Origin of the sequence: Methylophaga pinxianii (genome assembly GCF_020447225.1) — a bacterium.
GTDB lineage: Bacteria > Pseudomonadota > Gammaproteobacteria > Nitrosococcales > Methylophagaceae > Methylophaga > Methylophaga pinxianii.
Window position 1 is genome coordinate 1 of record NZ_JAJAEO010000171.1, and the last position, 57,671, is coordinate 57,671.

Annotated in this window: 57 protein-coding genes and 2 tRNA genes (1 of these 59 running past the window's edge); 36 read left to right on the plus strand and 23 right to left on the minus strand. The window is 45.2% G+C overall.

The genetic code is table 11. The features are described from left to right. Positions 1–69: 69 nt before the first annotated feature. Both LGT40_RS08365 and LGT40_RS08370 read right to left on the minus strand, forming a co-directional pair. Positions 70–1,134, minus strand: coding sequence for a zinc-dependent alcohol dehydrogenase (locus LGT40_RS08365; RefSeq protein ID WP_226070263.1), 1,065 nt, complete (start codon positions 1,132–1,134; stop codon positions 70–72). Between the two features lie 127 nt (positions 1,135–1,261). After that, positions 1,262–3,391 carry an EAL domain-containing protein gene (locus tag LGT40_RS08370; RefSeq protein WP_226070264.1) on the minus strand — a complete coding sequence of 710 codons (2,130 nt, stop codon included), beginning with the start codon at positions 3,389–3,391 and terminating at the stop codon, positions 1,262–1,264. 488 nt (positions 3,392–3,879) lie between these two features. Between LGT40_RS08370 and LGT40_RS08375 the strand changes: the two genes are divergently transcribed. From LGT40_RS08375 to LGT40_RS08490, 24 genes are all read left to right on the plus strand, one after another. Then, a complete protein-coding gene (locus LGT40_RS08375) occupies positions 3,880–4,116 on the plus strand; it encodes a KGG domain-containing protein (RefSeq protein ID WP_226070265.1) in 237 nt (78 codons plus the stop codon). Positions 4,117–4,865: 749 nt separating this feature from the next. Then, positions 4,866–5,414: a sigma-70 family RNA polymerase sigma factor gene (locus LGT40_RS08380; RefSeq protein WP_226070267.1), complete on the plus strand. Its 549-nt coding sequence runs from the start codon at positions 4,866–4,868 to the stop codon at positions 5,412–5,414. Between the two features lie 19 nt (positions 5,415–5,433). Next, a complete protein-coding gene (locus LGT40_RS08385; protein WP_226070269.1) occupies positions 5,434–6,399 on the plus strand; it encodes a FecR domain-containing protein in 966 nt (321 codons plus the stop codon). Between the two features lie 152 nt (positions 6,400–6,551). After that, complete coding sequence (locus LGT40_RS08390; RefSeq protein WP_226070271.1) at positions 6,552–10,073, plus strand: TonB-dependent receptor; 3,522 nt, start codon at positions 6,552–6,554, stop codon at positions 10,071–10,073. Between the two features lie 171 nt (positions 10,074–10,244). Next, on the plus strand, positions 10,245–11,201 hold the full coding sequence (locus LGT40_RS08395; protein ID WP_226070273.1) for a hypothetical protein: 957 nt from the start codon (positions 10,245–10,247) through the stop codon (positions 11,199–11,201). 67 nt (positions 11,202–11,268) lie between these two features. Further along, positions 11,269–13,521, plus strand: coding sequence for a calcium-binding protein (locus LGT40_RS08400; protein ID WP_226070274.1), 2,253 nt, complete (start codon positions 11,269–11,271; stop codon positions 13,519–13,521). Between the two features lie 79 nt (positions 13,522–13,600). Next, positions 13,601–14,071 carry a type II secretion system major pseudopilin GspG gene (gene gspG / locus LGT40_RS08405; RefSeq protein ID WP_226070275.1) on the plus strand — a complete coding sequence of 157 codons (471 nt, stop codon included), beginning with the start codon at positions 13,601–13,603 and terminating at the stop codon, positions 14,069–14,071. 12 nt (positions 14,072–14,083) lie between these two features. Beyond that, positions 14,084–15,280 carry a type II secretion system F family protein gene (locus LGT40_RS08410; protein ID WP_226070276.1) on the plus strand — a complete coding sequence of 399 codons (1,197 nt, stop codon included), beginning with the start codon at positions 14,084–14,086 and terminating at the stop codon, positions 15,278–15,280. Next, positions 15,277–16,992 carry a GspE/PulE family protein gene (locus LGT40_RS08415; RefSeq protein WP_226070277.1) on the plus strand — a complete coding sequence of 572 codons (1,716 nt, stop codon included), beginning with the start codon at positions 15,277–15,279 and terminating at the stop codon, positions 16,990–16,992. The genes LGT40_RS08410 and LGT40_RS08415 overlap by 4 nt, the downstream gene beginning before the upstream one ends. Beyond that, complete coding sequence (locus LGT40_RS08420) at positions 16,973–17,848, plus strand: hypothetical protein (protein WP_226070278.1); 876 nt, start codon at positions 16,973–16,975, stop codon at positions 17,846–17,848. The genes LGT40_RS08415 and LGT40_RS08420 overlap by 20 nt, the downstream gene beginning before the upstream one ends. Next, the gene (locus LGT40_RS08425) at positions 17,845–18,357 is read left to right on the plus strand and encodes a hypothetical protein (RefSeq protein WP_226070279.1); all 513 of its coding nucleotides are present in this window, start codon (positions 17,845–17,847) and stop codon (positions 18,355–18,357) included. Before LGT40_RS08420 ends, LGT40_RS08425 begins: the two co-directional genes overlap by 4 nt. A gap of 4 nt (positions 18,358–18,361) precedes the next feature. After that, a complete protein-coding gene (locus LGT40_RS08430) occupies positions 18,362–18,922 on the plus strand; it encodes a type 4a pilus biogenesis protein PilO (protein ID WP_226070281.1) in 561 nt (186 codons plus the stop codon). After that, entirely contained in the window at positions 18,923–19,411 is a 489-nt protein-coding gene (locus LGT40_RS08435) for a hypothetical protein (RefSeq protein ID WP_226070284.1), read from the plus strand. Positions 19,412–19,440: 29 nt separating this feature from the next. Continuing rightward, a complete protein-coding gene (locus tag LGT40_RS08440; RefSeq protein ID WP_226070286.1) occupies positions 19,441–21,351 on the plus strand; it encodes a secretin GspD/PilQ domain-containing protein in 1,911 nt (636 codons plus the stop codon). A 2-nt stretch (positions 21,352–21,353) separates the two neighbouring features. After that, the gene (locus LGT40_RS08445) at positions 21,354–21,836 is read left to right on the plus strand and encodes a prepilin-type N-terminal cleavage/methylation domain-containing protein (RefSeq protein ID WP_226070288.1); all 483 of its coding nucleotides are present in this window, start codon (positions 21,354–21,356) and stop codon (positions 21,834–21,836) included. Then, complete coding sequence (locus tag LGT40_RS08450) at positions 21,836–22,222, plus strand: type II secretion system protein (protein ID WP_226070290.1); 387 nt, start codon at positions 21,836–21,838, stop codon at positions 22,220–22,222. The genes LGT40_RS08445 and LGT40_RS08450 overlap by 1 nt, the downstream gene beginning before the upstream one ends. After that, entirely contained in the window at positions 22,209–22,688 is a 480-nt protein-coding gene (locus tag LGT40_RS08455; protein WP_226070292.1) for a type II secretion system protein, read from the plus strand. The genes LGT40_RS08450 and LGT40_RS08455 overlap by 14 nt, the downstream gene beginning before the upstream one ends. A gap of 30 nt (positions 22,689–22,718) precedes the next feature. Then, a complete protein-coding gene (locus tag LGT40_RS08460; RefSeq protein ID WP_226070294.1) occupies positions 22,719–24,446 on the plus strand; it encodes a type I secretion system permease/ATPase in 1,728 nt (575 codons plus the stop codon). A 22-nt stretch (positions 24,447–24,468) separates the two neighbouring features. After that, a complete protein-coding gene (locus LGT40_RS08465) occupies positions 24,469–25,803 on the plus strand; it encodes an HlyD family type I secretion periplasmic adaptor subunit (RefSeq protein WP_226343190.1) in 1,335 nt (444 codons plus the stop codon). A 7-nt stretch (positions 25,804–25,810) separates the two neighbouring features. Beyond that, on the plus strand, positions 25,811–27,142 hold the full coding sequence (locus tag LGT40_RS08470) for a TolC family outer membrane protein (RefSeq protein WP_226070299.1): 1,332 nt from the start codon (positions 25,811–25,813) through the stop codon (positions 27,140–27,142). 388 nt (positions 27,143–27,530) lie between these two features. Next, positions 27,531–28,214 (plus strand): MotA/TolQ/ExbB proton channel family protein, encoded by a 684-nt coding sequence (locus LGT40_RS08475; protein WP_226070301.1) that lies wholly within the window; start codon positions 27,531–27,533, stop codon positions 28,212–28,214. Between the two features lie 54 nt (positions 28,215–28,268). Next, positions 28,269–28,679: an ExbD/TolR family protein gene (locus tag LGT40_RS08480; protein WP_226070303.1), complete on the plus strand. Its 411-nt coding sequence runs from the start codon at positions 28,269–28,271 to the stop codon at positions 28,677–28,679. Between the two features lie 39 nt (positions 28,680–28,718). Then, positions 28,719–29,717, plus strand: a complete 999-nt coding sequence (locus LGT40_RS08485) for an energy transducer TonB (RefSeq protein WP_226070304.1) — start codon at positions 28,719–28,721, stop codon at positions 29,715–29,717. 169 nt (positions 29,718–29,886) lie between these two features. Beyond that, a complete protein-coding gene (locus LGT40_RS08490) occupies positions 29,887–30,606 on the plus strand; it encodes a DUF2726 domain-containing protein (protein WP_226070306.1) in 720 nt (239 codons plus the stop codon). A 202-nt stretch (positions 30,607–30,808) separates the two neighbouring features. Here LGT40_RS08490 and LGT40_RS08495 read toward each other — a convergent pair. From LGT40_RS08495 to LGT40_RS08530, 8 genes are all read right to left on the minus strand, one after another. Further along, a tRNA-Arg gene (locus LGT40_RS08495) sits at positions 30,809–30,885 on the minus strand. 62 nt (positions 30,886–30,947) lie between these two features. After that, positions 30,948–31,037 (minus strand) — tRNA-Ser (locus LGT40_RS08500). A gap of 54 nt (positions 31,038–31,091) precedes the next feature. Continuing rightward, positions 31,092–31,277 carry a carbon storage regulator CsrA gene (gene csrA, locus LGT40_RS08505; protein ID WP_014706856.1) on the minus strand — a complete coding sequence of 62 codons (186 nt, stop codon included), beginning with the start codon at positions 31,275–31,277 and terminating at the stop codon, positions 31,092–31,094. A gap of 227 nt (positions 31,278–31,504) precedes the next feature. After that, positions 31,505–32,725: an aspartate kinase gene (locus tag LGT40_RS08510; RefSeq protein ID WP_226070307.1), complete on the minus strand. Its 1,221-nt coding sequence runs from the start codon at positions 32,723–32,725 to the stop codon at positions 31,505–31,507. A gap of 3 nt (positions 32,726–32,728) precedes the next feature. Then, the gene (alaS, locus tag LGT40_RS08515; RefSeq protein ID WP_226070309.1) at positions 32,729–35,332 is read right to left on the minus strand and encodes an alanine--tRNA ligase; all 2,604 of its coding nucleotides are present in this window, start codon (positions 35,330–35,332) and stop codon (positions 32,729–32,731) included. Next, complete coding sequence (gene recX / locus LGT40_RS08520) at positions 35,332–35,772, minus strand: recombination regulator RecX (protein WP_226070311.1); 441 nt, start codon at positions 35,770–35,772, stop codon at positions 35,332–35,334. Before recX ends, alaS begins: the two co-directional genes overlap by 1 nt. Then, the gene (recA, locus tag LGT40_RS08525; protein WP_226070313.1) at positions 35,769–36,809 is read right to left on the minus strand and encodes a recombinase RecA; all 1,041 of its coding nucleotides are present in this window, start codon (positions 36,807–36,809) and stop codon (positions 35,769–35,771) included. Before recA ends, recX begins: the two co-directional genes overlap by 4 nt. Positions 36,810–36,929: 120 nt before the next feature. After that, entirely contained in the window at positions 36,930–37,442 is a 513-nt protein-coding gene (locus LGT40_RS08530) for a CinA family protein (protein ID WP_226070315.1), read from the minus strand. 16 nt (positions 37,443–37,458) lie between these two features. Between LGT40_RS08530 and mutS the strand changes: the two genes are divergently transcribed. Then, positions 37,459–40,008, plus strand: a complete 2,550-nt coding sequence (gene mutS / locus LGT40_RS08535) for a DNA mismatch repair protein MutS (protein ID WP_226070316.1) — start codon at positions 37,459–37,461, stop codon at positions 40,006–40,008. 14 nt (positions 40,009–40,022) lie between these two features. Here the strand turns inward: mutS and LGT40_RS08540 are convergent, their stop codons facing one another. The 3 genes from LGT40_RS08540 to LGT40_RS08550 are packed head-to-tail and all read right to left on the minus strand — an operon-like array spanning position 40,023 to position 41,143. Next, on the minus strand, positions 40,023–40,298 hold the full coding sequence (locus LGT40_RS08540) for a YcgL domain-containing protein (protein ID WP_226070318.1): 276 nt from the start codon (positions 40,296–40,298) through the stop codon (positions 40,023–40,025). Between the two features lie 7 nt (positions 40,299–40,305). Then, a complete protein-coding gene (locus LGT40_RS08545; protein WP_226070320.1) occupies positions 40,306–40,695 on the minus strand; it encodes a VOC family protein in 390 nt (129 codons plus the stop codon). 28 nt (positions 40,696–40,723) lie between these two features. Beyond that, on the minus strand, positions 40,724–41,143 hold the full coding sequence (locus tag LGT40_RS08550; RefSeq protein ID WP_226070322.1) for an OsmC family protein: 420 nt from the start codon (positions 41,141–41,143) through the stop codon (positions 40,724–40,726). 105 nt (positions 41,144–41,248) lie between these two features. Between LGT40_RS08550 and crp the strand changes: the two genes are divergently transcribed. Beyond that, the gene (gene crp, locus LGT40_RS08555) at positions 41,249–41,938 is read left to right on the plus strand and encodes a cAMP-activated global transcriptional regulator CRP (protein WP_226070323.1); all 690 of its coding nucleotides are present in this window, start codon (positions 41,249–41,251) and stop codon (positions 41,936–41,938) included. On the opposite strand, the gene trpC is transcribed toward crp, so the two are convergent. From trpC to rpe, 5 genes are all read right to left on the minus strand, one after another. Beyond that, complete coding sequence (gene trpC / locus LGT40_RS08560; RefSeq protein ID WP_226070324.1) at positions 41,918–42,715, minus strand: indole-3-glycerol phosphate synthase TrpC; 798 nt, start codon at positions 42,713–42,715, stop codon at positions 41,918–41,920. The two genes, crp and trpC, sit on opposite strands and share 21 nt — an antisense overlap. Before the next feature lie 10 nt (positions 42,716–42,725). Beyond that, entirely contained in the window at positions 42,726–43,754 is a 1,029-nt protein-coding gene (gene trpD / locus LGT40_RS08565; protein WP_226070325.1) for an anthranilate phosphoribosyltransferase, read from the minus strand. Further along, on the minus strand, positions 43,747–44,334 hold the full coding sequence (locus tag LGT40_RS08570; protein WP_226070326.1) for an aminodeoxychorismate/anthranilate synthase component II: 588 nt from the start codon (positions 44,332–44,334) through the stop codon (positions 43,747–43,749). Before LGT40_RS08570 ends, trpD begins: the two co-directional genes overlap by 8 nt. A gap of 15 nt (positions 44,335–44,349) precedes the next feature. After that, entirely contained in the window at positions 44,350–45,843 is a 1,494-nt protein-coding gene (trpE, locus tag LGT40_RS08575; RefSeq protein ID WP_226070327.1) for an anthranilate synthase component I, read from the minus strand. Positions 45,844–46,128: 285 nt separating this feature from the next. Beyond that, positions 46,129–46,821 (minus strand): ribulose-phosphate 3-epimerase, encoded by a 693-nt coding sequence (rpe, locus tag LGT40_RS08580; RefSeq protein ID WP_226070328.1) that lies wholly within the window; start codon positions 46,819–46,821, stop codon positions 46,129–46,131. A gap of 143 nt (positions 46,822–46,964) precedes the next feature. Between rpe and LGT40_RS08585 the strand changes: the two genes are divergently transcribed. The 6 genes from LGT40_RS08585 (at position 46,965) to LGT40_RS08610 (ending at position 52,893) form a co-directional block, all read left to right on the plus strand. After that, positions 46,965–47,900 (plus strand): DUF3530 family protein, encoded by a 936-nt coding sequence (locus LGT40_RS08585; RefSeq protein ID WP_226070330.1) that lies wholly within the window; start codon positions 46,965–46,967, stop codon positions 47,898–47,900. Further along, positions 47,900–48,706 carry a spermine/spermidine synthase domain-containing protein gene (locus LGT40_RS08590; RefSeq protein WP_226070332.1) on the plus strand — a complete coding sequence of 269 codons (807 nt, stop codon included), beginning with the start codon at positions 47,900–47,902 and terminating at the stop codon, positions 48,704–48,706. The genes LGT40_RS08585 and LGT40_RS08590 overlap by 1 nt, the downstream gene beginning before the upstream one ends. A 78-nt stretch (positions 48,707–48,784) precedes the next feature. After that, positions 48,785–49,375, plus strand: coding sequence for a L,D-transpeptidase family protein (locus LGT40_RS08595; protein WP_226070334.1), 591 nt, complete (start codon positions 48,785–48,787; stop codon positions 49,373–49,375). 126 nt (positions 49,376–49,501) lie between these two features. Beyond that, on the plus strand, positions 49,502–51,691 hold the full coding sequence (locus LGT40_RS08600) for a YgiQ family radical SAM protein (protein WP_226070336.1): 2,190 nt from the start codon (positions 49,502–49,504) through the stop codon (positions 51,689–51,691). Positions 51,692–51,762: 71 nt separating this feature from the next. Beyond that, complete coding sequence (locus tag LGT40_RS08605; RefSeq protein ID WP_226070338.1) at positions 51,763–52,308, plus strand: cytochrome b; 546 nt, start codon at positions 51,763–51,765, stop codon at positions 52,306–52,308. 15 nt (positions 52,309–52,323) lie between these two features. Further along, the gene (locus tag LGT40_RS08610; RefSeq protein ID WP_226070340.1) at positions 52,324–52,893 is read left to right on the plus strand and encodes a YceI family protein; all 570 of its coding nucleotides are present in this window, start codon (positions 52,324–52,326) and stop codon (positions 52,891–52,893) included. A 9-nt stretch (positions 52,894–52,902) separates the two neighbouring features. Here LGT40_RS08610 and LGT40_RS08615 read toward each other — a convergent pair whose 3' ends face one another. Together LGT40_RS08615 and LGT40_RS16205 are read right to left on the minus strand one after the other, a co-directional pair. Then, on the minus strand, positions 52,903–53,142 hold the full coding sequence (locus LGT40_RS08615) for a hypothetical protein (protein ID WP_226070342.1): 240 nt from the start codon (positions 53,140–53,142) through the stop codon (positions 52,903–52,905). Between the two features lie 15 nt (positions 53,143–53,157). Next, complete coding sequence (locus LGT40_RS16205) at positions 53,158–53,286, minus strand: hypothetical protein (RefSeq protein WP_264177855.1); 129 nt, start codon at positions 53,284–53,286, stop codon at positions 53,158–53,160. 78 nt (positions 53,287–53,364) lie between these two features. On the opposite strand from LGT40_RS16205, the gene tsaB reads away from it, so the two are divergent. Genes tsaB through cmoB form a run of 3 tightly spaced genes read left to right on the plus strand, consistent with a single transcriptional unit; the run spans position 53,365 to position 55,747 of the window. Beyond that, entirely contained in the window at positions 53,365–54,051 is a 687-nt protein-coding gene (gene tsaB, locus LGT40_RS08620) for a tRNA (adenosine(37)-N6)-threonylcarbamoyltransferase complex dimerization subunit type 1 TsaB (RefSeq protein ID WP_226070344.1), read from the plus strand. Continuing rightward, positions 54,048–54,779, plus strand: a complete 732-nt coding sequence (gene cmoA, locus LGT40_RS08625; RefSeq protein ID WP_226070346.1) for a carboxy-S-adenosyl-L-methionine synthase CmoA — start codon at positions 54,048–54,050, stop codon at positions 54,777–54,779. The genes tsaB and cmoA overlap by 4 nt, the downstream gene beginning before the upstream one ends. Beyond that, the gene (gene cmoB, locus LGT40_RS08630; RefSeq protein WP_226070348.1) at positions 54,776–55,747 is read left to right on the plus strand and encodes a tRNA 5-methoxyuridine(34)/uridine 5-oxyacetic acid(34) synthase CmoB; all 972 of its coding nucleotides are present in this window, start codon (positions 54,776–54,778) and stop codon (positions 55,745–55,747) included. Before cmoA ends, cmoB begins: the two co-directional genes overlap by 4 nt. Here the strand turns inward: cmoB and LGT40_RS08635 are convergent. Both LGT40_RS08635 and LGT40_RS08640 read right to left on the minus strand, forming a co-directional pair. Continuing rightward, entirely contained in the window at positions 55,744–56,085 is a 342-nt protein-coding gene (locus LGT40_RS08635; RefSeq protein ID WP_226070350.1) for a hypothetical protein, read from the minus strand. The two genes, cmoB and LGT40_RS08635, sit on opposite strands and share 4 nt — an antisense overlap. A gap of 283 nt (positions 56,086–56,368) precedes the next feature. Then, a complete protein-coding gene (locus tag LGT40_RS08640; RefSeq protein WP_226070352.1) occupies positions 56,369–56,560 on the minus strand; it encodes a CPXCG motif-containing cysteine-rich protein in 192 nt (63 codons plus the stop codon). 144 nt (positions 56,561–56,704) lie between these two features. On the opposite strand from LGT40_RS08640, the gene LGT40_RS08645 reads away from it, so the two are divergent. Next, positions 56,705–57,637 (plus strand): ZIP family metal transporter, encoded by a 933-nt coding sequence (locus tag LGT40_RS08645; protein ID WP_226070354.1) that lies wholly within the window; start codon positions 56,705–56,707, stop codon positions 57,635–57,637. Here the strand turns inward: LGT40_RS08645 and LGT40_RS08650 are convergent. Continuing rightward, positions 57,626–57,671, minus strand: partial view of a GNAT family N-acetyltransferase gene (locus LGT40_RS08650; RefSeq protein ID WP_226070356.1) — the 3' portion only. 458 nt of this gene lie beyond the right edge of the window; only the last 46 of its 504 coding nucleotides appear in the window; the start codon falls outside the window, past its right edge; its stop codon occupies positions 57,626–57,628. The genes LGT40_RS08645 and LGT40_RS08650 overlap by 12 nt on opposite strands.

Here is a 57,671-nt window from a genome sequence, read left to right on the forward strand (position 1 = left end):
TTCTTCGCTGTAGCGTTTTTTCATTTTGAGATCTCCAACTCCCATAGTTTATTGGAAATCTCATCAATGTCATGGCTCTAAATTCGGGGGAAAGGTCAGTTTGATAATTCCATTTTTTACATGCTCAAACAGTCGTGGCCACTGTTTTTTAACAGCTGCCTGATTACCCCGAAGGGTGATTCCTTTATTCATAATATTGCCGATAGGGACAAGGGCGTTCACCGGACCATACACACCAATAACAGAAACAATGCCACCTTTCTTTACTGAATTAATTGCCCAGTGAAGGGCGGTGGTGGCACCACCTTGCAACATTAATTTCCGGCCTAATAATGTATTCATAGCACTACCGGAAGCCTCACATCCCACTGCGTCGATACACACATCTGCTCCCAGTGAGTCTGTGGTTTTTTTCAGGAAAACTACCGGGTCTTCAAGTTCTTTGAAGTTATAGACTTCACATTGAGCATAGTCTTTAACAAACTCCAGTCGATAATCCAGATGATCAATTACAATGACTCTGGCTGCACCAAATAGCCACGAGCATTTGGCTGCCATAATTCCTATTGGACCAGCACCAAAGACGACCACCGTATCACCTTCCTGAATGCCACCCATTTCAGCAGCTTGATAACCGGTTGGCACCACATCCGTCATCATCACTGCATCGTTAAGGCTCATCCATTCGGGAATAACCGTAGGTCCCACATCGGCATAGGGAACACGAACGTATTCAGCCTGACCGCCATGATATCCACCGGCTGTATGGGAGTAGCCGAAAATACCTCCCACAGCAGTGGCTTGAGAATTCGCCTCATGGCAATTGCCATAGAGTTGTTGACGGCAAAAAGCACATCGTCCACACGCAATATTAAATGGCACCATCACGATGTCGCCGACTTTGACATTCTGTACCTCGCTGCCAACTTCGACTATTTCACCGACAAACTCATGCCCGAATGTTGAGCCTACACGGGTATCAGGGACCAATCCGTGATAAAGGTGCAAGTCCGAACCGCAGATACATGAACGTAAAACACGAACAATCGCATCTTCTGGATGTTCAATTTCAGGGTGGGGTTTATTCTTGTCAGCGCGGACTCGATAAGGCCCGCGATAATTCATTGCCAACATAAGATTTCCTTTTGTTAATAGTGATAAATGACCATTAGCATGAAAAATTCAACATTGATCGAGCTAGAGAGTCAGCTTCATTTAAAGCGGGAGGCAACTGACTAAGGCCTTATTACAGCAAGAGTTATTACTGCTGACGTAAATATTGTGCTTCAAATATCTTTGGGTGAACCGCCTTGTTATAAAAAAATCCCTGGACACACTCGCAGCCATTTTCTTTCAGAAAATCGGCTGTGCATATATCTTCAACGCCCTCTGCCAGAACCCGGATGCCTAAGTTTTCTCCCAATGAAATAATGGTTTTAATAATGGATTTTTTCTCATGATTACTGGTGACATCACGAAGAAAGCGTTTATCAATTTTCAGTTCATCTACTGGTAGCTCTTGTAGATAACTCAAGGAAGAGTAGCCAGTGCCAAAGTCATCTACTGAAATCTCGATGCCTAACCCTTTAAGCGCGTTAATTTGCTCAATAGCACCAGCTATATGCGTCATCAATAACGATTCGGTTATCTCAAGCTGTAACCATTTCGGTTGTAATTGATAGAGCTCAAGCAGATCGGAAATATGTTTCACCAGATGGTTACGACGCAATTGAACAATGGAAACATTGACTGAAATTCGTAAGGATGGATAACCGGCATTTTGCCAAATTCGTAATTGATGACAGGCCTGAGAAAGTACCCAATCGCCTATCTCAATCATCAGGTCACCGTGTTGTTCGGCTACAGGAATAAAACGGGCCGGGGAGACTTGTCCAAGTTCAGGATGTTCCCATCTTAAAAGTGCTTCGGCTCCTTTTACTTTCCCGGATGAAAGTGAAATCTGTGGTTGAAAATTTAAAGCGAGTTGGCCTTTTGATAATGCCTGCTTCAGATGGATTTGTAACTGATGACGTTCTTCCAGATCTCGAGTCATCAGATCGGTAAAAAATTTTCCCGTATTACGACCCTCAGCTTTCGCTCTTTTACTTGCTGTTTCTGCTTGCATGAGAAGTTGATGAGGATCCTCGCCATCAACAGGATACATGCTGATACCAATGCTTGCGGTTAAATTGATGACGTTGCTGTCGATTTTAAACGAGCGACGGATACAGTTGTGTATGGTTTCACAGATTACTGCGGCAGCGTGTTTATCCTCCACTTCTGCAAAAAATGTAAACTCATCGTTTCCTGCTCTGCAGGCATTTTCCGGAGAGGTGATGCACGAACCTAATCTCTCGCCAATCTTTTTGAGCAATGCATCTCCGGCAGCTCGACCCAACATATAATTTGTATCTTTGAATTGATCGATATCAATATGAAAGATTGCAATATTCTGCTGTGGGACTTCAGCCTTTGCTAGAGATTGATAAAGACGTTTAACTAACATTGCTCGGTTTGGTAAGCCTGTTAAAGCATCATGTGCAGACAGGTAACCGAGCCGTTGAGTAAGAGAACTTATTTCGCTTATATCCCGAAAGGTCGTAACGGCTCCTATCAGTTCACCAGAACTAATCCTTAGCGGCGCTGCAGTTTCCTCGGCGGGAATAAGTATGCCATCGGCACGTTTCAATAAAACATCAGGACCTCGATGCGTCATTTGGCCATTTTCAATAGCACAGAGTGCAGCGCACTTTAGCCGTTCTTTTGTCATTTTATCCAGAGTAACCATAATATCGTTGACTTGTTGACCCATCGCGTCATCAAGTGAACAACCCAAAATTGTTTGTGCGGCAGGGTTGATATAGTTGATTATTCCATCAGGCTCTGTACAAACGACTCCATCACCGATGCATTCTAAAGTAACTCTTAAACGTTCTTTTTCGCTGTTCAGTCTGTGGTTTGTCTTGGAAATATAATATGTCACAGCCTCAAGAACAGACTCATCCAACGCTTCATTTAAGAAAGCAATTTCATCGTCACTTAAACCTTCAATATGAGGAGAAAGATGGCTGAAAATGACTCTTCTTAATAAACTGTATTCTCGAGTAATTTCTTCTAGGGTAAAGCCAAGTTCCCTACGTTGCTTGGCATGATGTTTAGGCCATTTCCGGGGCACCTTGGGGCTATCGTGATTGCTACTAACCTGTTCAGCACTGATTGCGATACTTTCTAATAACTCCGGCATCCTGTTTTGTTGCTGCTTATCTGATAAATGATAAGCCGCAGAAATTTTTTGCTTACTGAGTTTCCCCCAGGCTTCAAGGATTTTTTGATGCTCATGACGCAAAAATACATGAAGACTCAGAGAGGAATAGTTAGATTTTTCTTTCATCACAACAGTCCAGGAAATGATAATGCTTGCGGGTGATAGTAAGTAGCTAAATAAACAACGACGACACGCTACTTACATATGGAGTGAATCAACTGACTGGAATTTTTAAAGTAGTAAAAATAAATGCCATCAGAATTAATAATTGCATAGCCATTTATTTAGCAAGCAATCAATGTTCCAGTCAGAGCCATCGGTAATATTCGAGGGGGGATCTATTTAAATGCTCTCATCATTTGAAGCAGAGCTTGATGAAATTTGTAAAAAATTCACAGACCCCTGAAATAACTAATCAAGTTCAAATTGATGAGCTAGAGCGGTATAAGAGCATTCATAAAATTTTTCTACACTCGTCATTTCCCATTTTGATTTGAGTACACGTCTTTTTCCTAGTAAATAATTCATGTTGGCATCCATATTGCGTTAACCCTCATGACAACTACAATTTTGCCAGTTGTCGCAAAATTTTTAATCATTTGGAGGAAACTATCATGTCAAAAGATGATCGTGGTTTTGGCTCAATGGATGAAGATAAACAAAGAGATATTGCTTCAAAAGGCGGTAAAGCAGCCCATGAAAAAGGCACAGCTCATGAGTTTGATTCCGAAGAAGCACGTAAAGCAGGAAGCAAAGGTGGCAAAGAGGCTCATGAAAGAGGTACTGCCCATGAGTTTGACTCAGAAGAAGCTAGTAAAGCAGGTCAAAAAGGTGGCCGAAACAGTCACTAAACCATTGTTTGATTTCTCAGCTTAAACTCCTCAGCCGATCTTTATTTGTCTAAGATCGGGATTTAAAACTCCGGTGCATACACTGCATCGGAGTTTTTTTTGGTCCACTCTTTCAAGCTAAGACATCCGTACCCTTGAACTTAAATCGTTAATAAAGAAATCGATTGATCAGATACAAGGTAAATCATCAGAGTATGACCCGATCATTGATGCCAACCAATCAGAAACATCTGGCCCGTATAAAAACAGAAAATAGAGATTTACAAAAAGTATGGATTTAACCTGATCGAGTTCTAGAATGAAGAGGTTCAAAATCTGGATGATATTCTGCAAGTAATGCTGCTCAAATCTGGAGTATGGACATATTAAAATGGTTAATTTTTAAACAAAGGCAATTGCTGCCTCCAATTTGTTGTAGCTCATCATGAACGAGCGGACTAAAACACTTAAATTACCTGAATAAAGAAAAACTTAGCCTTCCAACTTCGGATGACTAAAATTAATTTTCAATCTCAAACCCAGTCATACCACGGGATATATATCGAAAAACTATTTATAAATGTTCCTTTGTAACTTTAGGATTATTTCCTATATTTATTCACCCTCTTTACGTAGTAAATTGATGCCACTGTGTGATTCGTTTCACAGACTTGGCCTACATGGTAGTGGTTTGGGATCTGGTCAATTAACACCACTACAGGCGGGCGAATGATAGAAATTCGCTCAACATGTTTACTGGGAGAGGTCGCTTGAGTACTACCGCTATATATCAGGAAGCAGATATCTGCTCAGTGAATACTATTACTCAAACAAAAAATTCACTGATTACAGAACTGTATCAAACACATAACAGCTGGCTAATGGGCTGGCTTTGTAAAAAGCTGGGTTGTAGTTTTGATGCCGCCGATCTGATGCAAGATACTTTCTCCCGTGTCCTGCAAAAAGATGATCTGAGCAATATCAAAGAACCTAGAGCTTACCTCACCACCATCGCCCATGGCTTAATGGTGAATCATGTCAGACGTCGTGATATTGAAGCGGCCTATCTTGATGAAATTGCAAACTTGCCTCAGGCAGAAGCGCCTTCACCCGAAACCATCAATATCATGATTGAAACCCTGACCAAAATTGATGAGATGCTCGATGGGTTGCCAAGCAAAATTCGTAATGCGTTTTTATGGTTTCAGTTAGAAGGTTTAAGCCATGCCCAAATCGCAGAAAGATTATCGGTTTCTGTCAGTTCTGTTCGTCAATACATTGCCAAGGCCTTATTACACTGCATTACCATGACGGCTTAGATGTTGGATCCAGCTTAAAATGGCACAGCTTAATACCAAAGCCCTTCGTGATGCGACGAACTGGTACGTTCATCTCACCTCAGGAGAAGCCACTGATAGTGATCGTGCGCAATGGAAAGCATGGATAAACGCCGATCCCGAACATAAATTTGCCTGGCAACAAGTTGAAGAAGTCACCAAAACTTTTATGGGGCTCAATTCAAAAACCAGCATTGCTGTGCTCAATCGAAGTTATACACCCGTATCCAGCACCAGAAGACAGGTGCTCAAAAACCTCAGTCTGCTTTTTGCGTTTAGTTCTGCCGGTTGGCTTACTTACAGGGAAAAGCCCTGGTATCACTTTATGGCGGACTACACCACCGCAAAAGGCGAAATCCAAACATTCAGATTGGACGATGGCAGCAAACTGGTGTTAAACACCGATACCAAGGTGTCGATTCACTTTGACGAACAAGTCAGAATCGTCAGACTGCTGCAGGGAGAGGTCTATGTTGAAACCGCTCAAGAAACTAATCCGCTTTATCGTCCATTTATCGTTCAGACCATGCATGGCACCGTCACGGCGTTAGGCACCCGGTTTAGTACCCGCATTTATAACAATCGCAGTTGCGTTAATGTATTTGAAGATGCCGTGGAAGTGAGACCAATTGATGGACTTGGCGATAAAGTCGTGGTCAATGCTGGTGAAGAAGTGAAATTTACCTCGATGCTGTTCCAGCAAAAAATGCTATTTGATATGTCAGCAGCTGATGCCTGGACCAAAGGTTTTATCATCGTCGATAACATGCCGCTGGTAAAAGTCATCGACGAATTATCACGATACCGCCACGGTGTGGTGCGTTGTGATCCTGCTATTGCTGATTTAGAAATCTCAGGTGCTTTTCCAATCACCGATGTGGATGCTGCATTACTCAGCATCGCTAAAACACTTTCTATTCGTATTGAAAGTTTCACGCCCTATCTGGTCATGCTCAAACCTGCCTAAGCAGAGAGGGGCTGTTGATCTTTCATAGCCCCTCAGAAAGACCAATAGACCCTCGTATTCAAAAAACTCAAAAATAATTTCAAAAAAAATTGTCACTTTCCGATTTTCGATTGGCATAGCTAATAGAACAATAAAATAAGATCGGAGAGAGAATGTTGAATTTGCACACACAGGGCAAACTCTGCCTGAAGAAAAAGTTTTATCGTTATCTATCAGTTGCCTCACTGAGTATGGCCTCAACCTTACCGTTGAATCATATCGTCATGGCAGCAGATGAAACTGTGCAGGAAGCACCCAGAAAAAGCTATTCCATCCCAGCGGGTCCATTAAGTAAAGCGATTTCGGACTACGCCGCTGAAACCGGCGTGCGATTAACCTTTGATCCCTCCATCGCCAAGGACAAACAAACCAAAGGTTTAGATGGCGAATATTCTGTTAATGAAGGCTTTAACCGTCTCTTAAAAGACAGCGGTCTTGAAGCAATTGATGATCAAGACGGTGGTTATTTTCTGGTTCCGGCGTTACCTACTTTAGGCGAAGGAACCTTGACCCTGGAAAAGGTAGACGTTCGTGCTCAACGCTTCTATGAAGTGGGTCCATTACCTGGTCTAGGTCTGACCAAAGAACAAATCCCCGGAAACGTGCAAAGCATCAGTGCTGAAGAAATTAAAGAAGCCCGTTCTTTAAGCATGACCGATTTATTTAATTCAAAGCTGCAGGGCGTCACGGTCAACGATTATCAGGGCAATCCCTTCCAAATGGATTTGCAGTACCGAGGTTTTACAGCAGGCCCTCAAATCGGTACACCACAAGGCTTGAGTGTTTTCATGGATGGTATTCGCTTGAATGAACCCTTTGGCGATGTCGTCAACTGGGACATGATTCCGATGAATGCTATTTCTGCTGTTGATGTGTTTCCTGGTTCCAATCCGATCTTTGGTCTCAATACCCTGGGTGGGGCGTTCACCATGAAAACCAAGGATGGTTTTAATAATACAGAAACCGATATTCAAGTGTTAAAAGGCTCATTTGGCCGTGAACAATTGATGGCTGAAAGTGGTTGGAATAACGGCACCATCGCCTTCTTCGGTGCGGGCAGTTTTTTTATGGAAGATGGTTGGCGGGAGAAATCACCCAGTGAAGTCAATCAAGCCTTTGGTAAAGCAAGTTATCGTGGTGATCGGCTAGATCTGCATTTTAGTACCTTATTAGTAGAAACAGATTTAGTGGGTAATGGTTTAGTCCCAACTCAAATGTATGAGCAGAATAGAGATGGTGTTTTTACTTCTCCGGACACAACAGAAAATTCATTACAGCAGTTTCAGTTATCGGGCGCTTATCAGGTCAATGATAAATTCTCTATTACGGCGCAAGTCTATCGCAGAAATAGCAAACGAAAACAGCAAGGGGCGGATGTTTATACAGACTTTGAGAATCAGGTCGCTAGAAGAAACTTAAATCCGGGTGAGCAACATACCTGTCTTTTCACCAGTACAAATGACTACAAACTACCGGATTATTATCTGGTTCCGGTGCAAAATGGTGATTTCTGGTCCGATCCTGATTTATTGAATTTTGCCTTTACGGGTTCAAGCCAGGATGCATTTGCCAATTTACCCGCCAGCTATGGGCAATACTTAAATGCAGAACTACCTGAATATTACTTGAATACTGCACAATACGGTTTTAATGGTCCATTTAATAATTTTGCTCAGAACGCAATTTTCATTCCGGGGGCTGACTATACTCCTCCTGAGCTAGACGGCGAGCCCACTGATTATTCCGGTGGGCAAAAATCATACATATATGCACCTCAATCGAATTTAGCAACCCTAAAATTTGAATCGTCGTTTGAGACTGTTTTTATGGCGGATCAGTCTTTTTATTTCTACACCCCTGATACCGCAGAATATGGTGATTTAACCCCCGGTGATGGGGTTGGTGTAAAACATATGATGCTTATTTTACCCCCAACAAACGCAGATGAGTGTCAAGGGGATATAGGTGACGATGACTTGATCATTACAGATTCTGAGGGGCTCGCAGTAACGGTAGACGGCGCTTACTATGGAGAGACAGGGACTGGTTATGCTGATGGGACACCCACGGCAGTATTTACTAACACAACTATTGATCAAGTCACTGACGGTGCCTCTATCCAATTCAACTGGAACTTGGATAAACACAAATTTATGGTGGGGGCTTCAATAGACACGCCGTCAGCGGAGTATAAAAGCGGACAGATGTTAGGCATGCTGGATGCGAACCGTAATGCGTATCTGGCGCCGGATGAAATTCGTGATCAGTATGCGGCCGCCAGCACGGAAATCAGTAACAGTAACTTTTCAGGCGATCAAGTTACCAAAAGCATCTTTGCAAGTGATACCTGGAGCCCGGTTGAAACCCTGCATATCACTGGTGCTCTTCGTTATAACGAAACACAAGGTGAAAACAAAATTGCCGCAAGAAGTTACGGTAGCCGGGTCTGGAATTTAGCACAGTATGTAGCTTCTCCTAATAATTGGTATGCATGCAGTCCAGGAGAAGATTGTCCGACAGGCTATATCGTGCCGGATGCATCAAACCTATTGAATGATGCGGAGAAGGAAGATTTCAGTTATTACTCGTTGAATCCTTCACTAGGCGCTGCTTGGCAGGCGACACCCGATCTCAATATTTATGCAAATTGGTCCCAGGGCACACGGGTACCCTCTGTTATTGAGTTGGGCTGTGCTTTTGATGACACGCCCATGTACTTACCTGATGGGAGTTATAGAGGCCCTAAAAGTCTTATAGAAAATCGCTCTTGTGACCTGCCGACCACCTTGTCAGGTGACCCGTACTTGCCACAAATCAAGGCGACTAGTTGGGATATGGGTATCCGCGGACGTTTCAATGACAATGTTGAATGGAATCTGGGCGCTTACCTTACCGAGCTTAAAGACGATATATACATGATCGGCTTCCCCGGTAATCGTAACTTTTTTGACACCATTGGTGATACCCGTAGGCAAGGTCTGGAAGCTGGAATTACAGCTGCTTTCGATAAATGGAATTTTCAGTTGAACTATGCGATGACAGAAGCCACCTTTCAGAACACCTTCTGGATGCCAGCGAACGACAACAGCAGTTCGGTGGAAGACTTCTACGGCAATTATGATTACAGCCGCATGATTGAAGTGAAGCCGGGGGACCGTATGCCAGGGGTTCCTTTGCATAATTTGAATGCGACAGTGGCTTATAACGTGACACCCAAATGGCAAGTCGGTCTGACTGCCATTGCCCATTCATCCAGTTATGTTCGTGGCAATGAAAACAATAAACATCAAGCTGGTGCAGTTATCACGGATACAGTTGATATGGGTGGTACACCAACTAAAGTCAATAGAAAAGCGGCCCTAAGTAATGGTGAAGTGCCTGGTTATGTCACGTTCAATTTCCAAAGCACCTACAGCTTTAATGAAAATTTGAGTATCAATCTATTGGTGAACAATATTTTTGATACTGAATACTTCAGCGCTGGTTCGTTGGGTCGCAATCCATTCTCACCTGCTACTTATGGTGCTACCAGTCAAAGTGGTTACAACCATAATTCCTTGGAATGGGATACGGACAATTTTGTTGCGCCAGGTGCCCCACGTGGGGGGTGGGTCAGCCTGAGATGGCGATTTTAGAAATGATTTTTCAATTTAGGGAAGGTTATTAAGGCGGTGCATTTGTGACTGCCATACAAGGGATTCAATCACAGCCTCGGTAAGTATTGAGCCACGAACTATAGGTTGTGATGAATAGGTGCTGCAGACAGCCACAAATGCCTGCTTATTTTATAATAGATGGAGTTTATTATGAAAAATATTAAGTTGAAGCTGGCAATTGTCAGCGCGCTCGGATTAACCGCATCACATGTATTTGCAACTGGCTTTGTTGCTTTGCCTAATACGGGATTTACCGTTTCTGGCGGTACCAGTGCATATACCTTATGCAATACAACAGGTGACTTTGGTTCAGGTATTCCAAGTAACCCTACCACCTCTACAAATAATACCTGCGCAGTTTTCCCAACCACAGAGAACAGATCTCCCGGTAATTCTGCAGATTATACCGGGGCTCGCGTATTTCCAGTTGCGGGCTCTACGAACAGTATTATCGTTAACAATACATACACCGGTGGAGTTAATAAATCGATTGGTAACTATCGTGATTATGTATGGCGCAGTGATGATAATAGTGAATGTATTTACGGTGTAAAAATTGAACTTAACAGTACGGACTACAACGTCGCAGCAGGCACTCAAAACTTTGAGGTAAATGATGTAGCTCGTGGTGGTTGGTCTGGTCTGAATGTTTCTGCAGCATATTCTACAATCCCATCCATCGCTTCACCTGTCTACCGAATTGGTTTGACTTATACCGCTGTTCAACACAGACCTGGTGATGATGATCAACCATTGACCGGTCTTGGTTCAAACCCCTCGATCAATGGTCTGAACTCCTGGCCTGGATCTGCTTCATCAACACAACAACTAGCGGATATTGATGATAATTGGGTCGTTTTCACCACGGATGCTAATTTCCTTGATGATGATGGCAGCACCACCGCCAACTCTGGTATGTACTACGTCAAAAGTGATGTTTGTCCTGCAACCCCATATACACAGGTTAATAACGCTATCAGGTTGCGTCAAACATTTCAGGAACGTGCAGGTGATGGTGTCACCGACAATAGTTTTATTGAAATATCACTACCTGGTTATGCGCCAACAGGAGCTGTTCTGACTCCGGCACATACTAATCCTTACTAAACACTAACGCATGGGGCACTTATTTGAGTGCCCCATGACTCAATTTATTGGATTAAAGGATTTAAACATGGCTATTAAAATATTTAACTCTACTGAAACTTCCTACACAGGAACTTCAAGTTCAGATCAGATTGTTGGCAATGATTTAGGCAATTTTATTGATGGTGGTGCCGGTAATGACATCATCATTGGTGGTAATGGAAATGATTACCTGTTTGGAGGCAGCGGTAACGATATCATTTCTGGTGGTGCTGGCGATGATTTCATTATCGCAGAATCTGGAAATAATATTATTTCAGGTGGTGATGGAAATGATGCCATTGAGACGGGTGATGGTAATGACATTATTTCCGGTGATGCTGGTGACGATATCATTTACGGTTTTGGAGGTAATGATGTTATTTCTGGTGGTGAGGGTGATGATGTCATTTATGGTGGTGAGGGTGATGATGTCCTTAGCGGTGGCGATGGCTACGATATTGCCGAAGGTCAAGGTAGTACTGCTGGAGATGAGACCGTAACAGGTAATCTATATTTTGTATCATCTGAAGATATCTTGCTCGGCGGCAGCGGAAATGACACTTTTGTTATCGGTGAAGAATTCGAGGAAATAACCTACATTCAGGGTGGTGTTTCAGGATTGGATAATTCAGGTGATGCTGCACGTTATATCAATGTCAGTGAACTGGAAGGTGAAGAAGAGGAAGAAGAGGGTGGCGAGGAAGAGGAGGAACTCGTCGTTTTGGATACGGTAACTGGTGAATATGTTGAAATCGAAGATCAGGAAATGTCTGAAGAGATTGAGACTGATGTTCGTCTTAATCTCGCCACGCGTCCGGGGTCTTCTGAGATCAACACGGCAGCCACAACTGTTGCTGGATACAACGCCGTAGATAAACTGAAATTCACAGAGAGTGGTGATTTTGATGAATCTTTGTCGTTTACTGGCATCGAACGCATCGAATTAAACAGTGGCGTTAATATCACCCTGTCTTCTGAGCAATTTGAAAATAATGGCGAATCTCTTAGCCTAGGCTTTTTGAACCCAGGCACTCATGTATATGGTGTTGCTGGCGGTGAAAGTGAGTCTGTGACTGTAGAACTAGAGTTCGAAGAAGCTGAATTCGAACCGGACGAAGACATCGTAGGTGCGGTTGAAGTCGAATATGACGCGGCTGAATTTTCAGTAGAAGAATATTCTGTTGCCAATCTGTTTCATAACGTCGACATGATCTACGACGCCAGCGAAGGCGAAGCAGGCAGCTTTACGCATGTATACGGTGGCAATGAATCAGCTGGTGCTACTGAAACCGTTTATGGCAGTGCTGGCGTCGACTTCGGTGTCATGAATGGTGGTAATGATACTTACTACGGCGCTGATGGTAATGATGTGCTGATTGGTGGAAGTGGTGCTGATGCGCTGTATGGAGAAGATGGCGATGACATCTTTGAAATCGGTGGTTTTGGTACTGGTGTATCAGGTACCACATCGGCTGCAGATGATGGTCAGCAAGAATGGATCGCGACAGGTGCGGAACATGATCTGATTGTTGGTGGTGATGGTGTTGATACCTTGCGTATTACCACAGGCATCGGTGCTGATACTAAAGCGAACGGCACAATTGTGTTAAACGATGCCAATTTCCAAAGCATGGAAGTCGTTCAGGTCGGTGCTACGGTTGACCAACTGAATGTTGAAAATGATGCATTGCAGATGCTGAATGATCATTACTACTTCCAAGCCAATGGCAATGTCGATGACCTCAGCAATACTTTAGGCAATAACGGCGGCACCATTAACAACGTGGTTGTTGATGCGTCTGGCGTAACAGCTAATGGTCTGCGTTTTGAGGGTAATGCCGATGACAATACCTTTATCGGTACAACTCAGGACGATGTCTTTGTTAGCAATAGTGGTGATGATGTCCTAACCGGTGGTGCCGGTGCTGACACCTTTGTGTTTGGCAAAGTGCACGAGCAGGTTGTTACTGGCGATGATGATGAAGTCCAAACCTATACCGATACAGCGTTTGAATTAAGCGGTATCGACTTTATCACTGACTTTATGAGTGGTTTGGACAAAATTGCTCTTAATACCGACATGTTCAGTTCGTTGACCGTAGGTGGTTTTTCCGCAGGTAATTTAGTGGTTGGATCCGGTGCAAGTGCCGGTGATGCGGATGACTTCTTATTGTTTGATACCTCAACATTTGCTCTAAGTTACGATGCCGATGGTAGTGGTGCTGGAGCTGCATTCCAGTTTGCTACGTTAGATGGTGTGACGTCATTTAGTGCTACAGATGTGGAAGTTTTTGCTTAAGCGTTGAGCGAAGGGTGTGCCTGTTTTCCCCAGTCAGGTACACCCTTTTTTTTAAACTTAACCATTAATCGAGAAAGCCATGTCAGAACATTTATTTTTTAGCAGAAGTACCGCTTTTTCTAACCAAACTGCAAAGACTCAACAAGGTTTTACGTTGCTTGAATTGCTGGTGGTAATGGTCATTATTGGCTTGTTGGCCGGCTATGTCGGGCCGAAATATTTTGCTCAAATTGGAAAATCCGAAGTGAAAACCGCCAAGGCGCAAATTGAAGCGTTAGGCAAAGCCTTGGATCAATATCGGCTGGATGTAGGCCATTACCCAAGTACTGAACAAGGTCTGGCTGCGTTAAATACGCCACCGGGAAATGAACGTAAATGGCAGGGGCCATACCTGAAAAAAGCAGTACCCAATGATCCTTGGGATAATCCGTATCACTACCAGATGCCGGGTGCTCATGGTCAATATGATGATTATGATTTGTGGTCGTTAGGCAGTGATGGTGCCAGCGGCGGCAAGGACACAGCTGCCGATATCGTGAGCTGGCAGTAGGTGCTTTAGTTTATGAAGTTTACCTTGAAAGTGATCCAAGGTGATGCCATCACGCTAATGGAGATGGAAGCTGGCAATGCGTTGCAAGCTCGCTCGTTGGCGGAGCAACAAGGGCATCATGTGCTTTCGGTAAATCAGCGCAAGGCTGGGCCGATCAAATTCAATCTGGCCGGTCTGAAAAAAACCAAATTCAATGTGATGTTATTCAGCCAGGAATTACTGGCATTAATTGAATCAGGATTAAGTCTGGTTGAGGCCATCGAAGCCTTGGCCGAGAAAGAAACACACGCTGAGTCAAAAGCGGTGTTAAATCAAATCAAGGCTTCTTTGTTTGATGGACAGCCGCTTTCGGCTTCATTAGAAAAGGTGCCCGACGTTTTTACTCCACTTTATATAGCACTCATCCGGGCCAGTGAACGCACCGGTGATATGCAAGTCGCGTTAAGCCGCCATGTAGCGTATCAATCTCAGGTTGATGCGATGAAAAAGAAAATTGTCTCAGCGGCAATCTATCCAGTATTACTGCTGGTAGTTGGCGGTCTGGTAGTGTTGTTTTTACTGGGCTATGTGGTGCCCAAATTCAGCGTGATTTATGAGAGCACCAATGCTGATCTGCCCTGGCTATCTCAGTTATTACTTAGCTGGGGCCGTTTATTACATAGCCACGGAACCGAAGCCTTTGCGGTTTTTATTATCAGCAGCTGTGTGTTGGTCTATGTGTTGAGCCGACCGTTTGTTCGCCGAGTGATCATGGCCAAAGCCTGGCAAATTCCCAAGTTGGGCGAAACACTTCGAATCTATCAACTCGCTCGATTTTACCGAACTTTAAGCATGTTGCTGCGTGGTGGGATTCCTTTAATGACGGCGATGCAGATGGTGTCGTCATTATTGCAGCCCCTGTTACGCAGTAAACTGGCATTCGTTGCCAACGATGTGAAAGAAGGCAAACCGTTATCAAGTGCCATGGAAATGCATGGGCTGACCACATCCATTTCAGTGCGTATGTTACGAGTGGGTGAACGCACCGGTCAGATGGGCGACATGATGGAACGCATCGGCATCTTTTATGACGATGAAATTGCCCGAGCAGTCGAATGGTTTACCAAATTACTTGAGCCAGCCTTGATGATTATTATTGGTTTGGTGGTGGGGTTGGTGGTGGTGTTGATGTATATGCCGATTTTTGAATTGGCAGGGAGCATCCAATGAACACGGCTTATCAAGCAACATTACAACCCAAGTCTGAAAAGATCGATTCAGTGTTAACGGCAGAGCAATTGCAACAAGCAAAAAAGCTCGCCGTGCAAACGCAGCAACCGCTATTAACAGTGCTAGAAGATATCAGCAATTTAACGCCCGATTTGTTTGTTCAAGCTTTGGGCCAATTGGTGCACTACCCGGTACTGACTATTTCCCAGCTATATGACCTGCAACCGGACTTTACCGTGTTGCCATTTACTCAGGCCGAAAAATTAGGCTGCATTGCAGTTCGCGATCAGCAACATACCTTATATATAGTCCACGCCAATCCGTTTGAAGCCAATTTGCCCAGCAAAATCGATCTGCTGATTGCCGAAACTGTGGTTTGGGTATTAGCCCACAGCGATGATTTAAACGTTTATCTAGCCCACCATGAAACCAGTATGCGGGCGTTGGGCGAGGTCAACTCAAATCATGGCGAACATACCAATGAACAACATGGCTTGGAGGATATTTCGCTTCGCTCTATTAGCGAAGATACCAGCCCGATTGTGAAGTTTGTCCGTTCAACGCTTTACGATGCGCTTAAGTCAGGGGCAAGTGATATTCATTTGGAAACCGATCAACACGGCCTGAAGGTGAAATACCGTATTGATGGTGTTTTGAGTCATGTCGGTGGAATTCAAGGTGCTGCCCAGGCAGAACAGGTTATCTCACGGGTCAAGGTGATGTCGGAGCTGGATATTGCCGAGCGACGTATTCCACAGGATGGCCGTTTTAAAATTCTGGTATTGGGTCGTGAGGTGGATCTTCGGGTATCGATTATGCCCAGTGTGCTCGGAGAAGATGCCGTATTACGGGTTTTGGACCGACAGGCATTAAGCGAAGAGGCACAGGGCCTGAGTCTGGATTTGCTGGGCTTTGCCCCCGACATCATGGCGCGGTTTCGTTTATTAGCCGAAGAACCCTATGGCATGTTGCTGGTTACCGGGCCAACTGGTAGCGGTAAAACCACCACCTTGTACGGCATTATTTCTGAAATAAATCACGGTACCGACAAGATCATCACCATTGAAGATCCGGTGGAATATCAACTTCCCGGCGTATTACAAATACCGGTGAATGAGAAAAAAGGCCTGACTTTTGCTAAAGGTCTGCGTTCTATCTTACGTCACGACCCCGACAAAATTATGGTAGGCGAGATCCGTGATAACGAAACCGCACAAATTGCAGTGCAATCTGCCTTAACCGGCCATTTGGTGTTAACCACCGTGCATGCTAATAACGTGTTTGATGTGATTGGCCGATTTACCAATATGGGCGTAGATCCCTACAACTTTGTTTCAGCGATGAATGGCATTTTGGCGCAGCGACTGGTGCGGGTGAATTGCCCACATTGCCTGGTCGACGATAACCCTGACACCGCTTTGATCGAAAAATCAGGTTTAACTTTGGAACAAGTCAGCGACTTCACCTTTAAAAAAAGCAAGGGCTGTGGACAGTGTCACGGCCTGGGTTACAAAGGCCGCAAAGCCATCGCGGAATTGCTTTGTTTCAACGATCACATCCGAGAATTGATTGTGACCAGAGAGCCGGTTCGCAAGATCAAAGAAGCGGCTTATGCCAATGGCACCAAGACTATGCGTGAAGCCGCATTGCTGTTGGTCAATCAGGGTGAGACAACGTTAGAGGAGATTAACCGTGTTACCACATTGGCTTAGTTGGATGAAAGATGAGCTGAATGTGTGTATTCGGCCCAACAGTCTTATTTTACGGCGCTTTAAAGGGCTAACCGGTAAAACCACCTGCGTTGATCAGCAGAAGATCGTTTTGAAAAAGACGATGAGTCAGGCCGAGGTTGAATCAGGCTATTTAGCCAAAGTTCTTAAAGAAGCGCTGAACGTAAAACGTTGGCAAGCCTCTACAGCCACCATTGTGGTCGCCAATCATTTAGTGCGGTATGCGGTGATTTCATGGAACCCGGAAATCAAAACAGCCGATGAGTCCCAGGCGTATTTAAATCATTATTTTATCAGCGTGTATGGTGACGCCGTGGCGAGCTGGAATAAATGTCAAAGCCCGGCTTCGTATGGTCAAAAGTCGTTGGCCAGTGCGATGCCACAGGCGCTGTTACAAACCGTGCACGATGTTTTTTCACCCATGATGATTCGCTTTGAATCGGTTCAACCGTATTTAATGCATGTGGCCAACCAGGCACTGGCGGTGATTAAAAAACAGAATCTGCAAAGTGCATGCTGGTTAGTGCTTATCGCTGATGGTCGGTTATGTCTGTGTTTGATGATAGAAGGTGAGTGGTGCTGGGTAAAAAATGTGCAGCAGGAAACAGATGTTATTGCACAAATAGCCATGCTCATCCAACGCGAAGGTTTGATGAACAACGAGATCGAGAAGCTGATAAAAAAAGGGCGTCAGTTACCGATGTTAGTGTATTGGCCTGATTTGCCATTGAACCAAAGAATACATATGCCAAACCATCGGGTGATTAGGCTGGCCTCTTCAAAACTATTCACCACCGATCCGGCAGAAAACCACATAGCCAGGTTAATCACACCATGAAAATGATTAGCCTGAATCACAGTTTGCAAGCCTCTCACGCTAATCCGATAGCTAATGCGCTGTTGTTTATCAGTGTGGTGATGCTGTTAATCAGCCTGTTCTTTTTGCAGCGTAGCAGTGTGACCTTGCAGCAACTCGAAAATGAACAATCTGAATATTCGCGTGCCGCGGATAACAACTCGGTGACAGTAAAACTCAGCGAAAAGGAACAAGCGGAATTAGAGGCGGTAAAAGCCGCCATCAACGATATTGTTATGCCTTGGCCACGTTTGTTCAGTGCTTTGGAAACCTCCAGATTGGAAACGATTAATGTGCTTTCTGTTGAGCCAAATATCCGATCCAAAAGCTTTCAGGTAACGGCAGTGACTTATCCGGTGGAAGAAATACTGACCTATATCACTCAGCTTAAACAGCAGGATGAATTCACCGCTGTGAGTTTGATTTCAACTGAGTCAGTCAGAGTGGATGGTCAAAATGCTACCCAGTTTGAACTGTTAGTGCTGTGGTGAGGGTATGACACAGAGCAAACCCATGAATGCAAAAATGCAGTGGCTGACATATCAACTGCGTCGATTAGGTTGGCAAGGACAGTTGGCCATTCTGTTATTGGTCGCAACGGTGGTTATCTTTTTTATCGTTCAGTCTAATAACGCTGATGCAGACAGACTGCAGTTGGTGGTTGAGGATCTGCAACGTAGCGTGCCGGTCGAGATCAAACGCGAGAAACAATCTAACTACATCGCGAAACGTTTTTATCAGGCTTTACCCTCTGAGAATGAAGCGAATCAAAAAATTGCCGATGTTTTGACCCTGATAGAAAAGCATGGTCTGGCCTTGAATCGATCAGATTATTCGACTCGTGCTATTCCGCAGTCATCCATGGTGTTGTACCAGATCAAATTCCCTCTGGTTGCACAGTATCCAACCATCCGTAACTTTGTCACCGAAGTGATGAATAGCCAGCGAACCATCGCATTAAGCCATATCAACTTTAAGCGTGATGATCTCAACAGCGACGTGGTTAGTGCCAACCTCGAATTTGTTTTATATACCAAAGCAGCAGGGAAAGAGTAAGTGCAAAGCATCAAAAACTATTTGGTATGGATAGGCTTGGCAATAACGTTGCTCATGGTTTATTTGGTTGAGCAGCAGGAAGACGACATTGAAGCAGTTGAGGTGAGGGCGCCTGAATCTGTGCAAGTTCAACCGTTACTAAACACTCAGATTGATACCACAAATGAGGATGTTCAGTTACGCACACCGATTATCGAAACCCCGAAAAACCTGTTTGCCGTACCTCAAATAGCTGAGCCGGAACTAGCGGTAGATCCTCAACCTAGCCAACCAGTTATGCCAGCCAATCCTTATATCTATGTTGGAAAACTGATCGAGGATGGCGAAATGCGCGTGTTTTTGACCAATGGGCAGAAAAATTATGTTGTAAAAACTGGCGATACGCTGGAAGACACATGGCAAGTTAAATCTATTGAGTCGACGGAAATGATTCTAGTTAACTTGCCAACCCAAACCCAAGTCAGTGTGAAAATTGGAGCGTTACTTTGAGATTAAATAGGGAGTTTTGTTGGTTAACGATGCTAAAACGCAGTAGTTTGCTGATTGCCATGCTGTGTTTGCAGAGCTGTTCCGCCATGTCATCGCATCAGAAACAGGAGCAGGTTGATCTAGAGTTTGATGAGGCCAGGCAAATGCTTGCTCAGGGCCACTTAGACGCTGGAACGCAAAAACTGGCCGCATTGGTTCAACAATATCCCGACAATGTTCATTACAGAAATACCTTGAAAATGCATCAGGATTTAGCAGTAGCCCAACGTATAAAATCTGCCGAAATTCTATTAAAACAAGGCGACTTGGGTGAATCCGAATCACAGTTTCAAAATATTTTAATCACAGCTCCTGAAAATCAACGGGCTTTGAATGGATTAAAAAAAGTCGCCATCGCGCAAAAGCATCAAACGTTACTTAACAGTGCTGAGCAGGCTTATGCAGAACAGGACTTTGATACAGCGCGATCTTTATTAAGAGCAATCCTGGCGGAAGATACCACCCATGAAGAAGCCAGAATCTTGTTTGAAAAGATCGACCAGCAGGCCATGGACAAGGTCAATAATGTTCCTCAAATCACCACAGCCTTTAAACAATCGGTCAGCCTGGAATTTAACAATGCGCCCATCAAATCGGTGTTTGAATATATCGGTAAAGCCGGAGATTTGAACTTCACCTTTGACCGTGAACTCAGCGATAGCATGCTGACCAGCGTCATATTACGCAATACGCCTATCAGTGATGCCATTGAAACCATTCTGACGACTAATCAGTTAGGCAAAAAAGTACTTAATGAAAACACGATTCTGATTTATCCATTAAGCCGTAGCCAGCAATATCAAGAGTTATACGTTCGCAGTTTTTACCTGAATAACATGGATGCTGAACAGGCGATGCTATTGGTTAAAACCGTGTTGCAAGTCGAAGAAGTGTATATCGATGAAAAGCTCAACACACTGGTGATGCGTGACACGCTGGATTCGATCAAAACGGCCGAAAAGTTAATTACCTCCCAAGATCTAGTTGAGCCGGAAGTGATGCTTGAAGTCGAGGTAATGGAAGTCAATCGCCGTAATCTGGAAGAAATTGGTATTCGTTACCCGGTGCAAATCGGTGTGGGTGTAGAAGGTGAGGATGAAATACCTGGCAGATTAAGCTTGGCCGAATTGAAAGAGTTTAATTCAGATTTGGGTGTATTTAGTATTACCGATCCGGTGCTGGCGTTGAATTTATTGCATCGCGAGACCGATACCAATTTGTTAGCCAATCCAAAAATTCGGGTGAAAAACCGCGATAAAGCCAAAATCCATGTCGGTGACAAAGTACCGGTACTGACCAGCGTGGCTAATTCCACGGGATTTGTTTCGCAATCGGTCAGCTACATTGATGTCGGTATTAAACTCGAGGTCGAACCGACGATTCTGATTCAGAATCAGGTCTCGATTGAAGTTGAGTTGGAAGTCAGCAATATCATTGATCAAGTGACCAGTAGTAGCGGTGTTTTAGCCTATTCGATTGGTAGCCGTAATGCGGTGACGACATTGCAATTAAAAGATGGTGAAACCCAGGTTCTGGCGGGGCTGTTCACCGATGATCGGCAGAATAATACTTATAAGATTCCAGGATTGTCCAACTTGCCTTTTGTCGGCCGATTTTTTACCGATATCAGCACGGATAAGCAGAAAAGCGAAATCGTTCTGCTGATAACTCCACGTATTCTGCACAACATTGTGCCAGCCAATTCGGTTTACACCGCTTTCCCTTCTGGCGTTAGTCAAGCAGCCCGTAGTGCTCAGATGCCTCAAGCACGTCCAATGGCACCTGTCGCTCAGAATCCGATGGCACCGATTGTGATCCAGACCGAACAAGATGAGCAGGAACGAAATGCGACAACTGCTGAAGAATTTGCCAGACAAATCCAAGCGCCTGGTGGCATGTAGTGATGACGATTCAGAAAAAAACGCAGGGATTTACGCTGATTGAACTGTTGGTGGCGTTGGTGTTACTGGCGTTAATCGTGACCTCTGCGGCACCGCTGATGCAAATGACCGTCAAGCGCAATAAAGAACAAGAGCTGAAACGGGCATTGTGGCAAATGCGTGATGCGATTGATGCTTATAAGGAGGCCGTTGAAGACGGCCGAATTGAAATGTCAGATGACAAATCCGGTTACCCGAGTTCGTTACAAGAACTGGTTGATGGGGTGGAAAATGCTCAAGACCCGGACAACAAAAAAATCTACTTCCTGCGCCGGATACCACGCGATCCGTTTGCCACCGATGACTCGTTAAGCAATGCCGAAACCTGGGGATTGCGAAGTTATGAAAGCTCTTTTGATGAAGGAGAGCCCGGTGAGGATGTGTATGACGTTTATTCACTCTCGAACGCCATTGGTATTAATAAACAACCTTATAAGGAATGGTGATGCGTAATAAACATTCATTTGCCGGTTTTACCTTAATTGAAATATTGGTGGTGCTGACCATCATTGCCATTTTGCTGACCTTGGTGGCACCGCGCTATTTTGATTCGGTCGATCGCTCGAAAGAAAAAGTGCTGCGGCATGACTTAATTGTGATGCGAAGCGCCATTGATCAGTATCTGGGCGACCGGAATGAATATCCGAATAGTCTGCAAGATCTGGTCGATGGTCGATATCTGAGAGAAGTACCCGTTGATCCCATTACCGATCGGCGTGATACCTGGGTTTTTAGCGAGCCTAAAACCAATGAATATGAAGGCAGCATTGCCGATGTGTTTAGCGGATCACCGTTGATTTCGTCAGAAGGAACACCTTATGCGGAATGGTAATTCACAGGCAGCCAATCGCGGCTTTATCCTGCTCGGCATGCTCTGTTTGCTGGTGATTTCGGGCTACATTCTGACTCAGGCCAGTGCCAAATGGAGTGATGTGGTCAAGCGTGAAAGAGAACAGGAACTGTTAAAGGTCGGCGATACGATCAGAAAAGCGATAGGTAGTTATTACCATGCCACTCCCGGTGTGGTGAAGCAGTATCCACCGACACTGGAAGCCTTACTCTACGACGACAGATTTCCCTCGCCCAAGAGGCATATTCGCAAGCTCTATATCGATCCCGTCACGCAACGTGAAGGCTGGGGCATTGTGGTTGCGCCCAATGGGGGAGTGATGGGCGTTAACAGTCTGTCGGGCGAAAAGCCGTTCAAACAGAAAAATTTTAGACCTATCTATCAGGATTTTGAGGATAAGGATTATTACGGTCAGTGGTATTTCGTCTATGTCGAAAATTATCTTTAAAACACTATCTTGCTGAAAATTGAGTGACTTATGAAACAGCCTTTAAAAACAGCAAAAAATGAAATCGCCGAAGCCTTATTAGCCTTTAAATCGGTGTTTATCACTGTGGGGCTTTTCAGTGCGATTTTGAATCTGCTGATGCTGGTGCCATCACTGTACATGCTACAGGTGTATGACCGGGTATTAAGCAGCCGCAATGAAGCCACTTTGTTAATGCTCACCCTTATTGTAGTGGGCGCGTACCTCATTTTAGGTGGTTTGGAATATGTACGGAGCTTTGTGCTGATTCGCGTGTCGTCAAAACTCGATACGGTGTTAAACAAACGGGTTTATACCGCGGCGTTTGAACAAAGCCTGAAAAGCAAAGGCACCAACGCTGGACAGTCATTACAGGATCTCACCACCATCAGGCAATTTGTTGGTGGTAATGGTTTGTTTGCCTTTTTTGATGCGCCCTGGTTTCCCATCTACATACTGATTATTTTCCTATTTGACACATCGCTGGGGCTGTTTGCATTAGCCGGTTCAATTGTATTGATCTTATTAGCCGTCATCAGTGAAGTTATTTCCAGAAAGCCGCTATCTGAAGCCAATACCATTGCGGTAAAAGCCAATAACCTCGCTACCAATAATCTACGTAACGCCGAAGCGATTGAGGCGATGGGCATGCTGGATAATCTGATGGGCCGTTGGTATCGATTGCAGCAACAATATTTAGCATTGCAAAGTGAAGCCAGTGATAAAGCGGCCTCAATTGGGGCGATGAGCCGTTTTATCCGTATCAGTCTCCAGTCATTGGTGTTGGGCCTGGGTGCGTTGCTGGTTTTGGAAAACAAAATTACCCCCGGCATGATGATTGTCGCCTCAATATTAATGGGCCGTGTTTTGAGCCCGGTCGAACAATTAATCAGTGTCGGCAAGACTTGGAATGCCACCAAGAGTGCTTATTCCCGGCTGAAGGAATTGCTGGTTGCTAACCCAGCTCGTGAAGCCGGTATGGAATTGCCAGAACCTATAGGATTGGTGTCGGTGGAAGGTATTACTGCGCTGCCTCCCGGTGCTCAAACAGCGGCCTTAAAAAATGTCAGCTTTGCACTGGAACCCGGTGATATTCTCGGTGTTATTGGGCCAAGTGGTGCGGGTAAGTCGACGCTTGCGAGGATTCTGGTTGGGGTATGGCCTACCCGAGCGGGCCAGGTTCGATTGGATGCAGTCGATATTTTCCAGTGGAACAAACAAGAGCTGGGGCCACATATTGGTTACCTGCCGCAGACGATTGAACTGTTTGCCGGCACGGTCAGTGAAAATATTGCCCGGTTTGGTGAAGTGGATGCCAACAAAGTGATATCTGCAGCCAAGCAGGCCGGAGTTCATGAAATGATCCTCCGGCTGCCAGATGGTTATGACACCTTGCTCGGCGACGATGGTGCAGGGCTTTCAGGTGGACAAAAACAACGTTTGGGATTAGCACGAGCCATCTACAACGAACCCGCTTTAATTGTGTTGGATGAACCCAATTCAAATCTGGATGAAATCGGCGAAAAAGCCCTCGCCGAGACAATTAAACAACTTCAAAAACAACGAAAAACCATTGTCATGATCACTCATCGATCCAGTGCATTGGCAGTCAGTAACAAACTCTTGCTGTTAGTCGATGGCACAGTTCAGTTATTTGGTCCTACAACCAATGTGATGAAAACCATCGCTCAGAAAAATAAAGAAAATCAACCCAGACCTCGAGCCTCTGCCGTTGCATAACAACATGGAAACGTTACCAAACATGCAAAACGAACATAACCAGTCACAAAACCAAGATGTGTTGACGTCACTGAATAAAGACATCAAAAAATTCACACGATTGGGATGGGGCATCGTTATTGCCGGTTTTGGCGGCTTTTTGATTTGGGCCTCAATAGCACCGTTAGATCAGGGTGTGCCGCTTAATGGCAAAGTTTCTGTCGCTACCAAAAAGAAAGCTGTTCAATATCAGGATGGCGGTACTGTGGAAGACATTTTAGTTAAGGAAGGCGATCTGGTGATGGCGGGTGAGGTGCTGGTGCGGATGAATAGCATTCAAGCCAGAGCCAATGCCGAGACCAATCGCGTGCAGTATTACATTGCCAAAGCCACCGAAGCGAGATTGATTGCTGAAAGAGATGATTTGGACACCATTGAGTTTCCCCAAATGCTGAAAGAGGTGGTGGATTACCCGCGTATTTCTAATTATTTGGGAGCACAAACCGAAATATTTACCTCGCGAAGAAGCACCTTACAAAGTGAATTATCGGTCATTGATGAAAATATTAAGGGATTGATCTCTAAAGCCGAAGGATTACAAGCTTCACGGGAAAATAAACTGGCGCAATTAACTTTTCTTAATGAACAGTTGACAGGAATTCGAGAACTGGAAAAAGAGGGTTATGTTGCTCGCAATCGCTTGCTGGAACTCGAACAGACGGTGGCTCAGATTAATGCGACTATCTCAGAAGATGAGGGCAATATTGCACAGGCCCGCAGTCAGGTGGCTGAGCTGAAATTGAGTCAGCTCAAATTGCGTCAGGAATATAAAGCTGAGGTACGTGAGCAGCTCTCGGAAGTTCAAAAACAGGTTGATGCACTCGGCAACCAGCTAACTGGCCTTGATTACGATCTGGAAAAGGTATTGGTGAGGGCACCGGTGTCGGGAACGGTGGTGGGCATGAATGTGTTTACCGAAGGTGCCGTGGTCGCGCCCGGTTTTACCATGATGGAAATCGTGCCCAGAGACGACAGTCTGGTGGTCGAAGGGCAACTGGCGGTGCATCTGATTGATAAAGTCAGCCCCGGCTTGCCCGTTGAGCTGATGTTCACCGCATTTAATCGAAACCTGACGCCACATATTCCGGGTGAGGTAACACGGGTTTCAGCCGACCGATTAATGGATGAGGTCACCGGATCTCCTTATTACCAGTTGATTGCCAAGGTCTCGCCCGAAGGCATTGATATGATGCCGGATTTGAGGTTACAACCCGGCATGCCAGTTGAGATGTTTGTCAAAACCGGCGAGCGGACCATGCTGAATTATCTGCTTAAGCCGATTATTGATCGTCTCAAACTTTCCATGTCAGAAGAGTAGCTTACCCATGTGGTTTTTGGTTAAACGTCTCAGTCTGTTTGTTTGCTGTCTGTTCAGCATGCCTGCAGCGCAAGCTATCAACCTGATTGAAGCGTATACCTTAGCTCGTGATAATGACCCGACATTCCAAGCCGCATTTTATGCCCATCAGGCAGGTCAGGAGTTTAAAGCGCTTGGCCGTTCCAATCTGTTACCTGTGATTACAGCAAGTTATTCGCGATATAAAAATCACGCAGATATTGAATTTGAGAATAGCCTGATCAGCCGCACCGAAGAAAGAGATTACGCCAGTCAGACGGCCTCAGTGCAGTTACGCCAACCGTTGATCAATTTTGATGGCTATGCGCGCTATAAACAGGGTGTGGCACAAACGGCGTTGAGTGATCAAGAGTTTGCCATCCGTGAGCAGGAACTGATTTTGCGTGTTTTCAATCGCTATGCGGCTGTTTTATATGCTGAAGATATGTTGGGCTTAGCCAAAACCAAAAGGGCCGCTTATGCCGCACAAAAACAGGCAAATCTGTTTATGTTTGAAAATGGCGAAGGCACCAAAACCGATATTCTGGAATCCCAGGCGAAATTTGATCTGGCAGAGGCGGATATCGTCGAAGCACAGAATATTCTGACCGATGCCCGAGCCACATTGAATAAGGTTTTAGGCCGTAAGGTTGACGAGATACAGCCATTAATTGAAGATTTTGCCACACTGCCCGTTGAGCCAATAAACCTGGAGCAATGGGAGTTTCTCGCACTTAAAAGTAACCTTGAGCTGGCGGCTCAACGACACAGCCTTGAAGTGGCCGAACAAGAGGTCAATCGCAGTAAAGCCGCTTATATGCCCCGATTGGATGCTGTGATGAGTTGGAATAATAATGTTTCTGACACTACTAACACGTATAACCAAGACGCCACAGTCAACTCAATAGGTTTGCAATTTACCTTACCAATTTATTCCGGTGGCGCGACGCCTGCCCGGGTCAGTCAATCCAAAGCAAATCTGCTTAAAGCCAAAGCCGAGTTTGATGAAAAAGCCAATGCCGTCATCATCGAACTGCAAAAACAATTCAACCTGGTTCTGGATTCTAAACTGAGATTAACGGCATTAACTACGGCGGTTAATTCAGCACAGTTGCTGGTGACTGCGACTCATAAAAGTATCAAAGGTGGCACCCGAACCAATATTGATGTGCTGAATGCTGAAAGCCAGCTTTTTGAAGCCAAAGGCGATTTGTTACTGGCCCGTTATAACTATTTGCAAAGTTATCTGAATCTTAAAAAAGTCGTAGGAACATTAGGATTTGATGATCTGCAAATAGTCGCCGCCCGATTTCAAAATTGATTAGAAAATCCAATAACGTATAACAGTGCAGTTCGGATCATATATAAAACAATAGCTTGCTAATCATGTGCGTGTAAGACTTAAACAGCAAATAAAGGATATTTTCCCTTTAACATTTAGCGTTTTTTAGCTAGAAAGGCTGATGCAAAGCGAAATTATTTTAGGTCTCGTTAAATTTTTTCAAAAATAAGTTCAAAAATAATTGTCACTTTTGCATTTTCAATTGGCATAGATAATAAGGAAACAGATAAACCTGCCAATTATGGAGGTAATGTCCGCTGATAAATATTCTAAAAGTTTGGTGTTCTGAGACGGATTAATCCGTAAATCATCAAGCTTTAAACCTTACGACCTTGTTTTTACATTCACAACAAAGGAAAGCGTTTTTATGGATTCAGTGCCAGATATAGTTGATGCGGTACTTATTTTTCTCGCATTTTTATCGGTCCTGATCTGGGCTGTAGCTATCACCAAATTTGTTGTTTTCTATCGTAATACCGGTCATGACCGACATTTTTTAAGGCAGTTTTCGCAGATAAAACATATTGATGAATTGCCGGCGGTTGTCTCATCTACCAAAGGCCGTTTATCACGCGTGTGTCAGGCTGGATTAGCTGAATTTTCGTCATTGCAAGAAATGAACACGGTGTTTTTGCCAGAAGACAGACAGCAAATATTGCTGCATGCCCTTCGCCAGCAAGCACATATCGAACAAACTCGGATGGAAAATGGCTTATCCATACTGGCCAGCGTTGGTTCTACTGCACCGTTTATCGGTTTGTTTGGTACGGTGTGGGGAATCATGAATGCGCTTAAAGCCATCACAGCAACCGGCTCAGCCAGTCTGGATGTGGTGGCCGGGCCAATTGGTGAAGCGTTGATTGCCACGGCTGTCGGTATTGCTACGGCGGTGCCTGCTGTTCTGGCTTATAACTATTTCCTGCGGAAGGTACGTCTTTCAGTCGCGACGATGGATAACTTTGCTTCAGCGTTTCAGTTATTAGTGCTGAAATCCGGTGGTCAATCTGATGGAATAAGTCGAGCTAAAAATTCAGACAACGGTTTTCAATAAAAATCTAACGATCATTGTAGAAGTAACCGTCTTAACTTTGTAAGGAATTCCGTTATGGCAATGAATATGGGTAGTGATGACGCTGCCATGAGTGAAATCAATGTGACACCTTTAGTAGACGTTATGTTGGTATTGCTGACCATTTTTATCGTTACCGCGCCATTATTAACTAACGCAGTACCGGTTAATCTTCCCAAAGCGACTTCTGATCTCTCACTAACGCAGCCAAATACCATCAGTATCAGTGTGACAGATGATGGCACGGTCTATTTTACCGATGAGGCCGTTTCTCAAGAGGATCTTGATCTGCGATTACTGCAGACGGCAGAAAATGCTGACAGCACGGTTGAAATTTTTGCTGATGAAAAAGCTGAATACGGACAAGTCGCCAAAGTGATGGCTGCTATTCAGCGGGCGGGTATCACTAAATTCACGTTTGTGATGCAGCCTGAGACGATTAATTAACCATGGTCTATTGGCAAAATAAATTTGTGAATAACTGAGATGACAACCCTGGTTCCAGATTTTTCATCAACCCAGGCCATCGGCTCTGACCGAATGATTCCTGGGTTTTTGCTGGCCCTATTAATACATATTGGTTTGGTTCTGTTGTTTTTGCCAGCCATGGAATATTCGCCATCGGCAGCCCCTATGCGAATTGCTGTTCAAGTGACGCAGCTTCAAGAAGAAGTTGAACCGGTAGATGAAGAGCCCGAAATAGTTGAACCAGAGCCGATTCCAGAACCAGTTGAGCTGATAAAACCACCCGTTACGGATAAACAAATCCTTATCGCCAAAGACGCTACGCCCCCAGAGCCCGAAGAATTGGTTGTGCTTGAGCCAGTACCAGAAGAAGTGGTGGCAGAGGTCAAACCGATTGAACCACCACCCGAACCCGAACCGGTAAAACCTGAACCGAAAAAAGTCGAAAAGCCTAAACCAAAGGTTGAACCCAAGCCGGAAAAACCGAAAGTTATTGATAAGCCAAAACAGGAATTACCGATAGCCGAACCGAAAGTTGCCGAAGTGGTTGAGCCTGACAAGCCCGTCCCTGATAAACCTATAAATGAAGAGGTAGCGGAAATATCTCCGTTGCCATCGTCTACGGTTAGTTCAGAGAATGCCTTATCAACCAGCAAGACGGTCAACGCCAGCGGTGATAACCCCAACGAAGACAATAGAGGCGGAGCAGATGAAGTCGATCGTAACGAAGCCTGGAAAGGTTACGGGCAATTGCTTTACGCCATGGTTTCCAAGAATAAAAAATACCCCCAACAAGCAATTCGCCGTAATTTGGAAGGCATTGTTATGGTCAGCGTCCGGTTTGATAAAGGCGAAATGGTAGAAATAAACATCATAGGACAAGGCAGCGGCCATCAAGTCCTGGATAGAGCTGCCCGCGAGATGTTAGAAAAAGCCGTAAGAGAATTACCCGTGAAAGGCAATTTGTCGAATAAGTCGTTTACCGTCGTCGTGCCAGTGGATTTCAAGTTAACAGGGTAGTTTGAAAGCTGAACGTTCCAGGTTCCTATTTTGGCAATGGCAATACAAACTAAAGCAGCTATCAAACTAGTTATGGAGCCTGACAATGAAATAGGTTTAGTTTTAATCCGGTAATTAATATCCTTAACGACTATATTTGATAAGACACTATTCTCAAGGACGGCTTTAAATGGAATTTTTATTCATATTACTCTTATTCGTCTTCGCAATAGTCATATACAAACTCTCTGGACTTAGTGGGCTGAAATCCGATCTACCTAATCCAAAAAAGTATCCCTACTTTAAAAATACAGCTTTACTTACCCCCGCAGAAATATCCTTCCGACATAGCTTAAAAATTGTTGTCGGAAACTCTTATGATATTAATGCTAAAGTCCGTCTGGCTGATCTTATTTCAGTGCATAAAGGATTACCGAAGTCTGAATGGTCTAGAGCTTTTAATCAGATAAAAGCAAAGCATGTGGATTTTGTGCTGGTTGATAAAATAACTACAGAAATTCTATGTGGTATTGAACTGGATGACTCTTCTCACAATACCCCTAAAAGACAACAGCGTGATGGCTTTGTGGAAGCGGCGTTAAAAAGAGCCAATCTGCCGTTACTTAGGTTCAAAGCTGAGCATACATATAGTTCTAAAGAGATTGAGCAGGCAATTAATTCGATTTTAAATACAGCACCCATAACTGCATCTACAGATAGTGAAGAGATAAAAATTCGAATTGAACCAGAGTTGGATATCAGCGAAACCGATGAATCAATTACGAACAAATGTCCACAATGCAATGCTGAATTAGTTGAGCGACAAGCATTAAAAGGTCGTCATATTGGAGTTAAATTTTTAGGTTGCTCTAACTTCCCCCAATGCCGCTTTCGTAAAGTGATTGGATAAGATAACAGAAAAACAATACCTAACTCTTCACGGAATAAGCTTCTAGGAGGTATCAGAACAGCGATATGCTCTCAATCAGCTGAACATCTAATAGAGCAGTGTGAGTTGAAACCGATGACTACACTTCGGCTACTGCTCAAACGCTGAAAACAAAAAAGCAGCTACCAAATTAATGATAACTGCTTGATTGTATTTCAATTTTTGGTGCGCCTGGCACGATTCGAACGTGCGACCGCCTGGTTCGTAGCCAGGTACTCTATCCAGCTGAGCTACAGGCGCTTTAAAGCGTGAAATTGTACTGTTTTTTACTGATTATCACAAGGATAAAATCAGAAAAAAAATGGCGGAGAGCGAGGGATTCGAACCCTCGATAGGGGTTAACCTATACGCCCTTAGCAGGGGCGCGCCTTCAGCCACTCGGCCAGCTCTCCATCAAGCCGGCCATTATACCAGCTATGATGATTTTGGCTAGTCGAATTACTCAATTAACCAGCGTTTGATTGATCTTTTTCTGCTTGAATCCGATCGTAGATCTCTTCACGATGTACTGTGACATCTTTTGGTGCATCAACACCGATTCTTACTTGATTACCTTTGACACCAAGTACGTTTACAACAACATCATCACCGATGATGAGTGATTCTCCAACGCGACGTGTAAGTATTAACATTGTTATTCCCCTTGCAGTATAAATTCTGGCACCGAGGGGGATGAGGAGATGACTCCTTTCGTTAAGCTTGGCCTCGTGCCAGTTCCGTTTATTTCCTTTTGGAAGATCTTTGCCTTCCTTCCTTTATGACCGCGTTGGACAAAAAATTATCCGCGTATCAAATGTGCAAAAAGTATATCAGGATAGTTACACCTAATCGATAGGAAAAACTTCCTGATATCAATGGTTTAGTTAGCCTGTTCCAGCTTGAACGCCTTGTGTAGAGCTCTGACGCCTAATTCTAAATATTTTTCATTGACCACAACAGAGATTTTTATCTCTGAAGTGGAGATCATACTGATATTAATATTCTCTTTAGCGAGCGTTTCAAACATGGTGCTGGCAATCCCTGCATGTGAACGCATTCCAACGCCGACTAAAGAAATTTTAGCGATATGCTCATCACCGGTGACTTCACGTGCACCCAATGAAACAGCGGTTTCTTTGAGCAGTTTCAACGCAGTTTGATAATCATTGCGGTGAACGGTAAAGGTGAAGTCGGTTGTGGAATCATGGCCAGTGTTTTGGATGATCATATCGACTTCAATATTCTGCTTGGCGATCGGACCCAAAATTTTATGTGCGACACCTGGTTGATCAGGCACGCCTAAAATAGTTAGTTTTGCCTCATCGCGATTAAAGGCAATACCTGAAATAAGCGCTTGTTCCATTGAGGGTTCCTCAGACGTAATTAATGTGCCGCCACCTTCGGTGAAAGATGAAAGTACGCGTAAAGGCACGTTGTATTTTCCCGCAAATTCGACCGAGCGGATTTGCAAAACTTTGGCGCCCAGACTGGCCATCTCGAGCATTTCTTCAAAAGTAATACGATCGAGTCGGCGTGCTTCCGGGACGACGCGTGGATCGGTGGTATACACCCCATCCACATCGGTATAAATCTGACATTCATCCGCTTTCAATGCGGCAGCCAAGGCGACTGCAGTCGTATCAGAACCACCACGGCCGAGCGTGGTGATATTGCCTTGCTCATCACAACCCTGAAATCCGGCGACAACAACGACTTTGCCTTCGGCCAGATCCTGACGCATTTTTTCGTCATCGATCTGCATGATGCGCGCTTTATTATGTGCATCGTCAGTCAGGATTTTGACTTGAGAGCCGGTATAGGACTGAGCGGGCATGCCCATTTGTTGCAATGTCATGCTGAGCAGGGCGATAGTCACCTGTTCACCGGTTGACAATAAAACATCCAGCTCACGGCCGCGTGGATCGGGATTAATTTCCTTTGCCAATGCCAGTAAACGATTGGTTTCACCGCTCATCGCCGAAACAACCACGACGATATCGTGGCCGTCGTTGCGATATTGGATAACTTTCTTAGCGACTTCCTGAATTCGTTCAACAGAACCGACTGAAGTGCCGCCGTATTTTTGTACGATAAGTGCCATGACTTAATTTTCCAGCTTAGATGCCACCCAAGTGGTGACGGAGTCGAGTGCAGCAGTTAAGTTTTGTGGTTCGGAGCCACCACCTTGAGCCATATCAGGTCGGCCGCCACCTTTGCCGCCAACTTGCGCCGCGACATGAGAGACCAGATCGCCGGCACGGATTTTATCGGTCGCATCTTTGGTGACACCTGCGATCAAGGTGATTTTGTCACCTTCTACGGTCGCCAGAATAATGGCGGCACTGCCCAGTTTGTTTTTAAGTTGATCAACGGTATCCCGCAGACTTTTAACATCGGCACCTTCCAGATTGGCCGCGAGGACTTTGATTGATCCGATTTCAGTCGCTGAAGCGGCCAGATCGGAACCGGCACTGCTGGCCAGTTTGGATTTAAGTGATTCGAGTTCTTTTTCCAGTTGGCGAGTGCGTTGAACCAATTGTTGGGTTTTTTCTTCAATATTTTCCGGTTTGGCTTTGACCAGATTCGAAATGCTATTCAGGCGGTTTTCTGATTGTTCAATATATTTTAAAGCGGCTTCACCGGTGACCGCTTCAATACGACGAACGCCAGAAGCAATGCCGGTTTCATTGGTGATCTTTAATAAGCCAATATCACCGGTGCGGCCAACGTGTGTACCACCACAGAGTTCAATCGAAAACTCGCCCATGCTCAGCACGCGAACTTCGTCGTCATATTTCTCACCAAACAATGCCATGGCACCGCTTCGGCGAGCTTTTTCAATCGGCATCAAGCGTGTTTCAACAGTGTGGTTTACCCGGATTTGCTGATTGACTAAACGTTCAATCTCACGCAGTTGCTCTGCCGAAACCGGTTCAAAATGCGAGAAGTCGAAGCGTAAGCGTTGTGAATCAACTAAAGAGCCTTTTTGCGTGACATGTTCACCGAGAATTTTACGCAAAGCAGCATGTAATAAATGTGTTGCCGAGTGATTCAGTGCTGTTGCCTGACGGTTATATTCGTCGACATGTGCGATAACGTGTTGGCCGACTTCAAAGGTGCCGTCTTTACATTCACCGATATGGGTGAAGGCTTTGCCTTGTTTACGCGTATCTTTGACGATGAAGTGAGCACCCGCGGTGTTGATTTCGCCTTGATCACCGACCTGACCGCCTGATTCTGCATAAAACGGTGTGTGATCCAGAACGATAATACCTTGCTGACCGGCATGAAGCTTATCAACATTTTCGCCATCAACGAGCAGGGCGGTAATAACCCCTTCATTGCGCACATGGTCGTACCCACAAAACACGGTTTCGCCATCAATAATCAGGGTTTCCGATAACCCGCCACCGAATTGGCTGGCGCTGCGCGCACGATTACGTTGCGCTTCCATATGACGTTCAAAACCCGCCACATCAATGGTCAAACCACGTTCGCGGGCAATGTCAGCGGTTAAATCAATTGGGAAACCATAGGTGTCATACAACAGGAATATGGTTTCGCCGGGAATTTCTTTATCCGCCATTTGATCAATGGCGTGATCCAGAATTTTCAGACCGTTGTCTAATGTATCGGCAAAACGTTCTTCTTCAATCTGCAGTGCCTGTTCAACGATGGCTTGTGCTTTGGCAAGTTCGGGGAAAGCTTCGCCCATTTCGTCAACTAATGGCTGAACCAGTTTATAGAAGAAAGCCTCTTTTAAACCCAGTTTATGTCCATGACGAATGGCTCGGCGAATAATACGACGTAATACATAACCGCGACCTTCATTAGAAGGTTGAACGCCATCGGTGATCATAAAGGCACAGGAGCGGATATGGTCAGCGATAACGCGTAGCGAAGTATTACTGGAATCAGTGGTACCCGACAGTTTTTGAATGGATTTGATCAGATTCTGGAACAGATCAATATCGTAGTTATTATGTTGGTGCTGCAATACGGCAGCCAGACGTTCGAGACCCATACCGGTATCGACAGAAGGTTTTGGCAGTGGTGTTAATGTGCCGTCAGCAGAGCGATCAAACTGCATAAAGACCAGATTCCAGATCTCGATATAACGATCGCCATCTTCTTCTGGGGTACCTGGTGGGCCACCGGCGACTTCCGGGCCGTGGTCATAAAATATTTCAGAGCAGGGGCCACAAGGACCGGTATCACCCATCGACCAGAAGTTGTCTTTGGCACCAATACGCGAAAAGCGTGATGCATCAACGCCGATTTCCTTTAACCAGATATCAGCCGCTTCATCGTCTTCTTCAAAGACAGTGATCCACAATTTTTCAGCAGGCAACTGCAATGTTTCGGTCAAAAATTCCCAGGCGTATTGAATGGCTTCACGCTTGAAATAATCACCGAAACTGAAGTTACCCAGCATTTCAAAGAAAGTATGGTGACGAGCGGTGTAACCGACATTTTCCAGGTCATTATGTTTGCCGCCTGCACGGACACAACGCTGTGTGGTGGTCGCCCGAGTATATTTTCGGGTTTCCTGGCCGAGAAAGACTTCTTTAAACTGAACCATGCCGGCATTGGTAAACAACAATGTCGGATCATTGGCCGGAATTAATGGACTGCTGGCTACCACTTCGTGACCTTTGTCAGCGAAGAAGTCCAGAAATAATTTGCGTATATCAGCGCTCGTTTTCATTAGTTCAGTTTAAAACTTTCCGTTATTTGTTCATGAGTAAAGCCCCGATATTGTAAAAACCGCATCTGTTTGGCACGGTCTTTATAATCATCGGGGCTCTGCTCGCCAAAACGCTTGCATCGAACTTCAATAGCAAGCGCAAACCAATCAGTTTCTGCCTGTTGCATGGTGGAGTTGATCAGCTCATCCGCCACGCCTTTTTGTTTCATTTCCTGCCGAATGCGTAATTCACCATAGCCACGCAAGGCGCGGGACCGGATAAACGCTTCGGCAAAACGTTCATCATTTTGCAGACCGCTTTGTTGCAGCTTTTCTAAAGCGGCATGAATTTTATCTGTTTCATGACCGGCTTGTTGAAGTTTTTGCTGCAATTCAGCAGAGCTGTGTTCCCGTCTGGCTAAATAGCCAATGGCTTGTTCGGTTGCGGAACGGGATTTCACGCGTCGATTTCATCATCCACTGGGGTTTCAGCACTTGCCTTGATATTCTTTGGCAACATCACAGCACGAATTTTGGCTTCAATATCTTTGGCCATTTCCGGATGCTCTTTGAGATAGATGCGAACATTATCTTTACCCTGGCCAATGCGGTTGCCGTCATAGCTATACCACGCGCCCGATTTTTCGACGATGTTTTCATTGACACCTAAGTCGATTAACTCGCCTTCACGGGAAATACCTTCGCCGTAAAGAATATCAAATTCGACTTGTTTAAAAGGTGGGGCCACTTTGTTTTTGACCACTTTTACACGAGTTTCATTACCCAGGATTTCATCACCTTTTTTGATGGCACCGATACGACGAATATCCAGACGAACAGAGGCGTAGAATTTGAGTGCATTACCACCGGTAGTGGTTTCAGGGTTACCAAACATGACACCGATTTTCATGCGGATCTGGTTGATGAAGATAACCAGAGTATTCGAGCGTTTGATATTGGCGGTGAGTTTACGCAGCGCCTGAGACATTAAACGTGCCTGCAGACCCATGTGACTGTCGCCCATATCACCTTCAATTTCGGCTTTGGGTGTTAAGGCGGCTACAGAGTCGACAATAACGATATCGACCGCGCCGGAACGGACCAGCATGTCGGTGATTTCCAGGGCTTGTTCACCGGTGTCTGGTTGTGAGACCAGCAAGTCATCGATATTCACACCGAGTTTTTCAGCATAAAGTGGATCAAGTGCATGCTCGGCGTCTACAAAGGCTGCTGTACCCCCCATTTTTTGCATTTCTGCGATCACATGCAAGGTCAATGTGGTTTTACCAGAAGATTCCGGGCCATAAATTTCAACTACACGACCCCGTGGTAAACCACCGATGCCAAGTGCAACGTCTAAGCCGATAGAGCCGGTTGAGACCGCATCGATATCACGGTGGGCAGTTCCATCGCCCAAACGCATGACTGCGCCTTTGCCAAATTGTTTTTCGATTTGACCTAAGGCTGCGCCAAGCGCTTTCTTCTTGTTTTCATCCATTTGGTGTGCCCTTTAGCTGATATCAGAAAACTATGGATTATCACACAGATAGCCATGTCTCACCAGAGCCGATTATGCTTTCAGGCAGGCATTTCTACGATATTAATTTTGTATTTGAGGTCAGGCGTAATATTCAGTCGAGGCTAATTTTTTTACTAAGCCATCCAGAGCGATAAATACGGCCTGACGACGGATAAATTCGCGATTACCATGCAGGTGATAGGTATTGCAAAATGTGCTGTTTTCATCTGCCCAGGCAAAGCAAACAGTCCCCACCGGTTTTTCAACTGAGCCGCCATCTGGACCGGCAATGCCACTTATTGCGACAGAGATATCTGCGCCGAAATTTTGGATGGCACCGGATGCCATTTCAATAACGGTTTGCTCGCTGACCGCACCATATTTTTCGAGCGTGCTGAACTGGACATCAAGATGCTGTTGTTTGATTTGGTTACTGTAACTGACGATTCCACCTTCAAACCAACTGGAACTGCCAGCCAGGTCCGTACAACATTTCGCCAGCCAGCCACCTGTGCACGACTCGGCAGTGACTAAACGCAAGCCTTTAGATTGAAGCGCTTGTGCCAGTTGCTGGGTAAGCTGATAAAGTGTTGCGTCAGAATAATCTTGCATACGCTAAACTATATAAATGACCGAAAAAACCAATCATACGCCAATGATGCAGCAATATCTGCGTATCAAGGCCGAGCATCCTGAATTGTTATTGTTTTATCGAATGGGCGACTTTTATGAGTTGTTTTTCGATGATGCCCACAAGGCTGCCGAGCTACTGGATATTACCCTGACAGCTCGGGGTAATAGCAATGGTGCGCCGATTCCGATGGCTGGCGTGCCTTATCATGCGGCTGAAGGTTATCTGGCTCGATTGCTCAAAGGTGGCGTTGCCGTTGCGATTTGTGAGCAGATTGGTGATCCGGCAACCAGCAAGGGTCCAGTAGAACGGAAAGTGGTGCGGGTGTTAACCCCCGGCACTTTAACCGATGAAGCCTTGCTCGATAGTAAACAGGAAAATCTGTTGGTTGCTATTGCTCGGCAAAAAGACCAATACGGCTTAGCAGTAGCGGAAATCAGTAGTGGACGTTTTGATGTATGTCAGCATGAATCATTAACTGATCTCATGGCCGATTTAGCCAGACTGCAACCAGCCGAAATTCTGATCGATGATAGTCATGGCGATACCTTTAGCAGCTATAGCAAGCGACTGCGATTTGTACCCGAATGGCATTTTGGTCTGGATGCCGCAAGACGCAGATTATGCGAACACTTTGGTACCACTGATCTGAAAGGGTTTGGCTGTGATGAACTGCCTTTAGCTGTGATGGCGGCCGGGTGTTTATTAAATTATGCCCAACAAACCCACCGCACCGCGCTGCCTCAATTACGCAAAATCAGTGTGGAAACACCTGCCGATAGTATCCGCATTGATCCGCAATCCCGTCGCAATCTGGAATTGGAGCAAAACCTGTCAGGTGGGCGTGAAAATACCTTGTTGTCGGTGATTGATAATACCGTTACGCCAATGGGAACGAGGTTGCTGCGTCGCTGGTTGTTACAACCAAAACGTGATTTGTCTATTTTGCAGCAACGTCAGGCAGCGATTGGTGATCTTATTGAGCAGGATGCTGTTGCCTCACTTCAGCCATTATTAAAACCACTCGGGGACATTGAACGCATTGTGACGCGTTTGGCGCTTGGCAGTGCCAGACCGCGTGATTTTGTGCAATTGCGGCGTATGTTAACGGCGCTGCCGGATCTGCATCAATCGTTATCAGGCACCCAGGCCAGATTGTTAAAGCAGATTGATCGGGAGTTGGGGACCTTTCCTGAATTGCTTGAGTTATTAAACAGAGCCATTGTTGAAGAGCCGCCAGTGTTGATCCGGGACGGTGGGGTGATTGCCGAGGGCTATCATGTCGAACTGGATCGACTGCGGAATCTGCATCTGAATGCCAATGACTTTTTGCGTGAACTGGAACAGCGGGAACGGGAACGCACAGGTGTCAGTACCTTAAAAGTCGGTTATAACAAAGTACATGGTTTTTATATTGAAATCAGCCGTGCCCACAACATTCAATTACCCGCTGATTATCAGCGGCGGCAAACGCTGAAAAATGCTGAGCGTTATATCACTGCAGAGTTGAAAACGCATGAAGATCAAGTGCTCAGTGCCAGCGAAAAAGCCTTGGCATTGGAAAAATCATTGTATGAAGAACTGTTCAAACTGATTCACCCCGAACTGGCCGCATTGACCCATTGTGCTGCCGCGCTGGCTGAACTTGATGTGCTGACCAATTTGGCTGAGCGCGCTCAGACACTGAACTACGTCATGCCACAGTTAACAGTAGAAAACGGTTTATCGATTCAGGCTGGAAGACATCCGGTGGTCGAAGCGGTGCAGAAAACACATTTCTGTCCCAATAATTTGCAATTAAAAGAACAATCCATGCTGGTGATTACTGGCCCGAATATGGGCGGTAAATCGACCTATATGCGACAAACCGCGTTGATTGTTATCCTGGCTTATATGGGCAGTTACGTGCCTGCCGAGTCGGCTACTATTGGTCCGATTGATCAGGTTTTTACCCGCATTGGTGCCAGTGATGATCTGGCCTCAGGCCGTTCTACTTTTATGGTTGAAATGAATGAAGCGGCCAATATTCTCAATAACGCCACAGCACAAAGCCTGGTATTAATGGATGAAGTGGGGCGGGGCACCAGTACCTTTGATGGGCTGGCCTTGGCCTGGAGTTGTGCCGAAAAACTGGTGCGGGATATTGGGGCTTATACTTTATTTGCCACACACTATTTCGAAATGACCCAGTTGCCGGGCTTGTATGACAAAGCCTGCAATGTGCACCTTGATGCGATTGAGCATGGCGACAAAATTGTCTTTTTGCATCAACTAAAACCAGGCGCAGCCAATCAGAGTTATGGCTTACAGGTCGCTCAATTGGCTGGTGTACCAAATGATGTGATTCAGGCAGCCAAACACAAATTGGCCACCTTGGAATCTCAACGCACTGTGGGGTCAGAGAACCAGGAGCAACAACCGCAACAGGATTTATTTGCTCAACCGGATAATACTGTTTTGCTGAATAAGATCGAGCAAATCAATCCTGATGAATTAACGCCCAAAGCCGCTTTGGAATTGCTTTACGAGCTTAAAAAGCTGGTTTGAGTTCATATTTTTGATCAGTGCAGTTGACCCGTGCGTTCACGATGCAGTAACAGATCATTGGTGGGCGGCATTTGCACATGGAAGCCCTGGGTTTCCAGATTATGAATAACTTTTTTGACGTCTTCGCGAGCCAGCTTGCGTTCCGGACTCAGCTCAAGCTCCATCACAAATATCGGTTCATCCCCCATTGAGCTGTATAGGCTTGGCGGGACTTCAGAAAAGTCATCTTTCTTGCTGAGATAAAGATACAATTCTTCTTTCTTACGGCTTTTATAAATATAGGTTTTCATACTCACTCTACGAAATCGGTGGGTGATAAATGATCTGTACGACCGTGCCGGCCGGATCGTAACAATAAAAACTGCGTGCGCCATCGCGATGAGTACGAGGTGGCTGACGTATGGGCACCGTATGATGATCCAGAAAGGCATACCATTCGTCCACCTGTTCCAGTGTCGGAATAATAAAGCCAATATGATCTAACGGTTGTACCGGTGCCTTATTGATATTCTCGCCACGATGCAAGGCAAGGTTGTCATTGCCGGAAGTCAGATAGACATTATCCGCATCGGGTCGCCATTCCACTTCCATGCCCAATAAATCGACATAAAACTGTTCACAGGCTTCGAGATTTTCGACAGTTAATGCCACATGACGCAAACCGCCTGTTCGTGTTGGTCGCTGCATGGTTGTGCTCCGGTTTATTGAAATTCGATTAGGCCTGTTCAATCACTTCATAGTCGTGAGTGATTTCAGCTGTTTTTGCCAGCATGATGGATGCCGAACAGTATTTTTCAGTTGAGAGTTTTACGGCACGGTCAACAAAGTTTGCTTTAAGATTGCGGCCGGTAACAGTGTAATGCACATGGATTTTAGTAAAGACTTTGGGCGCTTCTTCACTGCGTTCTGCGGAAACCTCGACTACGCAATCTGTTACATCCTGACGCGATTTTTTTAAAATATCGATGACATCAAATGAAGTACATCCTCCCAAGCCGAGTAACAGGAGCTCCATAGGTCGCATGCCAGTGCCGTGTCCACCCGATTCTTCCGGGCCATCCATGACTATGGTATGGCCAGTTCCGGATTCACCAACAAATAAAACGTCCTCTACCCACTTTACTCTTGCTTTCATTTAACTCATCCTGCATAAATTACGTATAACAACGTTTAATTTTGCCATAATCATCGGAATTGGGCAGAATTAATCCTTATAAAAATAAAGCTGAGCCTTTAAGACATGGATTATTTAAAACATAAAGAGAGAGAAGAGCAGTTGGCAGAATTTTTCAAACACTGCCACAGTAAAGTCTATCCTGCCAAAACAATGTTGGCCCGACCGGGTGATATTCCTGACAAGCTTTACTATATTCGCGAAGGCTCAATCAGTATTTGTGTTGAAAATGAAGAGGGCGAAGAGTTGATTGTCGCCTATCTTAATCAAGGTGATTTTATCGGTGAAGTCGGCTATTTCCACGATAATATCAATGACCGAATGTCGGTGGTGAAAGCCAGAACTGATTGCCGCACAGAAGAAATCAGTTACCAGACATTGAAAGCGCTTTCCAAAACGGAATTAAAAGGCTGTTATCCTTATTTGCTGGAAACATTGGGCGAACAGATGTCAAAACGTCTGCTGACCACCACACGCAAAGCCACCAATATGGCGTTCATGGATGTATCGGGTCGAGTCGAAGAAGCATTGAAAGACCTGGCCTCACAGCCTGATGCAATGCGTCACGAACAAGGCCGACAAATTAAAATCACCCGTCAGGAAGTCAGCCGTATTGTCGGTTGTTCGCGAGAAATGGTGGGCCGGGTACTGAAAGAATTACAGGAACGCGGCGTGTTATGGGCACATGGTAAGACCATGGTGCTTTTTGATGATGACCATCGTGGCGTGAACGCCTCAATTAAAAAGGTCGGCTAACGCCTCGCCTGGTTCGTCAGCGCGCATAAAGGCTTCACCGACGAGGAATCCATTTACGCCGTGTTCACGCATCAAAGCGACATCTTCTTTACCAAGGATACCGCTTTCCGTGATCACAATCGTTTCATCGGGGATGAAATTCAGTAATTTGATGGTGGTTTCCAGTGATGTTTCAAAAGTATGTAAGTCACGATTATTAATGCCCATCAGTGGCAGATTAAGCACCATCGCACGATGTAATTCTTCTTCGTTATGCACTTCTACCAATACATCCATATCAAGCTGTATGGCTAACTGGCTTAACTGTTCCAGTTGCTCATCATCCAATGCCGCGACAATCAGTAAAATACAATCCGCCCCAATCGCTCTGGCTTCAAAAACCTGGTAGGGATCAATAATAAAATCTTTACGAATAACCGGTAACTGACAAGCGGTACGTGCTTGTTTGAGATAATCTTCGTGGCCCTGAAAAAAGTCCTGATCGGTCAGGACGGATAAGCAGGCTGCGCCACCATTTTCATAAGATACCGCAATTTCAGCAGGGCGAAAGTCGGCTCGCAGGACACCTTTACTGGGCGATGCTTTTTTCACTTCAGCAATGACCGCACTTTGTCCGGCGGCCAGCTTACGTTCAATAGCTTCGACAAAACCGCGAACCGGTTCGGCATTTTCAGCCAGTTGTTGTAACAGGTTAATTGGCAGACGTTTGCTGCGCTCGGCAATTTCCTGTTGTTTACGTTGCAGAATTTTTTTCAGAATATCGGGTGTATCAGTCATAAATGATCTTTTAAAGTTGGCTGCACGTGATCAGTGCATCGAGTTTCTGTTGGGCAATACCACTATCAATAAAATGTTTTGCCTGTCGAACGCCTTCTGCAAGGCTATCAGCCAGATCGGCTGTATAAATGGCAGCACCCGCATTAAGAACCACAATATCGCGTGCCGGGCCGGGTTCACCAGCAAATACACGCTGAATAATCTCCAGGCTTTGCTGTGCATTGGTGACCGTTAGCTGACTGATATCAACACGTTGCATGACAAAGTCTTCGGGACGGATGGTGTAGGTCGAAATCTTATCGTCTTTAAGTTCAGCAACAAAGGTGTCAGCCCCGATACTGATTTCATCCATACCATCAGCTGCATGAACCACCATCACATGTTTACTGCCCAGTTTTTGTAATACATGAGCAATCGGTTCAACCCATTTTTTATCAAACACACCCATCACCTGATGCTTGGCTTTGGCGGGATTAGTGAGTGGGCCGAGTAGATTAAAAATGGTTCTGACGCCCATTTCGCGACGTGGGCCCACGGTATATTTCATCGTACCGTGATGACGTTGAGCAAACATAAAACCAACACCCGTAGTTTCCACACAGTGAGCCACCTGTTCTGGTGTTAATTCCAGATTCACCCCAGCGGTTTCCAGTACATCCGCACTGCCAGAGGTACTGCTGACCGAACGGTTACCATGTTTGGCCACTTTTGCTCCCGCTGCGGCGACCACAAAAGCACTGGCGGTGGAAACATTAAAACTGCTGGCACCATCACCACCGGTTCCACAGGTATCAATAATGTGATCACCACTTACATTAACCGGGGTTACCAGTTCACGCATCACCGATGCGGCTGCAGCAATTTCAGTGATGGTTTCACCTTTCATCTGCAAGCCAATCAAAAAGCCTCCAATCTGCGCATCTGTCGCTTCACCAGTCATGATCATCCGCATTGCCGCGGTCATTTCCTGTTCGGACAAATGTTGATTCTGGGTGATCAGCTTAATCGCTGCCTGCATGGTGAATGTATTTTCAGCCATGGTGTTCATCCAGGAAATTTTTCAATAACTGATGGCCTTGTTCGGTCAAAATTGATTCTGGGTGAAACTGCACGCCTTCAATCGGCAAAGTTTTGTGGCGGACGCCCATAATTTCATCAATGCTGCCATCCGGGTTTTCTGTCCAGGCAGTTACTTCAAAACAATCGGGCAGGGTTTCTTTTTTGATGACCAGTGAATGATAGCGCGTTGCCTGTAATGGGTTATTCAACCCTTTAAACACACCCAGATTATTGTGATGTACAGGTGACGTTTTGCCATGCATGATTTCGCGAGCGTGCACGACATTGCCACCAAAAGCCTGGCCGATTGCCTGATGACCCAGACAGACCCCTAAGATAGGTTTTTTGCCAGCAAAATGGTGAATAACTTCTAAGGACACACCGGCTTCATTCGGTGTGCACGGGCCGGGTGAAATCACAATCAGTTCAGGATTCAGAGTTTCTATATCATTGATCGTCAGTTTATCGTTACGCTGCACTTCAACCTCAGCACCCAGCTCAGCAAAATACTGCACCAGGTTATAGGTGAAGGAATCATAGTTATCAATCATTAACAGCATAGGGTGTCCTGTTATTTATTCAGTTGGTTTTGGCGGTTCAAGACCTGCCTCAGCCATGGCAACAGCTTTGAATATGGCGCGGGCTTTATTCATGGTCTCTTCCCATTCCATTTCTGGAACCGAATCATAGACAATGCCTGCACCTGCCTGGATGTGCAATTGTTTGTCTTTAATCACGGCAGTACGAATGGCGATGGCCGTATCCATGTTGCCAGCCCAGGAAAGATAACCAATTGCACCGGCATAAACTCCGCGTTTAACCGGTTCTAATTCATCAATAATTTCCATTGCCCGTACTTTTGGCGCGCCGCTGACGGTACCGGCCGGGAAGGTCGCACGAAGGGCATCCAATGCCGTCATGCCGGGGAGAACCTGTCCAGTCACATTGGAAACAATATGCATCACATGAGAATAGCGTTCGATGACCATTTTGTCGGTCAGATTTACCGTACCGGTCTGACTGACCCGCCCCACGTCGTTACGCCCCAAATCAATCAGCATCAAATGCTCTGCCAATTCTTTGGGATCGCTTAGCAGTTCCTGCTCCAGCGCTTTGTCTTGTTCTTCTGTCTTTCCACGACGCCGAGTGCCAGCGATGGGGCGAACAGTGACTTCATTATCCTCCATGCGTACCAGAATTTCCGGTGAGGAACCGACAATATGAAAGTCTTCCAGATTCAGGTAATACATGTACGGAGAAGGATTTAAGGTACGTAATGCTCGATACAAATCAATTTCCGCAGCATGGAACGGCACTGATAAACGCTGTGACAGAACGACCTGCATGATATCGCCGTCGTTAATGTACTGTTTTGCCTTACTGACCGCATCAATAAAGCCATCATGTGTAAAACCCGAGACAAAGTCCTGTTCTGAGACCGCATTTTGTGGCCGTTTATCATTGAACCTGGGAGTTGACTCACGTAGTTCACGAATCAGTTGATCCAGTCTTTGCTGTGCCTGGTCATAGGCATCTGGCAACGTAGGATCAGCATGTACGATCAAAAACAATCGGCCACTCAGATTATCAAATACCACTAATTCATCTGACACCATCAGCAAAACATCCGGGCAACCCAACGGATCGTTTTCCGGTGCTTCACCTAAACGGGTTTCAACATAGCGAACGGTGTCATAGCCAAAGTAACCGACCAACCCACCGTTGAATTTTGGTAGATGTTCCAGGGCTGGCACATTAAATTTGGCCTGAAACTCAGCGATCCAGGTCAGCGGATCATCATGCTGAATTTCGTTTATCAGCACATCGCGCTGATAAATTTTGATTTGATCACCGTAAACTTTAATAACCGATTCACAAGGCAGACCAATAATCGAGTAACGACCCCATTTTTCACCGCCTTGAACAGATTCAAAGAGATAGGAATAGGGTGCATCTGCCAGTTTAAGATAGGTACTTAGTGGCGTGTCCAGGTCCGCGAGTACTTCGCGATACAACGGGATGCGGTTATAGCCTTCACTGGCCAGTTGGTCGAATTGTGCCTGTTTCATTTTCGGCTTCTAAAAAAGAGTGTTTAACTCAGCAAAACTATCAATAACCGCGTCTGGATTAGCAGAGTGCGGATATCATTCCCATGGTTGTAGACCTTAGCTCACACAAACAATTTGAAAACCGGCGGCCCGTGCTGCTTTGACATTGTTGCCCGAGTCGCCAGTCATTAACGCATGTGTAGGCTCGATGTCTGATCTGTGCACCAGGCCAGATCCGACACACTGTCAATCAGTGTGCCGTTCAAATCAATTAAAGCAAGCGCTGGCTTTGTTAATGCCATTAATTTAGATTTTTGCTTGCGCCAGTTCTGCTCGCAGTGCAGCAATAACGGTTTCGTATTTATTTGGATCGCTATCCTGTGCGGCACCAAATACTGCAGAACCAGCCACAAAGGTACGGGCACCGGCTTCTGCAATTTCACGGATATTTTGTACGTTTACACCACCATCGATTTCCAGATCGATATCGTAACCGCTTTCATCAATCATTTTGCGAGCCTGACGCAATTTTTCCAGGGTATGTGGAATGAATTTCTGTCCACCAAAGCCCGGGTTAACGGACATCAATAAAATACGATCAACTTTATCTAAAACATGTTCAGCCAATGTCAGTGGCGTGGCAGGGTTGAATACCAGACCGGTTTTACAGCCTTCGGCTTTAACCAATTGCAGACTGCGGTCGATGTGCTCGGAGGCTTCAGGGTGGAAAGTAATGTAACTGGCACCCGCTTTGGCAAAATCCGGAATGATGCGATCAACTGGTTTAACCATTAAATGCACATCGATTTCAGCGGTAACGCCATGTTTGCGCAAAGCTTCACAGACCAAAGGTCCGATAGTCAGGTTAGGTACATAATGGTTATCCATTACGTCAAAATGAACGATATCAGCACCTGAGGCCAGTACATTTACCACTTCTTCGCCAAGACGGGCAAAGTCAGCGGAGAGGATAGATGGGGCAATTTTGAATTCGGCCATGTCGGATTCTCTCTAAGTTAATTAAAAATTTGCTATCAAAACCCGTTACTCTACCCCAAAAGCAGGGTTTTTTCAGCTTTTGAAATTCACTAGCGCTCATTATACTGGCGACAGTTGCTTAATAAATTTTAGTAGGGATAGCGGTGCCAATCCAAAGACGTTTGATTATTGCATTATGGGTGTTTTTCGCACCCGTTACGGCCCTGTATGCCGGGGCAGTAGAAAATGTGACGGTCGATAAACCACAAATATTACGTCAGGACTCGGTAACAAAGGGGTACGAACCACTGGCGATAGGAGAGCAAACCATTGCTGCCGCTTACTTACCTCAAACATTGGGCACCTCTCGCGGAGCTGTGCTTTTACTGCATGATTTGAATGAACATATTGATAGTGCTGCCATTGGTAGTTTAAGACGTCAATTGCCTGAGCATGGGTGGAATACACTGGCCATTAAAATTATTCGATTTAATGAAGATAGTGATGCTAAGGAACCTGCTGTAAACATTGAGGATACAACGGCTGCAGCAGAAGATGCCCAGGCTGACCCCGCTGAAACGCCACCAGCGGAAGCACCACCCCCGGTTGCAGGTGAAGAAGCCACAGCAGCTGAATCCCCTGAAACCACTGAACCGGCTGAACAGGTATACACCGCTATCACTACGCCTCAACGAATTGACGCTGCCTTACTAAAACTGCAGCAGGAAGGACACGAAAATATTGTTCTTATTGGTCAGGGCGCAGGGGGTGAACTGGCATTAAAAACCCTGAAAGCAACAGCGGTTCCGATAGCAGCGTTGATCATGATAAATACTGCTGAATTATCAGAAGGCGTCAGTATTGTTGATGTAGAGATCCCCACGCTCGAGATTGTGGGGAGTCGCCAACAAGACGCTATTAAACAGGCTATTTTGAAACGGCAGGTAGCGATCAAAACAGCACAGAAAACCAATTATCAGCTGCGGCAAATCATTGGCGCAGATCACTATTTCAGTAGCGTGCCTTTGCAGATACAACTCACCAATCAGGTTCATGGCTGGTTATACAAACAATTATTTGATCAAGAGGAACCCCGTTAATGCGCTTGTATTATGGTGGGGCAGTGATTTATCAGGCAGCATCTGACGAAGGTATTATCGAAGTCGTTGATATTGGTGATAAACGCAATTTGCATTTTGGTACTTATCCCAGGCAAAGCAGTATGTGTCTGGAATCACCGCATTCACTTGAACTGAGTTATACCCGCGCCATGATGGCGGGCTTATTGTTTCACCCCAAACCAAGAAATATTTGTGTTATTGGCTTGGGTGGTGGCTCACTGGTAAAGTTTTTGTTACATCATTTTGATGATTGTCAGATAGATGTGATTGAATACAGACAGGATGTGATTGATGTGGCAAAGCGGTATTTCAGTGTGCCACAAAATGATCCCAGATTACGTATTCACCACGGAGATGGTTATCAGTTCGTCAGCGATCAGTTTTTCAGCAATGGTGCTTTTTATGATTTGCTGCTGGTTGATGCGTACGATCATTTAGGCATGTCAGCCAGCATTGAAGGTCAGGCTTTTTTTGATGCCTGCGCTGGCATACTGAACGATGATGGTCTGATGAGTATTAATTTGTGGGGAACTGACCGACCGGGTTTCAGTCAATCAATGCAACGTATCAATCGAAGTTTTGATAACCAGACACTGGTTTTGCCCGTTGCTGATAAAGGTAATGTAATTGGGTTGGCATTAAAGCAAAAATTCAATGTGAGCCAGTTAAAAAAATACCGTCCCTTAGCCGAATCACTGAATCAACAATTTGATGTGGATCTACCACAATCCCTGCATGATCTGATAAAGCAAAATATTTCATTTTTAAATCGATTATTTCTTTAAAAATATTTATTTACAGGTGATAATTAAGGCGCTTTATGATAAACGTAATTTCAATATTCTTAGTGGATTAACTACCCTATGCTCAGGCTGCTTTTCTTAGCACTCTTATTTCACTGGCCAGCTGCCGTCGCATTGGCAGACAGCGATGTAATCGAGGTGGTGATAGTGCGCTCAGAAAATAAATTACTGGTTCGTAAAAATGATAAAACTTTACGTACTTTCAAAGTGGCATTGGGCAGCGGCGGCCGTCAACCCAAAACTCAAGAAGGTGATCGTCGAACACCGCAGGGCCATTATCGAATAAAAGATATCCGTAGCAGTGATCGCTTTTATCTGTTTATGCATCTTGATTACCCGAATATGGATGATGCGAAACAGGCGCTTAAGGATGGCAGAATCACTCGCATCCAGTATCGCAAAATTCTGGCCGCTTTTATCTACAATGAAACACCGCCGCAAAATACACCGCTGGGTGGGCAAATTGGAATTCACGGCATTGGCGAAGAGACGCCCGATAAACTGGATATTCATGAAATATCAAACTGGACTCAGGGATGCATCGCCATGCGCAACTCTGAAGTGCGTGAGCTGGCGATGTGGGTAGATGAAGGCACACCCGTGATTATTGTGGATTCACTCGAGTCCTTCAAAGCCGCTGCTAATCCATAGTGAAACTGTATTTGGACCACTTTTACCTCTCAATATACTTCTTATTGCCCCAAATCCAATCACCAAGCTACCTCGTGTTTGCTACAATAAGCCGTTGATTTTTCACTGCTGTAGATCTGAGGTTTTATGCAAGCCGCTCCTGATATTTTTTCTTACCGCAAATTCTGGGCTCACCGCTTTGGTGTGGCACCTCAGTTGCCGATGTCACGCAGTGAAATGGAAGCTTTGGGCTGGGACAGTTGTGATGTCATCATCATTACTGGCGATGCTTATGTGGATCACCCCAGTTTTGGTATGGCATTAATTGGCCGGCTTCTTGAATCTCAGGGGTTTCGAGTCGGGATTATTTCGCAACCCGATTGGAACAGTACGAAAGATTTCCAGCGTCTGGGTAAACCGAATCTGTTTTTTGGCGTGACCGGCGGCAATATGGATTCGATGGTCAATCGTTACACCTCAGATAAAAAAGTCCGACGTAACGATGCCTACACGGCGGATGGAGAGGGCGGTAAACGTCCGGATCATAGTGTAGTGGTTTACAGTCAGCGTTGTCGTGAAGCCTATAAAGGCGTGCCGATTGTTATTGGTGGTATTGAGGCCAGCTTACGCCGTATCGCGCATTATGATTATTGGTCTGAAAAAGTTCGCCGTAGCGTGATTATGGATTCCAAAGCGGATTTACTGGTTTATGGTAATGGTGAACGGCAGGTTGTCGAGATAGCACATCGTCTGGCTCAGGGTGAACCGGTAAAAGATCTGACGGATGTTCGGGGCACCGTTTATACCCGTCGTCATGGCCGACGTGAAGATTGGTGGGAAAAAGATTCGACCAGTATTGATAAGCCTGGTCAGTTAAATCCACCTATTGACCCGTATCAGATGCAGACCGAAGAGAGCTGCGAACAATCCAAGGCTGAAACGGCCGAACAAAAAGCTGCTCCCGTTGAACCTGCGAGCAATGTGATCAAAATTCACCGTGTATCTCCACGTAACGCCGATAAAACGGTGATTCGTTTACCGCCGTACGAAACAGTTAAAGATGATCCGATAATCTATGCGCATACTTCACGGATTCTGCATCTCGAGACCAATCCAGGCAATGCGCTAGCGCTGGTTCAGCAACATGGTGACCAGGATGTCTGGCTCAATCCGCCACCCATACCGCTGACTACCAAAGAAATGGATGCGGTATTTGATCTGCCATACAGTCGCTTACCGCATAAGGAATATGGCAAAGCCAATATCCCGGCTTATGAAATGATCCGTTTTTCAGTGAATATCATGCGTGGCTGTTTTGGTGGCTGTACCTTCTGTTCGATTACCGAACATGAAGGTCGCATTATCCAAAGTCGTAGTGAAGATTCGATTATTCGCGAGATTGAGGCGATTCGTGATACCACGCCAGGCTTTACCGGCATTATTTCAGATCTCGGTGGACCAACTGCCAATATGTATCGACTGGCCTGTAACAGCGAAGAAATTGAAGCCAGTTGTCGTCGTTTATCCTGTGTTTTCCCGGGTGTCTGTAAAAACCTCAATACCGATCACACTCCGTTAATCAATTTATATCGTCGCGCCCGCAGTTTGCCGGGTATCAAAAAAATATTGATTGCATCAGGTTTGCGTTATGACCTGGCGGTGCTGTCACCAGAATATGTCAAAGAACTGGTAACCCATCACGTGGGTGGTTATCTGAAAATTGCGCCTGAACATACCGAGGAAGGTCCGTTATCACAGATGATGAAACCCGGTATTGGTACCTATGACAAGTTCAAGGCCATGTTTGATAAATATTCCAAACAGGCTGGCAAAGAGCAATATTTAATTCCGTACTTTATTGCAGCCCACCCAGGTACCACAGATAAAGATATGATGAATTTGGCATTGTGGCTAAAACGGAATGGCTTTCGGGCCGATCAGGTTCAGGCCTATTTACCATCGCCAATGTCTGCTGCAGCAGCGATGTATCATTCCGGGAAAGACACCTTGCATAAGGTGCGTCGCCAAGGGGGGGATATTACGGTACCGAAAGGCTTGAAGGTGCGTCGTTTGCATAAGGCTTTTTTACGTTATCACGACCCAGAAAACTGGCCAATGTTACGGGAAGCCCTGAAGAGTATGGGACGTTCCGATCTGATCGGTAATGGTAAAAAACATTTGATACCCAGCTTTCAACCTAAAGGTACGGGGGACATGGGCGAAGGCAAGCGGATAACCCGCAAGGCCAAAACGCCTTCCACCCAACCGGCTTTTCGGACCCAGCATGTGCGATCCAAAAAAGTAAAAAGTGGAACGCAACGTTCCCGTAAACGCTGATTATGAACGGAACCCTGTGCCTTTAGCTGGGTCAGAAAAGCATTCTGAAATTTTCTCAGGGAGAGGAGTGCATGCGTTTTACCAACAGTCCTGAACGTTATAGTTTTATCAGCATCCTATTGCACTGGTCGGTGGCCCTGCTGACAATTGGTTTGTTCATTCTGGGCTTGTGGATGGTTGATCTTGGTTATTACGATGACTGGTATTATCAGGCCCCCTGGTGGCACAAAGGATTGGGCTTTATCGTTTTGATACTGGTGTTGTTTCGCTGGTTGTGGAATATATTCTCCGCAAAACCCGATGCCATAGCCTCCACACCTGTCTGGCAACAATGGGCTGCTAAAGCTGCTCACCAGTCAATGAATATTACCGTCGTTGTTCTGGCTGTTACCGGCTATCTGATAGTTACTGCAAAAGGTCAGCCTCTGAGCATTTTTGATTGGTTCGCTATTCCAGCTGTTTCCACGTTAACCGTAGAAGCCAGTGAATGGGTCAGCAAGCTGCATTTATGGTCAGCCTATTTGATTATTACGCTGGCATCTCTTCACGCTCTGGCCGCTTTAAAACATCATTTCATCAATAACGATGCAACGTTGCGTCGCATGCTTAATTTGTAATTAACAGGAGTTACTATGAAACTGACTATCTTTGCTTTGGTTATCAGTGCGGCATTTGCAGTACCCGTTCAGGCAGCTGATTACGTCATTGATACTGAAAAAGCACATGCTTTTATTGATTTTAAAATTCAGCATTTGGGCTTTAGCTGGATGAGCGGGCGTTTTAATGAGTTTGAAGGCACGTTCACTTATGACGCAGAGAGTCCAGAAGCATCAAAAATTGATGTGAAGATTGATGTGGCCAGCATCGATACCAATTTTGCCGAGCGTGATAAACATTTGCGCGAACAGTTTTTGAATACCGATAAGTATCCCGAAGCACGTTTTACCTCAACCAGCTTTGAACAGCAGGCGGATGGCACGTTATTAATGAAAGGGGATTTCACACTGCATGGTGTAACTAAGCCAATGATTATACCGGTCGAAAAAGTTGGGGAAGGTGAAGATCCCTGGGGTGGTTACCGGGTAGGTTTTTTGGGTGAAACCAAATTTACCATTGCTGATTATGGTATTGATGTCAGCAAATTGGGTCCAAGCTCTGAGGAAGTCTATCTGACGCTTTCAATTGAAGGCATCAGACAATAATGTAGTGAATTATTCTTGACTGGCAAGCGCGTACAAACGCTCCAGTTCATCATCTAAACTGTTTGCTGGTACAACTTCGTGACCTCGGTTGTACCAGTAAGCAGCATTAGACATATCGCCTTCAATTCGATGCAAGTAGCCATGAATCAGGCATGCCATCGGATCATTGTATTGCTGAATAAGCTGATGAGCGCCATTCCAGTCTTTTTCACGAACTTTATCCAGTGCTTGCAGATGAATGACACTCATATTTGTCCCCGGTAATTATTCCTGCCAGCCGATGCTCCCTAACATCAAGAGACTGCCTACGGCGGCGAAGGGTGAAGTGATCACCACAAAAAACAGGCGCATCAATTCACGAAAAATATAGATAGTATCAGCGATATAACCCATTGCGAACCTCCTTTGTAGTCGACGGTTGAATTATAATGCGCGTCTATGACGTTCAAATGACATGATGATGACTAACCAATGAATTTGCTTGCCCTTGATACCAGTACAGAAAGTTGTTCTGCTGCAATTACCCTGCATGGAGTGTTGTATCAGCGGCAACAAATGACTCAACGGGGTCACTCGACACTTATATTGGGGATGCTCGATGAGCTTTTCAAGGAGTCCGGAGCTTCAATCGCTGATATGGAGGCTCTGGCTTTCGGGCGCGGTCCAGGCTCGTTCACTGGGGTTCGAATTGGCGTCGGTGTCGCTCAGGGAATTGCATTCGCTCGTGAGCTTCCGGTTATTCCAGTCTCAACCTTAGCTGCAGTTGCTCAAGCAGCCTATGAACAAACTAAACAGCAAAATATAGCGGTGGCGATGGATGCGCGTATGGATGAAATCTATGCCGCCAGTTTTGAAGTCATTGATGGGATGGTTTCTCTGCTGGGAGAAGAAATGGTCTGCGCTGCTGAAGCATTTCATCCGGTAAATTCAGCGCAGTGGCTTGCAGCCGGCAATGGATGGACGGTGTACTCTAACGCCTTACAAACCAATTTCGCCAAGCAGTTAATCAATCTGCAAGCGGATATTTTTCCTCAGGCAGCAACCATTCTGAAGCTTGCTGAGCGGCTTTATCAGCAAGGTGAATTTGTCAGTGCTGATAAAGCGCTACCTGTGTATCTTCGTAATGATGTCGCAAAAAAGAAGGCACAACAGGGATGATTAAAAAAGCCGATACCATTTTTGCTTCACCATTGGAACAGATGGTGGATTTTCGCTTTGATGAACGCGTGGTGGATGTATTTCCCGATATGATCCAGCGTTCGGTGCCGGGTTACGGCACTTTGATATCCAATATTGGCATTCTGGCCGCGCGCTATGCTCAACAACATAGCAATTGCTATGATTTGGGCAGTTCACTGGGTGCTATCACACTATCGATGCGTCAGCGCATCAAGGCTGAGGAGTGTCAGATTGTGGCGGTCGATAACTCTCCTGCGATGATAGAACGCGCAGAAAAAATTATCGCTGCCGACAACAATCGGGTGCCGGTTGAAATGCGCTGTGAAGATATTAATCAGATAGTTATCGAGAACGCCTCGGTAGTGGTAATGAATTTTACCTTGCAGTTTATTGCACCCGCTTTACGTGATGCGTTGATTCAGAAAATTTACCAGGGATTGAAACCGGGTGGTGTGGTTATCCTGTCAGAAAAACTGGCTTTTGACAGTCATCAACAACAGACATTTTTTACCGATGCGCACCATGATTTCAAACGAGCCAATGGATACAGCGACTTGGAAATCAGCCAGAAACGCAGTGCTTTGGAAAATGTGTTAATCCCTGAAACGCTCACTGCGCATCAACAACGACTCAGCAATGCTGGGTTCAATCGTAGCGAATGCTGGTTTCAATGTTTTAATTTTGCCTCTTTGATAGCTTTTAAATGACTGTATATAAACCGTTTTTTCGTTGGCTGGAATCCGTTGGACAGGCTGAATGGGCCGAGCAATTAGCCAAATTTACTGCAGAGCGACTTGCGGATGACTTTCACGGCAAAATGCCCTTATGGCAACAGGCTTTAGCAGATTTACCGGCTATACAACCAACTGAGATAGAACTGAAAACACAGATAGCTATCGGAAAAGCCACAGATCTCAGTGCTTTTGACAAAGCCTCGTTTATTGAACTGATAAAAGCTTTTCATCCGTGGCGTAAGGGACCGTATCAGTTATTTGATATACACATTGACACCGAATGGCGCTCCGACTGGAAATGGGATCGGGTACTGCCTCATATCAGTTCATTGCAGGGCCGGAAGGTGCTGGATGTTGGTGGGGGAAATGGTTATCACGGTTGGCGTATGGTGGGTGAGGGAGCTCAAATGGTCATGGGCATCGACCCGACCCTGGTGTTTAGTATGCAATATCAGCTGATGCAGCATTTTATTCAAAGTGATAAGCATTTTGTTCTGCCTATCGGCATAGAGCATATGCCGGATAAACTGCATCTGTTTGATACGGTGTTTTCAATGGGGGTTTTATATCATCGACGCTCGCCTTTGAAGCATCTGATGGAGTTACGGCATTGCCTACGACAAGGCGGTGAGCTGGTATTGGAAACACTGGTCATCGAAGGTAAAGAGGGCATGAGTTTAATGCCAGAAGAGCGTTACGCCAAAATGCGTAATGTGTGGTTTATTCCATCGATTCCGACCATGTTGCTCTGGTTACGTAAATGTGGCTATAAAAATGTACGTTGTGTGGATGAAAGCATCACATCTTTAAATGAGCAGCGCGCAACCGAGTGGATGACATTCGAATCATTAAAAGATTTTCTCGATCCATTAGATATCACCAAGACGATTGAGGGATATCCGGCACCCAAGCGTGCGGTTTTTATTGCGGACGCGCCTTAAAAGGCTAAGGAACTGGGGGAGACAGAAATCCACTTTCCACTTCGATGCTGGCAGGCATCAAGTGATTTTTCCTGTAGAACTTCACCATTTTTAATTCTCAGTTGATAAGCCAGACAGGGGTAGTGGCCATAGGAATAGCTGCGTAACAGCTTGATTTGATATTGAATACCAGTATGAGCGTTGTGCCAAATATGTTCGGATTCAAAGTCATTGGAAGATAAAATTTCCTGGGTTCGATCCAAATCAATAGTGGTCATTGCGGTATCGGTTTCAATACCTGCTTCCACACCGGCTAAAAGATCAAGTGATGCATAAGCTTGTGGTAACCACAGCATCATTAGGACGGCTGGATAAAAAGCGTTGTGCCAAATATGATTCAATGTGTATTCCCATCATTGGTTCAAGTCCATTAGAAACCGAAATATAACATCCTTCAATAAGTAAACTATCCTTGTTTAAGCAGGATATTTTTCCTTTAAATCCATAGGCTTAATTTTTAACCGAGTTAAGCCCTGCATTTTATTGAGCTATCCAAAGTATTATTGGCCTAAAAAACAGCTTGCAGGGTGCCTTTCGAAGATGCGAACTGTATCTTTTTGCCAGTAAATGCGAACACTATTTTTAGGCATTTTCATCCACTGCGTCCACTTGTAGTGCTCCATCTTCATTTACATAAACCGAAAATTGTATTGGTCTGCAGCATACAAAACAATCTTCAATGTATTGCTGATAATCCACCGAACAATCCAGTAAAACATCAATCGTTTCACCACAGTAAGGACACATCACAGCGTATTCTTGTAAGGCCTGCATTTGATTATTCCTGAGTTTACAGTTTCATAATAGGAAATTAAGCGGGGCGAATAAGTTCAATTTTGCATGCAAATATTGAAGTTATTTGTAATTGGCGATTCAATCTTCTATAAGGAGGGGCAAAATCTAATTTGGGACAACAAAATGCAACAGGCCAAAAAGCAAACCTTTTTATCGCTCTTGAGTAGCTGGCAAGAAGAATTTAATGCCCGTCCCGGCCTTTCCATTCTTATGTTGCTGACAACGGCAGTGATTGTCGGATGGATTATTTTTAATTTATTTAATATTCATACCAGTATCGATCCCCGCTTTCTAACCTGGGCACTGATTGGCGGTGGGGTTGGTGCGATGTCGACAGCTTTGGGGGCAGCACCAGGCCTTATTGTCAAAAAACTCTCCGCGGTTACAGAAGATACCATGCTTGGCATGGCGGCAGGCATGATGTTGGGAGCCAGCTTTTTTTCACTCATTCTTCCTGGAATTGAAGTGAGTTCAGCCTTAACGGGCCATGCCATCAGCGGCGTTATCATTATTATTTTTGGTATGGTAGGTGGTGTTTTATTGATGCTGGGCCTGGATTATTATCTCCCGCATGAACATCAACACTCAGGCCCTTGCGGTGCGGGACATCAGCAGGTAGGACGAGTAGGTCTCTTTGTATTGGCTATAGCGCTGCATAACTTTCCAGAAGGTATGGCGATTGGAGTGAGTTATACCGATGGCAACCTGTCTGTAGGAATCCCCTTAACAGCAGCAATTGCTTTACAAAATATCCCAGAGGGACTTGCAGTTGTCCTGGCTTTGCGACGAATCAATATGCCAGCCGGTAAAGCCGTGGCCATTGCCGCTGCCACAGGATTAGTTGAACCCATCGGTGCGGTGTTGGGAATTTTTCTTTCCAGTGGTTTAGCGGTTTCCTACCCAATAGGTTTAGGAATTGCTGCAGGAGCCATGATATTTGTCGTGTCACATGAGGTAATTCCGGAAACCCATCGACATGGTCATCAAACACGCGCGACAGTCGGATTAATGGGTGGTTTATTTCTGATTATGCTGATAGATACCCTATTGGCTTGAAGCCCGGTACTCAAAGAGGCAGCGTAGGTCACCT

What these genes read in the sequence shown, in the direction of transcription:
- csrA (WP_014706856.1), bottom strand. Translation starts at nt 31,277, where the DNA reads ATGTTAATACTTACACGTCGCGTTGGAGAATCACTCATCATCGGTGAT.
- mutS (WP_226070316.1), top strand. Translation starts at nt 37,459, where the DNA reads ATGACCGAAAAAACCAATCATACGCCAATGATGCAGCAATATCTGCGT.
- LGT40_RS08475 (WP_226070301.1), top strand. Translation starts at nt 27,531, where the DNA reads ATGGATTCAGTGCCAGATATAGTTGATGCGGTACTTATTTTTCTCGCA.
- LGT40_RS08530 (WP_226070315.1), bottom strand. Translation starts at nt 37,442, where the DNA reads ATGCAAGATTATTCTGACGCAACACTTTATCAGCTTACCCAGCAACTG.
- LGT40_RS08480 (WP_226070303.1), top strand. Translation starts at nt 28,269, where the DNA reads ATGGCAATGAATATGGGTAGTGATGACGCTGCCATGAGTGAAATCAAT.
- LGT40_RS08570 (WP_226070326.1), bottom strand. Translation starts at nt 44,334, where the DNA reads ATGCTGTTAATGATTGATAACTATGATTCCTTCACCTATAACCTGGTG.
- LGT40_RS08600 (WP_226070336.1), top strand. Translation starts at nt 49,502, where the DNA reads ATGCAAGCCGCTCCTGATATTTTTTCTTACCGCAAATTCTGGGCTCAC.
- LGT40_RS08615 (WP_226070342.1), bottom strand. Translation starts at nt 53,142, where the DNA reads ATGAGTGTCATTCATCTGCAAGCACTGGATAAAGTTCGTGAAAAAGAC.
- LGT40_RS08395 (WP_226070273.1), top strand. Translation starts at nt 10,245, where the DNA reads ATGAAAAATATTAAGTTGAAGCTGGCAATTGTCAGCGCGCTCGGATTA.
- LGT40_RS08545 (WP_226070320.1), bottom strand. Translation starts at nt 40,695, where the DNA reads ATGCAGCGACCAACACGAACAGGCGGTTTGCGTCATGTGGCATTAACT.
- LGT40_RS08450 (WP_226070290.1), top strand. Translation starts at nt 21,836, where the DNA reads ATGCGTAATAAACATTCATTTGCCGGTTTTACCTTAATTGAAATATTG.
- LGT40_RS08645 (WP_226070354.1), top strand. Translation starts at nt 56,705, where the DNA reads ATGCAACAGGCCAAAAAGCAAACCTTTTTATCGCTCTTGAGTAGCTGG.
- LGT40_RS08410 (WP_226070276.1), top strand. Translation starts at nt 14,084, where the DNA reads ATGAAGTTTACCTTGAAAGTGATCCAAGGTGATGCCATCACGCTAATG.
- LGT40_RS08640 (WP_226070352.1), bottom strand. Translation starts at nt 56,560, where the DNA reads ATGCAGGCCTTACAAGAATACGCTGTGATGTGTCCTTACTGTGGTGAA.
- LGT40_RS08485 (WP_226070304.1), top strand. Translation starts at nt 28,719, where the DNA reads ATGACAACCCTGGTTCCAGATTTTTCATCAACCCAGGCCATCGGCTCT.
- LGT40_RS08465 (WP_226343190.1), top strand. Translation starts at nt 24,469, where the DNA reads ATGCAAAACGAACATAACCAGTCACAAAACCAAGATGTGTTGACGTCA.
- LGT40_RS08365 (WP_226070263.1), bottom strand. Translation starts at nt 1,134, where the DNA reads ATGTTGGCAATGAATTATCGCGGGCCTTATCGAGTCCGCGCTGACAAG.
- cmoA (WP_226070346.1), top strand. Translation starts at nt 54,048, where the DNA reads ATGATTAAAAAAGCCGATACCATTTTTGCTTCACCATTGGAACAGATG.
- LGT40_RS08445 (WP_226070288.1), top strand. Translation starts at nt 21,354, where the DNA reads ATGACGATTCAGAAAAAAACGCAGGGATTTACGCTGATTGAACTGTTG.
- LGT40_RS08590 (WP_226070332.1), top strand. Translation starts at nt 47,900, where the DNA reads ATGCGCTTGTATTATGGTGGGGCAGTGATTTATCAGGCAGCATCTGAC.
- LGT40_RS08375 (WP_226070265.1), top strand. Translation starts at nt 3,880, where the DNA reads ATGTCAAAAGATGATCGTGGTTTTGGCTCAATGGATGAAGATAAACAA.
- LGT40_RS08610 (WP_226070340.1), top strand. Translation starts at nt 52,324, where the DNA reads ATGAAACTGACTATCTTTGCTTTGGTTATCAGTGCGGCATTTGCAGTA.
- LGT40_RS08390 (WP_226070271.1), top strand. Translation starts at nt 6,552, where the DNA reads ATGTTGAATTTGCACACACAGGGCAAACTCTGCCTGAAGAAAAAGTTT.
- LGT40_RS08470 (WP_226070299.1), top strand. Translation starts at nt 25,811, where the DNA reads ATGTGGTTTTTGGTTAAACGTCTCAGTCTGTTTGTTTGCTGTCTGTTC.
- LGT40_RS08425 (WP_226070279.1), top strand. Translation starts at nt 17,845, where the DNA reads ATGAAAATGATTAGCCTGAATCACAGTTTGCAAGCCTCTCACGCTAAT.
- LGT40_RS16205 (WP_264177855.1), bottom strand. Translation starts at nt 53,286, where the DNA reads ATGGGTTATATCGCTGATACTATCTATATTTTTCGTGAATTGATGCGC.
- LGT40_RS08430 (WP_226070281.1), top strand. Translation starts at nt 18,362, where the DNA reads ATGACACAGAGCAAACCCATGAATGCAAAAATGCAGTGGCTGACATAT.
- tsaB (WP_226070344.1), top strand. Translation starts at nt 53,365, where the DNA reads ATGAATTTGCTTGCCCTTGATACCAGTACAGAAAGTTGTTCTGCTGCA.
- LGT40_RS08370 (WP_226070264.1), bottom strand. Translation starts at nt 3,391, where the DNA reads ATGAAAGAAAAATCTAACTATTCCTCTCTGAGTCTTCATGTATTTTTG.
- gspG (WP_226070275.1), top strand. Translation starts at nt 13,601, where the DNA reads ATGTCAGAACATTTATTTTTTAGCAGAAGTACCGCTTTTTCTAACCAA.
- LGT40_RS08460 (WP_226070294.1), top strand. Translation starts at nt 22,719, where the DNA reads ATGAAACAGCCTTTAAAAACAGCAAAAAATGAAATCGCCGAAGCCTTA.
- cmoB (WP_226070348.1), top strand. Translation starts at nt 54,776, where the DNA reads ATGACTGTATATAAACCGTTTTTTCGTTGGCTGGAATCCGTTGGACAG.
- LGT40_RS08385 (WP_226070269.1), top strand. Translation starts at nt 5,434, where the DNA reads ATGGCACAGCTTAATACCAAAGCCCTTCGTGATGCGACGAACTGGTAC.
- trpC (WP_226070324.1), bottom strand. Translation starts at nt 42,715, where the DNA reads ATGACTGATACACCCGATATTCTGAAAAAAATTCTGCAACGTAAACAA.
- alaS (WP_226070309.1), bottom strand. Translation starts at nt 35,332, where the DNA reads ATGAAAACGAGCGCTGATATACGCAAATTATTTCTGGACTTCTTCGCT.
- LGT40_RS08635 (WP_226070350.1), bottom strand. Translation starts at nt 56,085, where the DNA reads ATGATGCTGTGGTTACCACAAGCTTATGCATCACTTGATCTTTTAGCC.
- LGT40_RS08415 (WP_226070277.1), top strand. Translation starts at nt 15,277, where the DNA reads ATGAACACGGCTTATCAAGCAACATTACAACCCAAGTCTGAAAAGATC.
- LGT40_RS08540 (WP_226070318.1), bottom strand. Translation starts at nt 40,298, where the DNA reads ATGAAAACCTATATTTATAAAAGCCGTAAGAAAGAAGAATTGTATCTT.
- LGT40_RS08455 (WP_226070292.1), top strand. Translation starts at nt 22,209, where the DNA reads ATGCGGAATGGTAATTCACAGGCAGCCAATCGCGGCTTTATCCTGCTC.
- rpe (WP_226070328.1), bottom strand. Translation starts at nt 46,821, where the DNA reads ATGGCCGAATTCAAAATTGCCCCATCTATCCTCTCCGCTGACTTTGCC.
- LGT40_RS08490 (WP_226070306.1), top strand. Translation starts at nt 29,887, where the DNA reads ATGGAATTTTTATTCATATTACTCTTATTCGTCTTCGCAATAGTCATA.
- LGT40_RS08605 (WP_226070338.1), top strand. Translation starts at nt 51,763, where the DNA reads ATGCGTTTTACCAACAGTCCTGAACGTTATAGTTTTATCAGCATCCTA.
- LGT40_RS08400 (WP_226070274.1), top strand. Translation starts at nt 11,269, where the DNA reads ATGGCTATTAAAATATTTAACTCTACTGAAACTTCCTACACAGGAACT.
- trpD (WP_226070325.1), bottom strand. Translation starts at nt 43,754, where the DNA reads ATGGCTGAAAATACATTCACCATGCAGGCAGCGATTAAGCTGATCACC.
- crp (WP_226070323.1), top strand. Translation starts at nt 41,249, where the DNA reads ATGGATTATTTAAAACATAAAGAGAGAGAAGAGCAGTTGGCAGAATTT.
- LGT40_RS08510 (WP_226070307.1), bottom strand. Translation starts at nt 32,725, where the DNA reads ATGGCACTTATCGTACAAAAATACGGCGGCACTTCAGTCGGTTCTGTT.
- LGT40_RS08595 (WP_226070334.1), top strand. Translation starts at nt 48,785, where the DNA reads ATGCTCAGGCTGCTTTTCTTAGCACTCTTATTTCACTGGCCAGCTGCC.
- trpE (WP_226070327.1), bottom strand. Translation starts at nt 45,843, where the DNA reads ATGAAACAGGCACAATTCGACCAACTGGCCAGTGAAGGCTATAACCGC.
- LGT40_RS08440 (WP_226070286.1), top strand. Translation starts at nt 19,441, where the DNA reads ATGCTAAAACGCAGTAGTTTGCTGATTGCCATGCTGTGTTTGCAGAGC.
- recA (WP_226070313.1), bottom strand. Translation starts at nt 36,809, where the DNA reads ATGGATGAAAACAAGAAGAAAGCGCTTGGCGCAGCCTTAGGTCAAATC.
- LGT40_RS08550 (WP_226070322.1), bottom strand. Translation starts at nt 41,143, where the DNA reads ATGAAAGCAAGAGTAAAGTGGGTAGAGGACGTTTTATTTGTTGGTGAA.